46 protein-coding genes and 1 pseudogene (1 of these 47 running past the window's edge) are annotated in these 57,671 nt (G+C 51.9%); 35 read left to right on the forward strand and 12 right to left on the reverse strand.

Annotated elements, in window-relative coordinates:
* The first annotated feature begins 133 nt into the window (after positions 1-133).
* Both EYB31_RS25600 and EYB31_RS41300 read left to right on the forward strand, forming a co-directional pair.
* Entirely contained in the window at positions 134-1,030 is an 897-nt protein-coding gene (locus tag EYB31_RS25600; protein WP_131016287.1) for an ABC transporter permease, read from the forward strand.
* A gap of 17 nt (positions 1,031-1,047) precedes the next feature.
* A complete protein-coding gene (locus tag EYB31_RS41300) occupies positions 1,048-3,291 on the forward strand; it encodes an ABC transporter ATP-binding protein (protein WP_276322090.1) in 2,244 nt (747 codons plus the stop codon).
* On the opposite strand, the gene EYB31_RS40360 is transcribed toward EYB31_RS41300, so the two are convergent.
* Entirely contained in the window at positions 3,279-3,572 is a 294-nt protein-coding gene (locus tag EYB31_RS40360) for a hypothetical protein (RefSeq protein ID WP_165452616.1), read from the reverse strand. The two genes, EYB31_RS41300 and EYB31_RS40360, sit on opposite strands and share 13 nt — an antisense overlap.
* 137 nt (positions 3,573-3,709) lie before the next feature.
* Between EYB31_RS40360 and EYB31_RS25610 the strand changes: the two genes are divergently transcribed.
* From EYB31_RS25610 to EYB31_RS25670, 14 genes and pseudogenes are all read left to right on the forward strand, one after another.
* Complete coding sequence (locus EYB31_RS25610) at positions 3,710-4,159, forward strand: VOC family protein (RefSeq protein ID WP_165452617.1); 450 nt, start codon at positions 3,710-3,712, stop codon at positions 4,157-4,159.
* A gap of 4 nt (positions 4,160-4,163) precedes the next feature.
* Positions 4,164-4,474: pseudogene (locus tag EYB31_RS40985) on the forward strand (Gfo/Idh/MocA family protein); the annotation flags it as partial.
* 15 nt (positions 4,475-4,489) lie between these two features.
* Entirely contained in the window at positions 4,490-5,125 is a 636-nt protein-coding gene (locus EYB31_RS25615) for a Gfo/Idh/MocA family protein (protein WP_240762889.1), read from the forward strand.
* Positions 5,126-5,336: 211 nt separating this feature from the next.
* Positions 5,337-7,127 (forward strand): cache domain-containing sensor histidine kinase, encoded by a 1,791-nt coding sequence (locus tag EYB31_RS25620; protein WP_131016289.1) that lies wholly within the window; start codon positions 5,337-5,339, stop codon positions 7,125-7,127.
* Between the two features lie 149 nt (positions 7,128-7,276).
* Entirely contained in the window at positions 7,277-8,014 is a 738-nt protein-coding gene (locus tag EYB31_RS25625) for a sugar phosphate isomerase/epimerase family protein (RefSeq protein ID WP_131016290.1), read from the forward strand.
* 14 nt (positions 8,015-8,028) lie between these two features.
* Complete coding sequence (locus EYB31_RS25630; protein WP_165452618.1) at positions 8,029-9,036, forward strand: Gfo/Idh/MocA family protein; 1,008 nt, start codon at positions 8,029-8,031, stop codon at positions 9,034-9,036.
* Positions 9,017-10,405, forward strand: coding sequence for an extracellular solute-binding protein (locus tag EYB31_RS25635; RefSeq protein WP_131016292.1), 1,389 nt, complete (start codon positions 9,017-9,019; stop codon positions 10,403-10,405). The genes EYB31_RS25630 and EYB31_RS25635 overlap by 20 nt, the downstream gene beginning before the upstream one ends.
* Positions 10,406-10,540: 135 nt before the next feature.
* On the forward strand, positions 10,541-11,473 hold the full coding sequence (locus EYB31_RS25640; protein WP_131016293.1) for a carbohydrate ABC transporter permease: 933 nt from the start codon (positions 10,541-10,543) through the stop codon (positions 11,471-11,473).
* Between the two features lie 5 nt (positions 11,474-11,478).
* A complete protein-coding gene (locus EYB31_RS25645) occupies positions 11,479-12,297 on the forward strand; it encodes a carbohydrate ABC transporter permease (protein ID WP_131016294.1) in 819 nt (272 codons plus the stop codon).
* Between the two features lie 30 nt (positions 12,298-12,327).
* A complete protein-coding gene (locus EYB31_RS25650) occupies positions 12,328-13,680 on the forward strand; it encodes a response regulator transcription factor (RefSeq protein WP_131016295.1) in 1,353 nt (450 codons plus the stop codon).
* A gap of 378 nt (positions 13,681-14,058) precedes the next feature.
* Positions 14,059-14,877, forward strand: coding sequence for an MBL fold metallo-hydrolase (locus EYB31_RS25655; RefSeq protein ID WP_131016296.1), 819 nt, complete (start codon positions 14,059-14,061; stop codon positions 14,875-14,877).
* Between the two features lie 99 nt (positions 14,878-14,976).
* A complete protein-coding gene (locus tag EYB31_RS25660; RefSeq protein WP_131016297.1) occupies positions 14,977-16,329 on the forward strand; it encodes an ABC transporter substrate-binding protein in 1,353 nt (450 codons plus the stop codon).
* 123 nt (positions 16,330-16,452) lie between these two features.
* The gene (locus EYB31_RS25665; protein ID WP_131016298.1) at positions 16,453-17,523 is read left to right on the forward strand and encodes a Gfo/Idh/MocA family oxidoreductase; all 1,071 of its coding nucleotides are present in this window, start codon (positions 16,453-16,455) and stop codon (positions 17,521-17,523) included.
* A gap of 20 nt (positions 17,524-17,543) precedes the next feature.
* Positions 17,544-18,374, forward strand: coding sequence for a sugar phosphate isomerase/epimerase family protein (locus EYB31_RS25670; RefSeq protein WP_131016299.1), 831 nt, complete (start codon positions 17,544-17,546; stop codon positions 18,372-18,374).
* Positions 18,375-18,460: 86 nt separating this feature from the next.
* Here the strand turns inward: EYB31_RS25670 and EYB31_RS41305 are convergent, their stop codons facing one another.
* Positions 18,461-18,613, reverse strand: coding sequence for an SDR family NAD(P)-dependent oxidoreductase (locus EYB31_RS41305; protein WP_338119992.1), 153 nt, complete (start codon positions 18,611-18,613; stop codon positions 18,461-18,463).
* A 325-nt stretch (positions 18,614-18,938) separates the two neighbouring features.
* Between EYB31_RS41305 and EYB31_RS25680 the strand changes: the two genes are divergently transcribed.
* On the forward strand, positions 18,939-19,778 hold the full coding sequence (locus EYB31_RS25680) for a pirin family protein (RefSeq protein ID WP_131016301.1): 840 nt from the start codon (positions 18,939-18,941) through the stop codon (positions 19,776-19,778).
* Positions 19,779-20,098: 320 nt separating this feature from the next.
* On the opposite strand, the gene EYB31_RS25690 is transcribed toward EYB31_RS25680, so the two are convergent.
* On the reverse strand, positions 20,099-20,413 hold the full coding sequence (locus EYB31_RS25690; protein WP_131016302.1) for a putative quinol monooxygenase: 315 nt from the start codon (positions 20,411-20,413) through the stop codon (positions 20,099-20,101).
* 597 nt (positions 20,414-21,010) lie between these two features.
* On the reverse strand, positions 21,011-21,382 hold the full coding sequence (locus tag EYB31_RS25700) for a hypothetical protein (RefSeq protein WP_131016304.1): 372 nt from the start codon (positions 21,380-21,382) through the stop codon (positions 21,011-21,013).
* Between the two features lie 369 nt (positions 21,383-21,751).
* Between EYB31_RS25700 and EYB31_RS25705 the strand changes: the two genes are divergently transcribed.
* Positions 21,752-22,915 (forward strand): iron-containing alcohol dehydrogenase, encoded by a 1,164-nt coding sequence (locus tag EYB31_RS25705; protein ID WP_131016305.1) that lies wholly within the window; start codon positions 21,752-21,754, stop codon positions 22,913-22,915.
* Between the two features lie 51 nt (positions 22,916-22,966).
* Here the strand turns inward: EYB31_RS25705 and EYB31_RS25710 are convergent, their stop codons facing one another.
* On the reverse strand, positions 22,967-25,069 hold the full coding sequence (locus EYB31_RS25710; RefSeq protein WP_131016306.1) for a penicillin-binding transpeptidase domain-containing protein: 2,103 nt from the start codon (positions 25,067-25,069) through the stop codon (positions 22,967-22,969).
* 476 nt (positions 25,070-25,545) lie between these two features.
* Between EYB31_RS25710 and EYB31_RS25715 the strand changes: the two genes are divergently transcribed.
* The 9 genes from EYB31_RS25715 to EYB31_RS25755 all read left to right on the forward strand — a co-directional run bounded on the left by EYB31_RS25715 (position 25,546) and on the right by EYB31_RS25755 (position 38,790).
* Positions 25,546-26,568 (forward strand): sialidase family protein, encoded by a 1,023-nt coding sequence (locus tag EYB31_RS25715; RefSeq protein WP_131016307.1) that lies wholly within the window; start codon positions 25,546-25,548, stop codon positions 26,566-26,568.
* Positions 26,569-26,598: 30 nt separating this feature from the next.
* Positions 26,599-27,522 (forward strand): dihydrodipicolinate synthase family protein, encoded by a 924-nt coding sequence (locus EYB31_RS25720; RefSeq protein WP_131016308.1) that lies wholly within the window; start codon positions 26,599-26,601, stop codon positions 27,520-27,522.
* Positions 27,523-27,558: 36 nt separating this feature from the next.
* Positions 27,559-29,349, forward strand: a complete 1,791-nt coding sequence (locus tag EYB31_RS25725; protein ID WP_131016309.1) for an L-fucose isomerase — start codon at positions 27,559-27,561, stop codon at positions 29,347-29,349.
* 14 nt (positions 29,350-29,363) lie between these two features.
* Entirely contained in the window at positions 29,364-31,043 is a 1,680-nt protein-coding gene (locus EYB31_RS25730) for a ribulokinase (protein WP_131016310.1), read from the forward strand.
* 718 nt (positions 31,044-31,761) lie between these two features.
* A complete protein-coding gene (locus EYB31_RS25735; protein WP_131016311.1) occupies positions 31,762-32,688 on the forward strand; it encodes an ArsR/SmtB family transcription factor in 927 nt (308 codons plus the stop codon).
* Between the two features lie 465 nt (positions 32,689-33,153).
* Positions 33,154-35,187, forward strand: a complete 2,034-nt coding sequence (locus tag EYB31_RS25740; RefSeq protein ID WP_240762857.1) for a glutaminase family protein — start codon at positions 33,154-33,156, stop codon at positions 35,185-35,187.
* Between the two features lie 392 nt (positions 35,188-35,579).
* Positions 35,580-35,924, forward strand: a complete 345-nt coding sequence (locus EYB31_RS25745) for a nitronate monooxygenase (protein ID WP_276322092.1) — start codon at positions 35,580-35,582, stop codon at positions 35,922-35,924.
* A gap of 11 nt (positions 35,925-35,935) precedes the next feature.
* Complete coding sequence (locus EYB31_RS25750; protein ID WP_131016314.1) at positions 35,936-36,157, forward strand: ROK family protein; 222 nt, start codon at positions 35,936-35,938, stop codon at positions 36,155-36,157.
* Positions 36,158-36,309: 152 nt separating this feature from the next.
* On the forward strand, positions 36,310-38,790 hold the full coding sequence (locus EYB31_RS25755; protein ID WP_131016431.1) for an ATP-dependent helicase: 2,481 nt from the start codon (positions 36,310-36,312) through the stop codon (positions 38,788-38,790).
* A gap of 15 nt (positions 38,791-38,805) precedes the next feature.
* On the opposite strand, the gene EYB31_RS25760 is transcribed toward EYB31_RS25755, so the two are convergent.
* A complete protein-coding gene (locus EYB31_RS25760; protein WP_165452619.1) occupies positions 38,806-40,023 on the reverse strand; it encodes an ATP-binding protein in 1,218 nt (405 codons plus the stop codon).
* Positions 40,024-40,177: 154 nt separating this feature from the next.
* Between EYB31_RS25760 and EYB31_RS25765 the strand changes: the two genes are divergently transcribed.
* Positions 40,178-41,089: an acetamidase/formamidase family protein gene (locus EYB31_RS25765; protein ID WP_131016316.1), complete on the forward strand. Its 912-nt coding sequence runs from the start codon at positions 40,178-40,180 to the stop codon at positions 41,087-41,089.
* Positions 41,090-41,209: 120 nt separating this feature from the next.
* On the opposite strand, the gene isdG is transcribed toward EYB31_RS25765, so the two are convergent.
* From isdG to EYB31_RS25780, 4 genes are all read right to left on the reverse strand, one after another.
* Positions 41,210-41,533, reverse strand: coding sequence for a heme oxygenase (gene isdG, locus EYB31_RS40990; protein ID WP_240762861.1), 324 nt, complete (start codon positions 41,531-41,533; stop codon positions 41,210-41,212).
* Between the two features lie 66 nt (positions 41,534-41,599).
* The gene (locus tag EYB31_RS25770) at positions 41,600-42,409 is read right to left on the reverse strand and encodes an ABC transporter ATP-binding protein (RefSeq protein ID WP_240762863.1); all 810 of its coding nucleotides are present in this window, start codon (positions 42,407-42,409) and stop codon (positions 41,600-41,602) included.
* Positions 42,406-43,404, reverse strand: coding sequence for a FecCD family ABC transporter permease (locus EYB31_RS25775; protein ID WP_131016317.1), 999 nt, complete (start codon positions 43,402-43,404; stop codon positions 42,406-42,408). The genes EYB31_RS25770 and EYB31_RS25775 overlap by 4 nt, the downstream gene beginning before the upstream one ends.
* 2 nt (positions 43,405-43,406) lie before the next feature.
* Complete coding sequence (locus EYB31_RS25780; RefSeq protein ID WP_131016318.1) at positions 43,407-44,393, reverse strand: ABC transporter substrate-binding protein; 987 nt, start codon at positions 44,391-44,393, stop codon at positions 43,407-43,409.
* A 493-nt stretch (positions 44,394-44,886) separates the two neighbouring features.
* Between EYB31_RS25780 and isdC the strand changes: the two genes are divergently transcribed.
* The 6 genes from isdC (at position 44,887) to srtB (ending at position 54,049) form a co-directional block, all read left to right on the forward strand.
* Positions 44,887-45,639: a heme uptake protein IsdC gene (gene isdC / locus EYB31_RS25785; protein ID WP_420819474.1), complete on the forward strand. Its 753-nt coding sequence runs from the start codon at positions 44,887-44,889 to the stop codon at positions 45,637-45,639.
* 15 nt (positions 45,640-45,654) lie between these two features.
* Positions 45,655-50,139: an NEAT domain-containing protein gene (locus tag EYB31_RS25790; protein ID WP_131016319.1), complete on the forward strand. Its 4,485-nt coding sequence runs from the start codon at positions 45,655-45,657 to the stop codon at positions 50,137-50,139.
* A 150-nt stretch (positions 50,140-50,289) separates the two neighbouring features.
* Positions 50,290-51,183 (forward strand): heme ABC transporter substrate-binding protein IsdE, encoded by an 894-nt coding sequence (isdE, locus tag EYB31_RS25795; protein ID WP_131016433.1) that lies wholly within the window; start codon positions 50,290-50,292, stop codon positions 51,181-51,183.
* A gap of 36 nt (positions 51,184-51,219) precedes the next feature.
* Positions 51,220-52,203, forward strand: coding sequence for a FecCD family ABC transporter permease (locus EYB31_RS25800; RefSeq protein WP_131016320.1), 984 nt, complete (start codon positions 51,220-51,222; stop codon positions 52,201-52,203).
* Positions 52,193-52,963, forward strand: coding sequence for an ABC transporter ATP-binding protein (locus tag EYB31_RS25805; RefSeq protein ID WP_131016321.1), 771 nt, complete (start codon positions 52,193-52,195; stop codon positions 52,961-52,963). The genes EYB31_RS25800 and EYB31_RS25805 overlap by 11 nt, the downstream gene beginning before the upstream one ends.
* A 24-nt stretch (positions 52,964-52,987) precedes the next feature.
* Positions 52,988-54,049, forward strand: a complete 1,062-nt coding sequence (srtB, locus tag EYB31_RS25810) for a class B sortase (RefSeq protein WP_240762865.1) — start codon at positions 52,988-52,990, stop codon at positions 54,047-54,049.
* A gap of 50 nt (positions 54,050-54,099) precedes the next feature.
* On the opposite strand, the gene solA is transcribed toward srtB, so the two are convergent.
* Entirely contained in the window at positions 54,100-55,230 is a 1,131-nt protein-coding gene (gene solA / locus EYB31_RS25815; RefSeq protein WP_131016322.1) for an N-methyl-L-tryptophan oxidase, read from the reverse strand.
* Complete coding sequence (locus EYB31_RS25820; protein ID WP_240762891.1) at positions 55,227-56,558, reverse strand: L-cysteine desulfidase family protein; 1,332 nt, start codon at positions 56,556-56,558, stop codon at positions 55,227-55,229. Before EYB31_RS25820 ends, solA begins: the two co-directional genes overlap by 4 nt.
* 221 nt (positions 56,559-56,779) lie before the next feature.
* Between EYB31_RS25820 and EYB31_RS25825 the strand changes: the two genes are divergently transcribed.
* On the forward strand, positions 56,780-57,671 hold the 5' portion of the coding sequence (locus tag EYB31_RS25825; protein WP_131016324.1) for an ROK family transcriptional regulator. Its footprint extends 293 nt past the window's final position; the window shows 892 of its 1,185 coding nt (coding positions 1-892); it begins with the start codon at positions 56,780-56,782; the stop codon falls past the right edge of the window.

Here is a 57,671-nt window from a genome sequence, read left to right on the forward strand (position 1 = left end):
TTAAGAATCTTCATTTATTTTTCATTTTTCAAAGATCAAATTGGAAATTTTGAAGGTGGCCGCCAGTACCCTAGGGTACTGGAAATTGGCTCAACAACAATCTTTAAGAAATACTATACGAGGAGGAATACGTATGAAGGAATCGACGGCTGTGAAGCCGGTCTGGAATACCGGAGCGCCTACCGGCCGTACGGCGGGTTTCCGGCTGCGCCGCCTCGACGCGACGCATATCCTTCTGTATGCGGCCGGTGCAGTGGTGCTGTTTCTGATCGCTTGCGCGATTGTGCCGCAGTGGGTTGCGCCGTTTTCGCCGACGCAGATGGATCCCGGCCGATTGCTGCAGCCGCCCGGCGCGGCGCATCTTTTTGGAACGGATTACTTCGGGCGGGACGTTTATTCGCTTGTTGTCTATGGGAGCCGCGATTCGCTGCTGATCGGATTAGCTTCCGTAGTGGTCGGAGGACTGGCCGGGGCGGCACTGGGCTCGCTATCGGGTTATGTAGGCGGCATCGTCGATCTGGTCATCATGCGTTTTATCGATGTGCTGATGACGATACCGGGCATTTTGCTCGCTCTGGCTATTGCCGCCGCGATGGGAGCCAGCACGTTTAACGTTGTGCTGGCCATCTCGGCATCGGCGATTCCGCGTTACGCGAGAGTGATGCGCAGTCAAATTTTAACCGTCAAAAACCGGTCTTACGTGCTGGCGTCGCGTTCGATCGGCAGCTCCGGGCTGCGGATCTTTTGGAAACATGTGCTTCCCAACTCGCTGGCGCCGTTTCTCGTTATGGCGACGATCGGCATCGGCACCTCGATATTGACCGGCTCGAGCCTGAGCTTTCTTGGACTTGGCGTCATCAAGGAAATTCCCGACTGGGGCACCGTGTTGTCCCAAGGCAGAGGGTATTTGACGGTAGCTTGGTGGGTGTGCACGTTTCCCGGTCTTGCCATCGCTTTGTTTGTCCTGTCCATCAACATCATCGGCGACCGTATCCGCGACACGTTGGATCCGAGAAAAAGCGGCGCATAAACGAAAAGGAGGAGCCTATGTCCGGAGCATTGCTGGAAATTGAAGGGCTGACGGTGGAATTTCCCGCCGCAAGCGGCGCCTTGACGCCTATCGAACAGGTATCTTTTCAAATTCGCAAGGGTGAGACGGTTTGTCTGGTTGGGGAGTCGGGAAGCGGCAAAACGATTACGTCCAAGGCGATCATGAGATTGATCGATTTCGAGCGCGGCCGTATTGCGGCGGGCAGCGTCAAGCTGGGTGGAGCGGAATTAAGCGCAATGCCGCACAACGAGCTGCGATTCATCCGCGGGAAAAAAGTCGCGATGATTTTCCAGGAGCCGATGGCCGCGTTTGACCCGGTATTTACGATCGGCGCCCAACTGGTGGAAACGATCCGCCGCCACCGCCGCCATGACAAGCGCAGCGTCAAGGATGCGCGCGCGCATGCCACAGAACTGCTGCGCCGCGTCGGGTTCCCCGAGCCGCAGCTGCGCATGAACCAATACCCCGGCGAGCTGTCGGGCGGCATGCTGCAGCGGGCGATGATCGCGATGGCGCTGGCCTGCGGCCCGGAGCTGCTGATCGCCGACGAGCCGACCACGGCGCTTGACGTGACGATTCAGGCGCAAATATTGCGGCTGCTGAGCGATTTGAAGGCGGAGCTGGGCATGTCCATCCTGCTGATCACCCACGATCTTGGCATCGCTGCGGAAATGGCGGACCGGATGATCGTGATGTACGCCGGCCGCATCGTCGAGCAAGCGCCGGCGGCGCGGCTTTTCACCCAGCCCCGGCATCCGTATGCCGCCGGACTGCTCCGCTCCATCACCACGATGGACAGCGACCGGACTGCCCCGCTGTATACGATCGAAGGAGCGCCGCCGAACGTGGCCGAGTTTCCGGCCGGCTGCCGTTTTCACCCGCGTTGTCCGCTCGCCTCGGACAAATGCCGCACCGACGCGCCGCCGCTTGAAGGCACGGACGGCCATGAGGCGGCCTGCTGGCACACGGACAGGCTGACCGGCGAAGCCGGCGCCGGGCTGTTTGCTGCGCACAAGCCGATACAATCCGCCGGTGCGAGGCTCGAAGGCGGAAGCTCGAGACATCCGCAGCGAGAGCCATCATCGGAAGCGGCCCCGGCGGCCGCTTGGAACGAGCGCCGGGGCGGCGAAGAAGGCGGCTTCGCCGGCGATGACGCCCGAAGCGATGCGGAAAATGCGCGAGGCGATGCTCAAGGGAACATCGGAAACACCCGTGGTCACACCGGGAGTGATTCCCTCGATAGTATCGGTAACACCCGCACCAACACCCGGCATGAAGCTCCGCTGCTTTTTGAAGTGAACGGACTGACAAAACATTACCCGGTGAAGGGTGCTTTCGGTTTTACGAAAGCGGTGATTCATGCGGTCGACGATGTATCGTTTACCGTCCGGCAGGGGGAAACGTTTGGGCTTGTCGGGGAGTCGGGAAGCGGCAAATCGACGCTGGGCCGCGTCTTGATTCAGCTGGAGCAAGCGACGTCCGGCCGCATTTTGTTTCGCGGTGAAGAGCTGTCGCAGATGGATGCCGCACAGCGCCGGGCGGCGAGGCGGGACATGCAGATGATTTTTCAGGATCCTTACGGCTCCGTCAATCCCCGCTGGACGGTAGGCGAGACGATTGCCGAGCCGTTTGCCGTTCACGAACGTTTAAGCGCGCCGGAACGGGATACGCGGGTGAAGGAACTGCTCGGCATGGTCGGGCTCAAGCCGGAGTGGGCAAACCGCTATCCGCACGAGTTTTCCGGCGGACAACGCCAGCGGATCGGCATCGCCCGCGCCATTGCTCTGCGGCCCCGGTTTGTGCTGGCCGATGAAGCGGTGTCGGCGCTTGACGTATCGGTGCAAGCGCAGGTCGTCAACCTGATGCAGGAGCTGCAGCATCGGCTTGGTTTGACGTATGTGTTTATCGCGCACGGGCTGAACATCGTCAGGCACGTCTCGTCGCGAATCGGCGTGATGTATCTCGGCAAGCTGGTGGAGATCGCCCCGGCTGACGAATTGTTCCGCCATCCCGCTCATCATTATACGGCAGCGCTGATTGCCTCCATTCCTTGGCCGGATCCTGCGCGGAAACGGGAGTTTATTTCCATACAAGGGGAGATTCCGTCCCCTGCGTCGCCGCCGGCAGGGTGCCGTTTCCATACCCGCTGCCCTGCGGCAACGGCGCGCTGCCGCGAGCAGGAACCGCAGCTGGTTGACGTTGGCGGCGGCCATTTGGCGGCATGCCATTATCCGGTATAGCGCTGCTCCCGAATCTGCCCGATGATTGCCGTTACGTAAACAGACAATGGAAGGACCGGAACCCGATCGGCTTGCTGCTCGATCGTTCCGGTTCTTTTTTCTTTGGGGGGATTTGACGGCTTAGGCGCAATGTTTCCCGAAAAGGATTGACAGCGCTTAATGTTAACGTTAACATCGGAATCACAAGAGGTTAAGGCTGCAATTGTTAATGTATGCGTTAATTGCAAGAAGCCCGTTGGTGCAGGCGCGGAAAGATAGGGAAAGCGGCTTTTGCCGCTCATTTCGCCCGTTCATTGCATGCGTTTCCATCGCATTTTTTGTTAGGGGAGCGGCTGGAAACGGCTGCCGGATCCGCATGCACGGTAAAACAATTTTACGGTTAAGGTTTCGCCCAAATTATGAATGGAGGGAAAGCCCGATGATTACCGGTATTACGCATTATGGAGCAAAAGTAAAGGACTTGGACCGAACCATCCAGTTTTATCGCGACATCCTTGAATTTGAAGAAGCATTCAGATTGTACGATGACGAAGGGGCTTTACGAATTGTATATTTCCATATCGGCCGCAATCATTTTGTCGAGTTTTTTCCCGGGGGAATAGAGGATTACGAGTACATTCCGACTGGAGCGGGCACCAATCATCTTTGTTATGAGGTGGATGATGCGTATGCTGCGGCGGAACGGATTAAAGCCAAAGGGTATCCGCTGCACAAGGATGTAGAGAAGGGACGAAGCGGATGCCTGCAGTTTTGGCTGCTTGACCCGGAAGGCAACCGCATCGAACTGATGCAGCTGCTCCCCGATTCCATGCAGGCTAAAGCCCTGCAAGCGATTCAGGAGAAGTACAACGGACAGACAGGAGTTTAAGATAATGACACACAAGGTAAAATGGGGAGTTCTTGGCTTCGCCCGCATTGCCAAATTGGAGGCGATCCCGGCCATATTGCGGTCGGCAAACTCCGAGCTCTACGCAGTAGCGTCCGGAGACCCGCAAAAAAGGGAAGAATGCGCGCAGATGTTTCCGGACGCCAAGCTGTATGGAAGTTATGATGATTTGCTTGCCGATCCCGACGTTCAGGCCGTCTATGTGCCGCTGCCGAACTCGCTGCATAAGGAATGGGCGATTAAGGCGATGCGCCAGGGCAACACGTGTTATGCGAGAAGCCGATAGCGCTGAACTTGCGGGAATGCGAAGAGATGATCCGAGTCGCCGAAGAAACCGGAGTTCATCTGATGGAAGCGTTTATGTACCGTTATACCGACCGCACCCGCAAGGTGAACGACATTGTGCGGAGCGGGGAAATCGGGCAAATCAGGCATATCAGCTCAACTTTCCGGTTTCTCTTGAATCGTCCGAACACGATCAAGGTCAATTCGGCGTTAGGGGGCGGCTCCCTTTACGATGTCGGGTGTTACCCTGTCAATTTCGTTGGCATGATCACCGGCCAAACGCCGGAATCGTGCGCTGTGGAGTGCGTGCTCGAAAATGGGGTCGATACGATTTTTTCCGCGGTGCTTAAATATCCGGATGGCGTCATCGCCACGATCCATAGCGGTTTTAATGCGTTTAACCAGATGAACACGGAAATCGTCGGGACGAAAGGCCGCATGGAGATTCCCGATACGTTCTTGGGAGTCGGGGGAACGATCACAGTAGTGACGGAGAGCGGAACCCGCGCCGTCCCGGTCGACGAATCGGACCGTTACCGTCTGGAGATCGAGGACTTTGCAGCTTGTGTGCTTACACGGAACAAACCGCTTGTAAGTTTGGCCGAGACTTCCCGCAATATGCAAGTAATCGATCTTCTGCTGAGCTCGATGAAACAGAAATAACAGGCCTCGTCCGGATGGAAGCAAGGGGACGAAGATATATAGCAAAGTGCGAAGATGATGTATCCGCCTGGGCGACCTCAAAACGGTTCTGCTCAAGCGGATATTTTTTTTTATTCATGCCCTGGTTTAATGATTGTACAGTTACCTTTTGTGTAGTATGATGATGGCGAAATTTGAGTGACAGGGTTGATTTTCAGGGAGGGGATCGCCGATGTTTCGCCGATTCGGATGGAACCGGTTATATGCGACCAGCATTAAGACGAAAATCTTTTTGTGTTACGCTTCTTTGATTGTGATCATATTTATCGCTTGCAGTATCGTATTGTATACGTATATGATGTCGTTCACCCGTAATTTTGTAAGCGATTACACGACAAGCGCAAATCGGCAGATGAACGCTAAGCTGGAAGGTTGGATGCAGGAGATCGAAACGTTGTCCAAGGCGGTCATGTGGAATGCGAGTGTGCGCAGCATTATCGTGAAGACGGGGACCAACGAATCAAGCGATTCGGATAAACAAGACTTGTACAAATTTTTGTCCATGCTCACGATCTCCCGGGACGATATTTACTCGATCCAGCTGCTAAAGGATTCGCAGTTTGCCATGAAATTCGGCACCTATTATGACAGCGATCTGGAAATGAAGCCGATCCTAGATGCGATTCGCTCTGCAGACGACCGTTATCGGCAGGGACAAGTCATATTCGCCGGAACAGTGATCCGGCATGCGGCAGATAATGAGGCTACCTTCGCCGTGGCGCGTAAAATTTATGATAAGTTCACCTTCTCGGCGATCGGCGACGTAATCATTGAAATCAGATACAGCAAGCTGAAAGGCATGCTTCAGGCATTGGAAAATACGAAAAACAAAAGGAATCAGCTGCTCGACGATAAAGGCAGAATCATTTACAGCGAAAAAGAAGAGGAGATCGGGCAGCTTGCCGATCCGGCGTATTTGCAGGCGATCTGGAGCGCAGACGAAGCTTCGGGGTTTACTGAGTTGGCCGCATCCGGCGGAATGCTCACCTACAGCCGGTCCGCTTATACGCAGTGGACGCTGCTCTCGGTGACGCCGCTCAGCGAGATTTCTTCGCCTTTTCGCAACATGCAGCAAATCTTTTTTGTCGTGAACTTAATTGGCATTACATTGGCGCTGGTAATTGCCGCGATGCTTTCGAAAAGCATTACGAAGCCGCTGACCAAGCTGGTCAATAAAATGAAAGGGATCCGGCTCGGCAGCATCCGATTGAACGATAGCCGCAACCGGCTGCCGTTAAACGATTACAACGAGATTCAGAAGCTGAACAACACGTTTAACGACATGATCGAAAGCATCAACCGCATGATCCAAGAGGTGTACGAGGCCGAGCTGCGGCAAAAGGATGCGGAGCTCAAGATGCTTCGCGCGCAAATCAACCCTCACTTTTTGTACAACACACTGGATGTAATCAACTGGAAGCTGGTCATTAACGAGCAAGATGAGATTGCCCGGCTTGTGCGGGCGTTATCCGCTCTGCTGCGCTACAATATCACCGAAAGCGACAAACCGGTGCACATTCGCGAGGAGATCGGCCAAATTACCAACTACTTGCAAATTCAGCAGGCCCGTTTTGAAGATACGATTGAACTTGAGATCGGCGTGCCGCCTGAAGTGATGAATATGAAAATGTGCAAATTTTTGCTGCAGCCGATTGTCGAGAATGCGATAATGCATGGTTTCAAACAAAGAAATCATGGCAAAATCGTGATTAACGGCGAGATTCGTGAAGGAAGCCTGCTGCTGGATATTATCGACAATGGAAGCGGCATGTGCCGGAATACGCTGGATAAGCTGAATGCCAATCTGGAAGTGGCGGCGGACTCTCGTTCGACAACGGGAATCGGGGTTCACAATGTAAGCCAGCGCGTAGCGCTGTATTACGGCGAGCCTTACCATATCCGGTTTGAAAGTATTCCCGGGCAGGGGACGACCGTTCATCTCAAGCTGCCGGTCATCGAATAATGCAATAAACCAATATGAGCAAACCTTTTCCAATTCCAGTGTCGTTCCTTTTCGCAGCCGAAATTTCTACAATAAAACTGTAGTCAAGTTTCCAAGCATATGCTGACGAATCCCGTTTTGCTGCAGCAGAACGGCTAGGAGGAAAACAGGTGGATTGTATAGCCGTAAGTCCTTGCAGCAACCCCGAGCTATCGCTTGAGGAGGTGCTTGCAGCATATTCCGGCATAGGTTTCACGCAGTTCGAGGCGTTTACAAGCTGGGTGAAATCCGCATTAGATTGGACGGCCGATGCCCAAATGTATCGCCGTATTGCAGAGTCTCATGGCATCCGCATCACTTCGATGCACCTGCCGCCGATTACCGAAGACGCAGACGCCGCATTGGAACATGCGATAGCAGCCGCGCGGTTTGCCGAGCAGCTCGGCGTGGAGGTCGTGTTGTTTAAGGCGGCGAGCCGTCCGCTGTACATTCGTACAGCCCGGGCTTTTCTAGATGCGACGGAGGAGCTGAACATTACCCCTGTGCTGCAAAATCATGCGGGAAGTCCGATCGCTACGCTCGGCGACTACCGTGAAGTGATCGAAGGGATCGGCGACTCGCGCATGAAAACGCTGCTGGAAGTCGGACATTTCCACTCCGTGGGCGTTTCCTGGCGTCAAGGCTATGAACTGCTGGGCGATTCGATTGCGCTGGTCCATATTAAGGATCAGCTCGGCAGCCAATCGGTGCCTTTCGGGACCGGGGAAATTGATCTTGAAGGTTTATTTGCACATCTGAAGCAGGAAGGCTACAGGGGGAAATTTGTTGTAGAAATGGAAGTTGCGGATAAGATCAACACACTTGAATATTTGGAGTCGGCCTTGCGCTATTTGAAGCCATGGCTGTAGGGGGAGAGGATAAGATGGACGGAGTTAAGCTTTGTATCGTCGGCGCCGGCAACCTGGCATCCAAGAGAATATATCCGTATATCGCCGCTGCCGGGGGCAAACTGGTCGGCGTTTGCGATCTGGACGAAGAAAAGGCAAAATTGAAAGCGTTTTTATACGGTGGCAGCGCCTATACGGATGCGCTGGAAATGGTGAGCCGGGAAAAACCCGACTGTATCATTATATGCATCGGACCGGAGCAGCATTATGCTTTGTCCAAAGAGATGATGCGGCTTGGGATTCCGGTCTACACGGAAAAACCGCCTGCGCCTGCTGCGGCCGGGGCCTTGGAGCTGGCGCGCCTGTCGAATGAGACGGGCGTACTGTGTACGACTGCTTTCAAAAAGCGGTACAACACGGTGTACAGCCGGGCCAAACAGTGGCTTAGCGGCTTCGATTCGAGCCGGTACGTTTCGCTTTCGGTTGATTATTGCTCCGACTTCTATAAGAATACGACGCCGCGCAACGAGTTTTTGCTCGACTTTGCGATTCACTTGATTGATGTGACCGCTTATTTGTATGGGGATGCGAAGGAAGTATTTTGCTTCTCCAAGGGCATGGACGCCTACGCGGCGAGCATCAAATTTGCTAACGGCGCGGTTGGCTCGTTGAACTTTAACGATGCCCGTTCATTTACGGTACCTACGGAGGAAGTGGAAATTTCCGTAGAGGGCAGCAATTTTATGACGATCCGCAATTCATCGTTCTGGCGAATTACCGAAAACGGGAAGCCGGCGGAATGGAGAGAGCCGTCCACGTTTGTCAGCAACGGCGACAGCGGCAACGATACGGGACATTTTGCCGAAATCGCCGACTTTTTCGCTGCTGTCCGCGAAGGCAGAACAACCCGGTCCAATATATACGAAAGTTATAAAAGCATGGTGCTGTATGAAGCGATTAAACGGTCTGCGGAAACCGGCCAGCTCATTTCCGTCCAATATGAAAAGGTAGGGGGAGTCGTTGATGAACCGGCCAATGCGTAGTAAAAAGTGGGCAGCCTCACTTATCATGCTGTCTCTGGTCTGCGTAACGGCGGCATGCTCCGGCGGCAGCCCGGCCGCACCGCAGACAGCGGCGAAGGAGCCGCCGAAGGACGCGCCAAAGGCGCCGGCGCCAGCAGCTCCGGCAGCGGCTGCCAATACGCCGGCGGCTAAGCCGAAGGTGACGTATTGGACGATGCGGCCTGCCGACACGCTCGATCTGTTGAAGAAGAACGTGCTTGGCGATGTGCTTAACGAAGTCGATCTGGACATTGTCAGCATACCGGCCGAATACGAGAACAAACTCAGAATCGCCATCAGCGGCGGCAGCGCGCCCGACATGTTCGACGTCGACGGCGTTTACACCTCCAACTATGCATACAGCGGTGCGCTGATGCCGCTCGACAAATATTGGGATAAGGGAGACTACGACGATTACGTGCAGTCCTCCAAAGACAAGACGACATACAACGGTAAAATTTATGCCGCCTCGCTGTTCGAATCCAGTATCGTCTTATATTACAACAAGGAGCATTTTGAGAAAGCGGGCATCACCAATGTGCCAACGAAGGTGAGTGATGCCTGGACTTACGATCAATTTCTCGATGCGGCCAAAAAGCTGACGATCCGCGACGCTTCCGGCAAGGTGACCCAATACGGAGCGATTCCGGACGGCTGGCTTTCTCCCGACAACAACTCGGAGGGCGCATCGTTCACGCGTTTCCTCTTTTTATGGAACCATGGGGCCGAGGTGCTCGATCCAAAGAACACGACGGCCAAAGGCTTCCTGAACAGCGACAAAACGATTCAAGCGCTGCAGGAATACCAGGATTATTATCAGAAGTATAAAATATCGCCGCTGGAAACGATTTCCAAAGACCAATCCGGCTTTGAAACCGGCAAGCTGTCGATGTACATCTCCAACATCAGCACATCGTTTGTTTTGAACTCGAAATATCCGAACATTAAATACGGCGTTATGCCGCTGCCTAAAGGCGAGAAGCATTTCGGGTCATCCGGCGGCTGGAACGTAGGCATCTACGCCAAGGCGAAAAATCCGGATGCCGCATGGAAGATTATTAACGCAATGACCGGCAAGGAAGGCCATAAGAAATTTACGCAAACATTTAATTTCATGCCGTCACGCAAAAGCTCGCTGGAAGCGCGTGCCGACCTGAACCAGTATCCGCTAAGCCTAGCCAAAGAAATGATGAATACGTCCCGTGCGCGTCCGGTCACACCGGCCTATGCGGAAATTTCTCCGATTTTCGCCGATATGATGAGTGCGGTCGCCTACGGCGGGAATGTCCGCGAGCTGGCGAATAAAGCGGCGGATGACATCGATAAGGTACTGAAAAAGTATGCGCAGTAGCCGGCTATCGTAAGCGAGCCGGGCGGCCGCTGCTTTCGGAGAGGCGGGACGGCTTGGGATCAAGCGGCTCAGCTTCTCCGATTGCGGCCCGCGGCACTAAAGCGGCAGCGGCCGATCTGAAGGAGGTCCGAAAATTTGGAAGCGCGTACTAAGGAAATCGCCGGGCGGGAAAGGAAGAGCATCGCTTTTTCCGCTCGCAAATTGGCGGTGATGAGGGATGGCTATCTGTTTATTATGCCTTCGATGATCATCATTGCATTATTTACCGTCTATCCGACCATCCGCTTATTCTGGCTTAGTCTCAATCGATACCGTATGGTGGAAGGAAATCAGCAGGCGACCTTCATTGGATTGGAAAACTATGTTTCGGCAGTCGACGACAGCTTGTTCTGGAAGACGTTGTGGACATCGTTTTATTTTCCGTTAGTGATTACGCCGATTCAGACGGCGCTCGCCTTATTGGTAGCTATTCTTTTAACCGGCAAAATCAGATTCCCCGCATTTTTTCGCACGGTTTATTTCATCCCGGTCGTCATGTCCTTTGTTATTGTCGGGATGTTCTGGAAGGAAATGCTGAATACGAACTCCGGCCTCATTAACGGGATATTGGCACTTGTCCATGTGCCGCAGATCAGTTTTCTGACCGATCCGTCGCTGGCCAAACTTTCGATTGCGATGGTCAGCATTTGGAAATCGTGGGGCTGGTATTTGGTCATTTTCATAGCGGCATTAATTCAGATTCCCAAGGAATTGTTCGAATCGGCGGACATCGATGGAACAACGCCTTGGCAGAGATTCCTATATATTACGCTGCCGATGATTCGGCGTACGATGCTGTTTGTGATTATCGTATCCACGATGAACTGCATTAAGCTGTTTACGCCGATCTTAGTGATGACGGGAGGCGGACCTTCAAATTCAACACGCACGATTGTGCATCATATTTGGATGACAGCGTTCCGGACGACCAACAATTTCGGTTTTGCCGGAGCGATGGCTATTATGCTGTTTTTCATCGTGGTCACCATTTCTTTCATTCAATACATGCTAATGAAAAATGAGGACTGAGGCTAGTGATCTTAAGGAAATTATCGCAAACGATGTCGTATGCCGTGCTGGTACTGCTTGCCGCCGCCGTGCTTGTACCGCTTGTTTATGTCATTTTGAAATCGTTCACGCCCAATGAGCTGCTCGGGCAAAGTCTGTTCGTTCCCGAGCGGTTTACGCTCGATAACTATGACAGGGTATTGTTCGATACGCCGTTTATGCGTTATTTGTTAAATACCGTTTTTTTGACCGTAACGATCACCATTGGGAGCTTGTTATTTGATTCCATGGCCGCCTTCGGTTTTGCCAGAATGACCTTTCCCGGCAAAGAGCTGCTGTTTCTTATTGTCATCTCCATGCTGGTTGTGCCGGCGGAGGCGCTGCTGCTGCCCCGTTACATGGTCGTTCGGGATTTGGGCTGGCTGGATGATTACAAGGCGTTAATTGTGCCGGCGCTGAGCTCCGCTTATACGATATTTTTTCTGCGCCAATTTTTCCTGAGCTTGCCGAAGGAGCTGGAGGAGTCGGCTGTGATGGATGGCGCTTCGGTATGGCGGGTATATGCGCAAATTATTTTGCCGCTGGTGAAGGCGCCGCTGCTGACTATCGGACTGATGGTGTTTTTCCACGCTTGGGACGATTTTTTATGGCCGCTTACGATTATTAATTCGCCGGATAAATATGTGCTGCAGGTCGCGGTCAGTCTGCTGGATACCGAGTTTTCCACCGATATTGGAGCTAAGTTCAGCAACGTGGTGTTGAGTTCGCTGCCGATCGTCGTGTTGTTCCTGGTCATTCAAAGGCAATATATTTCCGGGATCACTTCAGGAGCTATCAAAGGGTGACCTATTCTAAAATTGGCGGAGGAGCCGCATATGAATATATTAGTCGTCGATGATGAATATATCGTTTGCAAAGGAATCGAAACGATCATCCTGCGCTCAGGCCATGACTGGAACGTTGTCGGCAAAGCCGGGAACGGTCTGGAGGCGCTGCGCTTGATGGAGAAGGAGCCGGTCGACTTAATCGTGACCGATATCCGTATGCCGGAGATGAACGGCTTGGAGCTGATCGAGCGTCTGTTCCAGGAAGGCTACTCCGGTGAGGTGATGATTCTGAGCTCTTACGCCGATTTTGAATACGCCAGAAAAGCGGTGCAATGCGGTGCTGTCAACTATTTGCTCAAGCCGGTTGACCCGGATGAGCTGATTAATACCATCCAGCAGGCGGAGCAGTCCATTAGTGAACGAAACCTGCGGCATAGCGAGCGGGAGCAGTTGACCAAAAATAAACAGCTGATGAGCAAAATGCTGCTGACCCAACTGCTGCTTGGTTACGAGACAAACGAAACGAAAATTCGCCGTGGGCTGGAGCAGGCCGGCATCCCGCTTAAGGAGCTAGTCGTTATCACAGCAGGCCGGCCGGAACAGCTTTCGTCCGAATGCTGGGAGCGCTGCAAGCTGCAGCTTCTGGCTGCCATACGCAGTGGCTGCGGTTGTATGGCCGAGGATGTATCGTTTGTTGAGAGGTATCTTGTGTTGGCCGCTTGGAGCGGGGAAACGCCGCACCGGCTGGCCTCGGCAGTCTCTTGTCTAGAACGATGGGCCGGGAGCCAGACGGAATCGCCGCATGTTCGGATGGGATTGAGCGATGTCTGCCGGAGCATGTCCGATATTCCGCTGTTGCTTGCCCAAAGCATCTGCAGTCAAAATGAGGCGGCGAAGACAAGCCGATCTGTTGTGCAGTTTGGCGATGCTGCCATGAATGATGCGGTTATTCACGACCCGACACTGCCTGAGCAAAAGCTGCTGCAGGCGCTGAAGTCGGGCTATGCCGACGAGGTGCGCCTTCTGACACAGGAGTTGGCGCTGTATAGCGAGCCGGCGCAGCAGGCAAGCAAACTCAAGGGCCGAAAAATCATCGAACAGGTGAAGCAGCTTGTGTTCAAGCGATATGCCAGCGATATCCAAATTCGCGATATTGCCGATGAAATTTATATGAATGCCAGCTATTTGAGCGATTTATTTAAGCAGACGACCGGGATGACCTTTACTGATTTTGTCATCGAATACCGGCTGCAAGTGGCCAAATCGCTGCTGCTGGATGATCCTCAGCTTAAGCTGTATCAGGTAGCGGATAAGGTGGGATATAAAAATCCGAAGCATTTCAGCCAGATTTTCAAAAAGCATGTCGGCATGCTGCCTGCTGAATTCCGGGAGATCAGATAACGAAAGGCCCGTGGCTCGAGGCCACTGAAAAAGTAGCGGAATGAGCGAAATCATTTTGGAGAAGCACCAGCGTTCGCCTTTGTCCCCGAATTTCACCCGCTATATGCGGGACAATCTAAGAAATTCGGGGACAATCAGCGATCGGAGGAATGATTCGCACATGCAGCGTTCACTTTTCAGTGGCCTCGAAGCTTTCACGGGCCTTCTTACGTTTAAAGCGCCGGGGGAAACAGGACAATGGACGAGATGGGCTTTTTCCGCAGCATGAAACAAAATTACTCCAAAATCATTATTTTGTGGTAAAATATGTCTAATGCGGCGAAGGTTTTTGAAGTTTTTTGTAAGGGGTTTCAATAAATGCGTAGGGAGCGGTAATCAATGAAAATTCATTTTCTCGGCACGGCCGCTGCGGAAGGATTTCCGAATTCGTTCTGTCAATGCGAGGCTTGCGCGAAAGCATGGGAGCTTGGCGGAAAAAATATAAGGACACGCAGCTCGGCAATCATCGACGATGTGCTCAAATTCGACTACTCGCCCGACTCTTATATGCAGGCGCTGCGCGACAAGCTGAATTACGGGCGGTTGGAGCATCTGATTGTGACGCATACCCATGCCGATCATTACAATCCCGCCGACTTGTTCTGCCGTGTGGAAGGATTTGCCCACGGACTTCGGCATCCGCTGCATCTATACGGTAACGACTCCGTCATGAGCAAAGGACGCTCCGCATTGGGCCGTTTTGACAGCTCGCAATTCGTATTTCATCTGCTGCGCCCGTTTCAACCGTTTGCCGCCGGCGATGCGACGATTACGCCGCTGCTGGCGGATCACGACAAATTTGAAACATGCCTGCTGTACGTTATTGAGAAAGACGGCAAACGCGTGTTGTACGGCCATGACACCGGCTGGTTTCCCGAGGCGACTTGGGAGTGGCTGAAGGGCAAACGGCTTGATTTTGCCATATTGGACTGCACGCACGGCTACACTTCGAACAACCGCAATCCGAATCATATGGGCGTGGAGACGATTTTTGAGGTTCAGCGCGTATTTCGCGAGGAAGGCGTGCTGGCCGGGGACGGTCAGATTGCCGTCACGCATTTTACCCATAATTCCGGGCTGCTGCACGACGACTTTATCGGCATCTTTGAACCGGCCGGCATTTTGGTCGCTTATGACAGCTTGGTGGTGCATATTTAGCGGCTGCTTTTTCAGCGGCCCCGCCTGTTTGGAGTCTGGCTCACGTGCTTCAGAGGAAAAACGTCTGGTTGCGGTAAGGAATAAGGAGGGCTGCGGCGTATGAATGGCCGATCAAACGGATTGTTTTCGGTTCTCACCGCATTCATGTTTGTACTGGCGCTTCTGGGCTGCCAAAATGCCGTTCTCGACGATAAGAAACCTGAAGCCGCAGGAAAAGAAAATGCCGGACCTAAAAATCAGACGATGATCAACTTCTGGTTTTCCTTCGGCGGAGATTTTCAAAGAGATTTTCAGAAGTACATAATTGACGAATTCGAGAAAGCGAACCCGGATATTAAAGTGAAGATGACCTTTGCCGAGGAAACGGGAAAAACCCATGTATCGGACAAACTGCTGACCGCCATTGCCGCAGGGAATGCTCCGGATGTCGCAACATTCGACCGGTTTGCCATCGGCTCTTGGGCGGCCAAAGGGGCGCTCGAGGACATCAGCGATCTGATCAAACGCGACGGGATCAGGCAAGACGATTATTACCGCGGCGTTTGGGAGGAAACGGTCTACAAGGGGAGGGTGTATGCGCTGCCCTTTCTGGTCGATACCCGCGCGATGTACTACAACAAAACGTTGTTGGAGAAAGCCGGGTTTGATCCCGAGAAGCCGCCGCAAACGATAGACGAGCTGGACCGGATGGCGGAGAAGCTGTTTGTCAAAAACAAAAACGGAAAATATGAGCAGGTCGGATTTTTGCCTTGGATGGGCCAGGGATCGTTGTTTACCCATGGCATTAATTTTGGCGCGAGCTTTGTAAATAAAGGAGAGTTTGATCCGACCGAACCGCAGGTGGTCAAAGCATTGGAATGGATGACCGGTTATGCGCAGAAATATGATATTTCGACGTTGACCGGCTTCAGCAACGCGGTGGCCCAGACAGGCTTAGAGCCGTTTTGGACAGGCAGGGTCGGGTTTGTGTTCCACGGCAACTGGATTTTGAGCGGGGCTCCGCAATATAAACCGGACTTTGAATGGGGTGTCGCGCCAATGCCTTCCGCTACGGGCAGCCCGTCCATGTCGTGGGTCGGAGGCAATGCTTTCGTCATTCCCAAAGGGGCCAAAAACCGCGAGGCCGCTTGGCGTTTCGTCAAATTTGTCGCTCATAAAGAAGGGAATTTGCTTTGGGCGGGCCGCCCTAACGGGAGGGGACTAATTACTTCGATGCCCGCGGTTAATGCGCAGCTCAAGTTGTACGAGGATGCCAAGCTGAGGGTGTTCCTCGATTTGCTGGCTACGGCTCGGACAAGGCCGGTTTCGCCGGTGGCTTCTTTTTATTGGGCGGAAATGTATCGGATCAGAGATCTCGCTCTGAACGGGAAGGGCAGCCCGGCCGCACTGCTGAAGGAAGCGAAGAAAAATACGGATGCCGAACTGCAGAAGCTGTATGAGCGCAGGTATTAGCAAGAGTGGAGCGGAATGCAGCCGGGAGAAGGAATTGCTTTGGAGGCATGATGAAATATCCGTGCCTTCCGCACAAGCTTCATTTACAATGGAATATATTGGGGCCAGGGGGAGTGGACGAAGATGACGGACGGGAGAAAATTAAAAGTCGGCGTGTTGGGCTGTGGTCCGATTTCGCAGGCGGCTCATTTTGATGCTTGCCGTAAAGCAGCCAATACGGAATTGTACGCAATTTGCGATGTAGCGGAAGATTTGGTGGCGAGAATGCAGGCCGTACACGAGCCGGCTGTCGCTTATACCGAATATGAGCGGATGCTGGCCGATCCGATGGTCGAGCTTGTCGTGATCGGGATCGCCGATCAGTACCATGTGCCGATGGCGCTAAAAGCACTTGAAGCGGGCAAACATGTGCTGATCGAGAAGCCGCTTGGCGTCTCCATCGAGGAATGCGAGATGCTTCAGCGGCAGGTGGAGCGTTCGGGACTCGTTTTGCAGGTCGGCAACATGAAAAGGTTCGATCCGGGCATCACGTACGCCCGCGAGTTTATCGCAGGCGAGATGGGCGAAATGCTGGCGCTTAAAGCGTGGTACTGCGATTCCACCTACCGGTATACGATGACGGATAATGTGATGCCGGTGATTAGGCAAAGCGTTCATGCGAGAAAACCGGGAGGCAATCCGAAGCAAAACAAGCAGCGGTACTACATGCTGACGCACGGCAGCCATCTGGTCGACACGGCCCGCTTTCTGGGCGGCGAGATCGTCAGCGTCCGGGCGCGCCACGTCCAGAAATTCGGAGCATATTGCTGGTTTGTCGAAGCCGAGTTTGCCAGCGGGGCATTGGGCCATCTGGATTTGACGGTCGCCGTGCGGATGGATTGGCACGAAGGTTTTGAAGTATATGGCGAGCACGGCAGCGTCACGGCAAAAACATACAACCCCTGGCTGTTCAAAGCCAGCGATGTCGAAGTATTTTCCGTCAAAGACGGCGTGTACCGCCGCCCGCTCGGAGCGGACGCTCATTTCTACAAGCTGCAGCTGCAGTCGCTTGCCGAAACGATTCTGGATGGAGCGCCGGTGCGCGGAGCAACGGTCGAAGACGGCATGGCGGCGATGCGGGCGATGGCGGCCATTGCCAGGTCGGTGGAAAGCGGGGAGAAGGTTGTGTTGTCCGAGGTGTATGGTGAAATATAAGACGGGAGAGTGGACGCACCATGGAGATCGGCATATTCTCCAAAACGTTTATCAGGCCAACATTAGGCGAGGTGCTTGATGCCGTACAAGCCAGCGGGCTGCGGCATATCCAGTTCAACCTGGCTTGTGCGGGGCTGCCTTCCATGCCGGAGCGGCTAGACCCTGCGACAACCGAAAGCATCGGCAAGCAGATGCAAAAACGGCGGCTGCAGATGACAGCCGTATCGGGTACGTTTAACATGATCCATCCCAATGCCGCGGTTCGCGCGGCGGGCATGCGCAGTTTGGGCTTACTTGCGCAAGCGTGCGGGGAGATGGGCACCTCTATCATCACGTTATGTACCGGTACGCGAGATCCATCCGATATGTGGCGTTTCCACCCGGATAACAGTTCGCCGTCCGCTTGGAAAGACCTCGTTGCGTCGGTTAGGCAAGCCGTTGGCATTGCAGAAGAATATGGCGTCACAGTGGCTTTCGAGCCGGAAGCGGCCAACGTGGTGGATACCGCGGTCAAAGCCCGCAGATTGCTGGATGAGATCGATTCGCCGCGGCTGAAAGTCGTGATGGATGCTGCCAATCTCATACCGTCGGGACAGCTTGATCGTGCCGCTGACATTTTGCAGGAGGCTTTCGAACTGCTCGGACAAGACATCGCGCTTGCCCATGCCAAAGATGTGTTGACGGATCAACCGCTGCGATTCGGTGCGGCGGGCCGCGGCAAGCTCGATTTTGCTTTGTACGCGGGGCTGCTGCGCAAAAGCGGCTATACGGGGCCGCTGATCATGCATGGCTTGGCTGAGGAGGAGATCGCGGCAAGCCGCGTTTTTTTGCAGCGTATTGTCATCAGTTAACTCGTCGGCTTTGGCGATCGAATCGACCATTCCGACCAACCCGCCAATCGACGAGATATTGATGATGGAGCCGCCATTCGTTTTTCTCATTGAGGAAAGGACCTGCCCTTTTCATTCAAATCCGTAAAAACTACTTTGGCTCCCTCACCAATCAGCTTCCGCACATGAGAGGCCCCTATACCCCTTGCGCCACCCGTAACGATAATTACCTTCCCTGCTACTCTTGCCATACCGTTCATCCCCTAATAGTTAAGATGTATCTGTCCTCATTACATTACCCCCGTCACGCTTTCTATTCAACAAACACAATGATACCTAACTGTTGGAACTCCGACTGAATTAAAGTATGCGTTAAAAATGATGAACTCACTCCAACATATCGAGCCTCATTGTCGGGCTCTGTAATGGAATTTTAATAATCCACCAATGGTTACATTCAGGATACCCTGTCACTTTATTGTGCCTACTTCATAAATAACATATAAAGATGCATAATTAACTTAAGAAATGATAGTAACTAAACATTATTGAAATGAACATTGGATTACAAGGAGGATTCTAAAAATGTCCAGTCAAGCTGTTTTCAGTCGCAGCATCAAAACTGTCCGTACCCCCGAATTCCAACGGAATAGCGCCATTCATACAATGGCATGGGTAATTGAACCCGGGAATTGGGAGGAACATAGTCCGTTTTTGCTTATGGCTCACGATCATATGCGTAGTGGCGTATTCGGGATTCATCCCCACCGCGGTATTGAGACGGTCACTTTTTTAATAGATGGGCATCTTAATCATTATGACAGCAAACATGGAAAAGGCGTGCTTAACCCTGGTGACGCGCAATGGATGACTGCAGGCAGAGGCGTTGAACATGTAGAAGACGCGGCAAAAGATGAAGAAGTCAATCTTCTTCAATTATGGGTTAACATTCCTCGTGAATCGAAGATGTCCCCTTCCAGATACCAAGACTTGCGTAAAGATGAAATGCCCGTCCTGCATGAAAATGGGGCCGAAATCCGGATCTTCTCTGGTTCATATGGCAATAAAATTGCGGACACGAAAAATATAGCCCCGGTGACGATGTTGGAAGTGAATCTGGAGTCAGGAGCGGCGGTCTCGCCGCAATTGCCAGGAAGCTACAACGGATTTCTGTATATTTTGGACGGGGAGGGGATCTTTGGTTCAAATGAGACAGCAGGAACCAAAGGGCAGTTATTATGGATGGGATCTGCAGGAACTGCTGAGCAAAGCGCCATTCATATTCAAGCGAAAAGCAAATTGCGTGTCATGCTCTACGCGGGCGAACCGATTCGTGAGCCTGTTGTTGCCAGAGGTCCTTTTGTCATGAACACGGAGGAAGAAATCTTTCAAGCTTTTGACGATTATCGAAACGGAAGGTTTTAATGCGTCCCGCGATAAACTCCATTGCTCCCTTGCTTGAGAATATAAGAGACAACCTGGGAATGAATGCCTCTGTTGTGAGCTGGGTTTATTAAGCGCCACTTTCCTAAGCATGTACCTTTGATGATTGCGGTATACACGGTTGCGCTAACTTTAGGAGCCGCACTAAGTTCAGGACTCGTAAGACCGCTGCAGAACGGGTTTAATTCGTGGCAAGGCGCGTTAGGGATCTGGGCGTCTAAAATCAAACGAAGAAGCCTCCAAAAACCACTATACGAGTGGGGCTGGAAGCTTCTTTTTCTTAGGTTCAGGTCGTTCATAATTCACGCTGGGTCAAGCGGCAAAGCAGAGTACGGGTGAACCGGGATGCGCATTGGCGGCTCGGCGAGGAGATCGATGATTTCGTCACGGAGTTCATCGGCAAGGGCGCTATTTTCGTAGCCTTCCTTTGCTTCGATGGACCGGAACACCTCAACGTTCCAGAGCACATCGGGGTCGTCGTCCTCGCGAAGGATGATGAACCGGTCGGACGCGCCGGACTTTTCCATGCCGATGGTAGCCAGTTCGAACAGCTTGTCGCCGTTTCCGGGCTTGGCGCGCATCTTGATGATGTACGCGGGTTGGTTTTGAAGTGTCATGTTTTTCTCCTTTCCAATTTTCCTTAAACCATGAGAAATTAGCATTCGCATGATGATATCGGTATATGCATGCGGGTCACTGCTTTCTTCATTAGTTTCATCTCAATCTAACATTGTTAGATGGCGCCTTACAGTATTAGATGATATCATGCGGCTACAGACTTGTAAAGTGAAAATCTTACACTGTTAGATAAAAGGTGGATAACGACGCAAAAGCAGTAGCCTTCGATTTCGAAGCAGAAGATTTGGGGAACCTCATGGGTGCTTCTGGAAGAGGAGGGCATCGACGAATTAATAGTTATATATGCCAGATTCTAATTTTTTTGTTAACGGTGAATGGGTGATAGCCATCCTTTCGAAATAAAACGCCTTGTCACCTTTAAACAATGCTCGTTGAGTCTTGCTATCCATTTTCTTATAAATTGAATTTTTTTCGAGACTGCTAATTGCTACTGATCGACTCATAATAGAAAGTTGCCAACTTTCATCATCCTCACTGAACCCAAAACTATCCAAAATTTTTTGTTCATTCTTACTCGTATGAATAATCATTAAATCAATTCTAAAGCGTAACTCCTCGTCAGAAATTTTGGGTCTTTAATCTCTCTCAAGCATCATACTTAATACTTTCCTATTACCACCATCGTCAGGTTCAGCCTTATCCCATGCAGAGCCAAATAATGATTGTGATTTAATAAGGAAATCTAATTCCAACCACCTTTCTTGGACAACAAGTTGAAAAATGTATGCCAATCTGTTGTGGACAAATTTATTTAATGTCATCATGTCGCTTTCAGATAGCTGGCCATTTGCATGCATATCTTCAATTGGGCCATTTCTAAATACGAAATGAACGACAGCTTTTGATATCATGTCAATATTCTCACTGACCATCAATCGTTCTTTAGTATCCAAATTAAATTTTAAGCTTTCCTCAGTTCTTCCTAACAAAAGATCATCAAGAACCATGTTCTTAATTCATCTTTAGTCAGTTTATCGAAATCAATAAATTGTCCACTATCTTTCATCTGCTTATAAAGCTCAAATAATCCCATATAGTAATCCCCTTTAACTTTTCATTGACTTCGCCTGCCATATAACGTCTCTAAGCTTATTATTTTCTTATGTTAGGAATAAGCCCCTTGAAGATGCTCCCGCCGCGCCTTGGTCTGAGCTATGACGAACATACGCGGGGAGCATGTAGCGTTACGAACTGATACGTGTAACCACCTCACAAACGGGAAGCCCGGGACAATATTCGCCCGCTATACATTTCGTGACCCATTATGGATTATAATACCATTGTAACCTAAACGATCCGATATGGAGGGAAGCGGAATGAATACATTTATGTTTTATAACCCGACGCGGCTGTTTTTCGGAAAAGGGACGTTGGAGCAGCTTTCTGCGCAAATTCCGCAGTACGGCAAAAATGTGCTGCTGGTTTACGGCGGCGGCAGCATTAAGAGAAACGGGGTTTACGACAAGACGATCGATCTGCTGAAAAGCATCGATGCCAAAGTGGTCGAGCTTGGCGGCGTTGAGCCGAATCCGCGTCTGACTACCGTCCATAAAGGGATCGAGTTATGCAGAAGCGAAAACATCGACTTCATCCTTGCCGTAGGGGGCGGCAGCGTCATTGATTGCGTTAAAGCCATTGCGATCGGCGCGAAGTTTGACGGGGAAGTATGGGATATTATTACCCGCAAGGCGACCGGTACGGATGCACTGCCTTTCGGGACGGTGCTGACGCTTGCGGCGACCGGATCGGAGATGAACTCGGGTTCGGTCATTACCAATTGGGAAACAAAGGAGAAATACGGTTGGGGCAGTCCGCTTACGTTCCCGCGGTTCTCTATTCTGGATCCCGAATTTACATATACGGTCCCGAAGGATCAGACGATATACGGCATGGTGGACATCATGTCTCACGTATTGGAAACATATTTTAACCATACGGAAAACGCTCCTGTTCAGGACGGGTTCTGCGAAACGATTTTGCGCACCGTGATCGATACGGCGCCTAAGCTGCTGGACAACCTGGGCGATTTCCAACACCGCGAGACGATATTGTACAGCGGCACGATGGCGCTGAACGGCGTGATCTCCATGGGCATCCGCGGCGACTGGGCGACGCACAACATCGAACATGCGGTGAGCGCCGTCTACGATATCCCGCACGGCGGGGGACTGGCGATCCTGTTCCCGAATTGGATGGAGCATGTGCTGGATAGCGGGGTTGGTCGCTTTAAGCAGTTTGCGGTCCATGTTTTCGGCATCGATCCCGCCGGCCGGTCCGACCGGGAGACTGCTTTGGCCGGCATCGCGGCGCTGCGTGCCTTCTGGTCCAGCATCGGAGCGCCAAGCCGCTTGGCTGATTACGGCATCGGCGAAGACAAGCTGGAGCTGATGGCGGACAAAGCGATGGTGTACGGCCCGTTCGGCAACTTCCAAAAGCTGAACCACGAAGACGTGCTGGCGATTTACCGCAGATCGCTGTAGGAGACTGCGCGCGGCCGCCGCGGTGTGCGGCGGCCTTTTGCTGCGAAAAAACTACTGTTTTTTCGCGGCATAAGAACTAAACAAGCTTTTGATTTTCGGCGAAATATAATGGCTGCCGCGGCGATCCTGCACCTGCTCGACGACGATGGCGGTGAGCAACCGGGGCTGCTCGGTATCGAAGGCGACAAACCAGCCGTTTTCCTGGCCGGCCTCGTCTTTTTTTGTTTTCAGCTCCGCAGTTCCGGTTTTGCCTGCCAACCGGAGTCCCTTCACTTGGGCATCATGCCCCGTTCCGGCGGGGTTATCGATGACCTCCACCATTTTATCGGTGACCGTTTTTGCCACCTCGGGACTAATGAGTCCGCTTTTCCACGGAACCGCCTTCTCATCATTGTTCAGCAGCAGCTTCGGCTTAATCATCGTTCCGCCATTGGCAAACACCGTATAGGTTGCGGCTACATGCAGCGGAGTCATCAGCACTTCCCCTTGCCCGTAACCCGAGTCGGCGAGCTGCACTTCGTTTTTCATTTTTCCGTTGTTGGACAAGGTGGACGTATCCAAGGCGACGGGCAAGTTCCATTTCTCGCCGAACCCGAATTTGCTAGCCTCCTCGACAAACTTCTGTGCCCCTAATTCCAGCGCCGTCTGTGCAAAATAAATGTTGTCCGAATACATCAGCGCGGTGGCAAGATTAACTGCGCTTTGCGACTCAGACACCCTTGTGACGTAATAGTTGCCCCATGACGTATCTTTCTTCCACTGTTTGCCGACAATGCTTCGCTCCGCATCCGGGTCCAGCGTATGATTTTGCAGCGCGATCGCCGCGGTCAGCGGCTTGAAGGCCGAACCAGGCGTGTAGGCGCGGGCGAACCGGTTCAGCAGCGGCTTGGCCGGATTGTCGCTCCACTGTTTCCACTGCTCGGACGAGACTCCGCTGATGAACAGATTCGGGTTATACGCCGGCACGCTGACCATCGCAAGCACCTCGCCTGTGAGCGGGTGGAGGGCGACGCCCGCGCCCGTATCTTTCTCCAGCTGCCGGTACATATCCAGCTGCAGCTCGGCATCGATGGTTAACTGGACGTTTTCGCCGTTCGCAGGCTCGCGTCGCACAAGCGTTGCTTTTTCTTTGCCGTCCGCATCCGTAATAAAAATACGTCCGCCGGGTTTTCCGCGCAATGTGGATTCAAAAGCAAGCTCCAATCCCGATTTGCCGATCCAATCGTCGGTTTGGTACCCTTTGTCCTTATATTTTGCCAGCTCTTCCGCACTAATCTTGCCTATGTACCCGACCAGATGGGCGGCCGCTTCTTCCAGCGGATAAGAACGCACCTTTTTCTTGCGGTAATCCGCCCCGGGGACCGACACAATCGGCTCCAGCCGTTGATCGTCTGCGGAAATAATCGTAACCGGCACAAAATATTCCGGCTTGACCCAAGTCGCCTTCAGCTTCGCCTGGATATCTTTGGCATTCATTTTGAGCAGGTCGGCCAACTTCTGAATCGCATCGTCCGGTTGTGCGGGGAGCTGCTTCGGAACGATTCCGATTTCCAGCTTTACTTCGTTAATGGCAAGCCCCAGCCCCTGCCGGTCCACGATTTCTCCGCGAAGCGGGGGTGTCTCTTCGACGCGCACCTTATCTTTGTCCGTAAGCTTGGGGTGGATGTAACCGGAGTCCCAGCGCACTTTCCAGCTTGAGGTTTTGCCGTCCGTTTTTTTCTCTTTGACCAGCCGGGCGGTTTGATCGTAAGCAATCGGTCCGGCAAACGTGCTCATATCGACGTGAAACTGATACAAGGCCGTACCGGCATCCTGATCTTGCGTTTTTTTGCCGCTTGAGGTTTTGGCTCCTTGCGCGGACTTTGCATCCTGAGCCGGTTCAACAGGCTGCCATTGAATAGACAAGCCGCTCATGCCGATGCCATCGTAAATGCTTTTATAACGTGCGGTAAAAGTATCCGCGGTGTATTGCTGCTTCATATCGGCGGAAATCAGATCGTACATGGAACCATACTGCGCTTGCCGCCACGCCTCTACAAACGCCCTCATCGTATCTTCGGGCAATGGCTCGGCTTCTTTGCAGCCTAACGTGACCGCCATGAGGAACAATACAACCAAACAGCCGGCAAGCGGCTTCATCCACCTTGTTGTCATCGCTTTAACCAGTCCTCCCAATTTCACTTGTAAAATTGTACATGAACAGCGGGTTAAAGTTGAATGGCCGCCGGCTGATATTCCGCTGATAAAGCTATGATGGGATGCCACCCCGTATTCTTAAATTTCAGGATTTCGCAGCAGTGCCTCATCCTGCAATCGCGTCAGGATGTGCGCCATCGTTTCTCCGAATTGTACGGCAAGCAGTTGGGCGCCCGCCGATGTTCCTCTTACCTATATCATACATAAATTCCATTTACAGTGACTAGGTGTGAATTTAATATAATTGACCGTTGTAAGCAGCCCGAAAAACTGTTGACGCGAAAGCGCTGGGTACATATAATTAAAACGTATTAGCAAAAACGTATTAGCAACACCGCAGTAAAGCTTTAAGCAGTAGGTTCCATTGACTTTTTTCAGCTCGAGTATCTCATGTGAGAGGTTCGCCAAACAAGATGCGGGAGGCATTTACGACGATGTTTACATCTGTAGCTAACGAGTTAATCTTTGGCGAGGAACGTCCGTTTGCAAGCTGTCATGCTTCCCATTTGGCCGTGCTGCCTGATGGAGGCGTGCTGGCGGTATGGTTCGGAGGCAGCCAGGAGGGCGCCGACGATGTCGCCATTTGGGCTTCGATAAGGAGCGGAGGCAGGTGGTCCGCACCTTTTAATGTAGCCGATCAAGAGGAATTGCCGCATTGGAATCCCGTAATTCATAGTAAAACCAGCGGCGAACTAGTACTCTTCTACAAGGTAGGCCGGCTGATCAAAACATGGCAGACACTGGTCAAAATTTCGCATGACGGAGGTCATACTTGGTCGCAGCCATCGCCGCTCGTTGAAGGGGATTTCGGCGGCCGCGGGCCTGTGCGCAACAAGCTGATTGTGCTTTCGGACGGCGCTTGGCTCGCCCCGGCTTCGACAGAAGACGGAATTTGGCAAGCGTTTGCAGACCGTTCCGAAGATGAAGGCGGAAGCTGGACAAGAAGCGGCGATATTCGGATCGCAGCGCTTGATTACCGCGGCATTAAAGCGGTTACAGGCAGCGAGGTTCCGGTATCGGAGCAATCGTTTCTCGGGCGGGGCGTCATTCAGCCGACGCTTTGGGAATCGGAGCCCGGCAAGGTACACATGCTGCTGCGCAGTTCGGAAGAGCGCATCTTCCGCAGCGACTCTGTAGATGGCGGACGCTCCTGGAGCGAGGCTTACGCGACTTCATTGCCGAACAACAACAGCGGTATCGACTTGGTAAAACTGGATAACGGGATTCTCGTCATGGCGATGAATCCGGTCGGAACGAACTGGGGGCCGCGTACGCCGCTGGTGCTTACGGTTTCCGGCGATAATGGCCTGACTTGGGGCCATGAACTGGTTTTGGAGGACGAACCAGGCGAATATTCGTACCCTGCGATCGTGGCGGAGGGTAATCAGGTGTTCGTAACGTACACATGGAAAAGAGAAAATATCAAATTCCGACAGTTTACTCTTACTTTTGAATAATTATAAAAATGGACCGAGAGGGAGATTGAGATGAAAAAAAGTATTCCTGCAGGCGTTTGGCCGACGATGGTTACCCCTTACACTGAAAACAACGAGGTGGATTACGAATCGTTGGAACGTGCGGTGGACTGGTACATCAAAAACGGAGTGGACGGCTTGTTTGCCGTATGCCAATCCAGTGAAATGTTTTTTCTGAGCTTGGAAGAACGTGTTAAAGTTGCCGCGTTTGTCGTTGAGAAATCGGCCGGCCGTGTACCTGTCATCGCTTCGGGCCATATTTCCGACAGCTTCGAGGATCAAGTCGAGGAATTGCAGGCGATGGCGGCAACGGGCATCGACGCATTGGTGCTGATTACAAACCGGCTAGCCAAACAGGACGAATCCGATGATGTTTGGAAAGCCAATCTGGAGAAGCTGCTCGAAGTTATTCCGGATGATATCGCACTTGGTTTTTACGAATGTCCTCATCCGTACAAACGTTTGATCTCCCCTGAAATGCTTAAATTTTCAGCAGATACGGGAAGATTTTTATTTTTGAAGGATACGAGCTGTGACGTGGAGAATATGAGAGCAAAGCTGGAAGCGGTTCGCGGCACAGACTTGCAAATCTACAACGCCAATACGGCTACGCTGCTCGAAACGTATAAGATCGGCATCACCGGCTACAGCGGTGTTATGGCCAACTTCCATCCGGAGTTGTACGTGTGGCTGTCAAGAAATTGGAAGGAACAGCCGGAGGAAGCCGATCATTTGATGAATGTGCTCAGCGTGGCTTCGTTTATGGAAAGCAAGCCTTATCCGATCACCGCGAAATATTATTTGCAGCTGGAAGGCGTTTACTCAACCATTCTCAGCCGCTCGCGCAAAGATCAGCTGACCGCCACCAACCGGCTTGAGGTTGAACAAATGCACAGATTGTCCAAGACGTACGCCCAAAAATATCCGCTGCAATAATCCATCTACATCGACCTATTGAGGAGGAACCAACCGATGACTGCACCTATCGTTAACCGCCTGCAAGGAGATATGCCCAAGATCGGGATTCGTCCCATTATCGACGGCCGCCGGGGCGGAATCAGAGAATCGCTCGAAGAACCGACCATGAATCTGGCGCAAGCCTGCGCCGAATTTTTAAGTGCCAATTTGCGTCATTCCAACGGTCTGCCGGTTGAATGTGTCATTGCTGATACGACGATCGGCGGTGTGGCGGAAGCGGCGCGGACCGCGGAGAAGTTCCGCAAGGAAGGCGTTGGCGTAACGATTTCCGTAACGCCGTCGTGGTGTTACCCTTTGGAGACGATCGATACCGACCCGCTCACCGTCAAGGCGATTTGGGGCTTTAACGGCACGGAACGTCCGGGGGCCGTGTATTTGGCGTCGGCGTTGGCCGCTCACAATCAGAAGGGGCTGCCGGCGTTCAGCATTTACGGGAAAGACGTGCAGGATATCGGCGACAGCTCGATTCCGGAAGATGTGCAGCAGAAGCTGCTGAAATTCGCCAAGGCCGGTCTTGCGGTCGCGACGATGCGCGGCAAGTCGTATCTTTCCATGGGTTCGGTATCGATGGGTATTGCCGGCTGTATCGTCGACGAGTCGTTTTTCCAGGATTACCTGGGGATGCGCAACGAATATGTCGATATGACGGAATTTATCAAGCGGATGGAACGCGGTATTTACGACAAAGAAGAGTATGAGAAGGCGCTTGCTTGGACGAAGGAAAACTGCAAAATCGGCGCCGACGTCAACCCGCCTGAGTTGAAACGGACCCCTGAACAAGAGGAGCAGGCTTGGGAAACGGTGGTCAAAATGGCGCTGATCGCCCGCGATCTGATGGTTGGCAATCCGAAGCTGGCCGAAATGGGCTTTGCCGAAGAAGGCATGGGCCATAACGCAATCGCCGCAGGGTTCCAAGGGCAGCGCGCCTGGACGGACCATTTCCCAACCGGCGATTTCATGGAAGCGATTTTAAGCAGCTCGTTTGACTGGAACGGCATTCGCGAACCGTTTATTTTGGCAACGGAAAACGACAACCTGAATGCGGTGACGATGCTGCTGGGGCACTTGCTGACGAACAGCGCGCAAATTTTTGCCGACGTGCGGACGTATTGGAGCCCGGAAGCGGTGAAACGCGTAACCGGCCACGAACTGAGCGGCGCAGCTGCGGGCGGCGTCATTCATTTGATCAACTCCGGCCCTGCGGCGCTTGACGGCACCGGCGAGCAGACGATCGACGGCAACCCAGCGATGAAACCGTTCTGGGACATTACGGAAGAAGAAGCTCAGAAATGCCTGGATGCGACACTGTGGTGTACGGCGGTCGACTTCTTCCGCGGCGGCGGGTATTCGACCGACTTTACGACCCGCGGCGGCATGCCGGCCACGATGGCGCGCATTAATGTCGTCAAAGGCACCGGCCCTGTGCTGCAGATTGCCGAAGGCTACACGGTAGAGCTGCCGCAAGAGGTGCACGATGTGCTCGACCAACGTTCCAATCCGACGTGGCCGACAACGTGGTTTGTGCCAAATCTGACCGGCGAAGGCGCATTTAAGGACGTCTACTCCGTGATGAGCAACTGGGGTTCGAATCACTGTTCCGTCAGCTACGGGCATGTCGGCGGCGATCTGATTACGCTAGCTTCCATGCTGCGCATTCCGGTCTGCATGCACAACGTTGCCGATGAGAGCATTCTTCGTCCAAGCGCCTGGACCGCGTTTGGCGTGAATGAGCCGATTGGAGCCGATTATCGGGCTTGCGCCGCATTTGGACCGCTATACCGGTAAGGAGAGAATCAGTAATGGAGAAACGTTATGCTATAGGAGTGGACTACGGAACGGAATCGGGGCGCGCCGTCGTCGTTGATGTGACGAGTGGTGCGGAGCTGGGTGTCCATGTGACGCCTTACCCGCACGGCGTGATCGACGAGACGCTTCCCAGCTCCGGCCAGCCGCTTCCGCCCGATTGGGCGCTGCAGCACCCGGACGATTATTTGGAGGTGCTGCGCCGTTCGGTGCCGGAGGCGCTGCGTCTGGCAGGAGTGAATCCCGAGCAGGTGATCGGGATCGGAATCGATTTTACCGCATGTACGGTGATGCCGCTTGACGAAAGCGGCGTCCCGTTGTGCATGCTGGACGCATATAAAGACGAGCCCCACGCTTACGTCAAGCTCTGGAAGCATCATGCCGCGCAGGATGAAGCGAACGTGATCAACGAGATCGCGGTGGAGCGGGAAGAGCCGTTTCTGCAAAGATACGGCGGCAAAACGTCGTCGGAATGGCTGCTTGCCAAGGCGTGGCAGACGCTGAACGAAGCGCCCCATGTGTACGAAGCGGCACATCAGTTTTTGGAGGCGACCGATTGGGTCACTTACCGCATGACCGGCAATGTGCTGCGGAGCAGCTGCTGTGCCGGCTATAAGGCGATGTGGCATAAAGCGGACGGGTACCCGTCGTCCGATTTCTTCCGTGCGCTCGATCCGCGTTTGGAGCGGTTTGTTGAAGAAAAGCTGCCCGGCGAAGTCGTGCCGCTGGGCACGAAGGCGGGCGAGTTAACCGCGGAAGCCGCGGAAATGATGGGCCTGCGTCCCGGTACGGCGGTAGCTATCGGCATTATCGACGCCCATGCGGCCGTTCCCGGCACGGGAGCGGCGCAGCCGGGCCAGATGGTGATGGCGATGGGCACGTCGCTGTGCCATATGCTGCTCAGCGACAAGGAGATTCACGTCGAAGGCATGTGTGGTGTCGTCGAAGACGGCATCGTGCCGGGATTGTACGGTTATGAAGCCGGTCAGCCGGCTGTCGGCGACATTTTCGGCTGGTATGTCGAGCAAGGTGTGCCGGCTTATGTCCAAGAAGCCGCGGCAAGCGAAGGCATTAATGTCCACGGCTGGCTGGAGAGCCGCGCCGCGGAGCTGAAGCCCGGCCAGCATGGCCTAATGGCGCTGGACTGGTGGAACGGCAACCGCTCGGTGCTTGTCGACGCCGACCTCAGCGGGCTGATCGTCGGTTTGACGCTGCAGACGAAGCCGGAGGAGATATACCGTGCGCTGCTGGAAGCGACTGCTTTTGGCACGCGCAAAATTATCGACACGTTCCACGAGGCGGGAGCGGAAGTAAACGAGTTGTTCGCTTGCGGCGGTTTGCCGCAGCGCAACCGGCTGCTGATGCAAATTTACGCCGACGTGACCGGACGCGAGATCAAAATCGCCGATTCGACGCAAACGCCTGCGCTCGGCGCAGCGATGTTTGGCGCGGTAGCGGCAGGTTCCGCAAGAGGCGGCTACGACAGCGTCGCCGCAGCGGCGGCGAGCATGGCCCGCGTCCGCGAGGAAACGTACCGGCCGAATCCCGAGCATGCGGCCGTGTACGATGAGCTGTATCGAGTGTACAACGAGATGCACGATATGTTTGGCCGCGGCGCAAACAGCCCGATGAAGGCGCTGAAGGCGATCAAGCTGCGCGAAGACGCGCGCGCTTGAAGCCGCAGCGCGAGCGTCGGCGAAGATAGCCCGCGCTCGCATAAACTTGCCTAAATAAGCGAAGCTGCAGCATTCTTGCAAATCAACCAACAACCGGACTTGGCGGGTATCCCGTCCAGGTTCGGTTGTTGTTTTTTCTTGTTGTGGAACTTATGTGCTGTGATGAGCCGTGGATAAATGGTAGGCTTCCCATGAGTTCGCAGCAAAAGGTACTGCCCCGAAAATGGGGCGGCGAAGCGACGGTTATGCTTTTTATAAGCCGCAGATTGGCAGCATAGTCGAACCAAGGAATGTGCATGGGATGGAAAAGCGTCAGCGGCCGCGTTTAAAATCATGGCCCGTCCGCATTGGATTTAATTCAAGGGACATGATTTTAATTGGCGGTTGGAATCCCATGCACATTCCTCATCCAAAGCGCCAAAAGGAACTCCACGCTCCGAAGGACTCACGCTCCAAAGTTTTTCAAGCTTCGAAGACTCCACGCTCCGAACAACTCCACGCTCCGAAGACTCTAAGCTCGAACTCCATGCCCCGAAGGACTCACCAAGCTCCAACGGTTTGCCGGACGATTTACGCTCCGCTTTTTAAGCCATGTTCAGTCACAAGCCGCGCCGATACGCCGCGGATATTGAGCAAACACGCAGAATCGACTACACTAGGAATACAAAGAGGGAAGCCTGCGGCTGATCAGCCGGGCTTTAAAACGGAGGTAACGCGATTGCTGAATTTATATTTGAGCGAACCGGAGGAACTGGTTAAAGTCACCCATGCCTTGGCTTCGGAAATCCGAGTGAGCATCTTGCAGCTGTTAAATGTAAGGAATATGAACATCATCGAGCTTGCCGATGCGCTGCAAATCCCTGTTTCCACCGCGGCTTCCAATGTTAAGGTGCTGGAGAAAGCGGGGCTTATCGTCACGGAGCTTCAGCCTGCGACCAGAGGAGCCATGAAAGTTTGCAGCAGAAATTTTAACGATATTCGGATTAAGCTCAGCACATCTCCCGCCAAACTTGAAAACGACATGTACCAATCGGAAATGCCGATTGGCCATTTTGTCGATTACGAAGTGTCGCCTACCTGCGGTATGGCGAGCAGCCTAGACCATATTATCCCCGGGGACGATCCGTCCAGCTTCTTCAGCCCGCAGCGAGTGGCGGCTCAGCTGTTGTGGTTCCGTAAGGGTTTTATCGAATACCGCTTTCCGCTGCAGCTTCCGTCCAATGCGGATGTGCTCAGCATCGAGTTTTCTCTTGAATTGTGTTCGGAAGCCGCGGGATATGACAATAATTGGCCGTCGGATATTACGGTATGGGTAAACCAGACGGAAGTCGGAGCATGGACCTCGCCGGGCGATTTTGGCGGCAGAAGGGGCCAGCTGAATCCGGCTTGGTGGCCGGATGCGAGCACGCAATACGGTTTATTAAAAACGTGGAAAACCGACAAAACCAAAAGTTTCGTTGATGATGTGGCCGTCTCTAATGTGGTGTTGAACGATTTGCGGCTGCAAAAGCAAAATTACGTCAGTTTCAAAATCGGTGTCAAAGACGATGCGGTGCATAAGGGCGGTTTAAATCTGTTTGGTAAGCAGTTCGGCGACTACGCTCAGGACATTGTTATGAAAATATATTATTCGGTACAAAAATAAAGCTGGAATCGCTATTTATTACAAGAATATTGTAATAAATGAATTTGCCTCATAGTGATATATCATACGGCTTTTATGCAGTACAACGCCATAGCCGTTATAAGATCATCCGCAATTTTTCGGCCTCACCTCTCCCTCATATATGACGATTGCCCGTATTGCGGGCTTAACTTTCCTTTGTTTTTCGACATGCCCCAAGTCTGCAGCACACAAGAAACACTCCGCCGATACGTTGTTTGGCGGGGTTGCCAAAGCGATAGGAAGATATTCAAACACAGCATACAGACAAAACATACCGCCGGCAAGCAAGCTTCCGCCCAGGAGCGATTGTGTTTTGCCGCAAGCATATGAATTCAAAAAAAATTTTTCGGTGGAAGCGTTGACACGTTTAAAGGTTCAGGAATATACTTACTTATAAATTACATATTTTTTGTAATAAAACACTTTTGGATGGGGGAATTCGAATTGTCATCTGCAACGACATCTCTTCGACCGCCTGCAGTTCCGCTTGTCACGATAGACCCTTATTTCAGCGTTTGGTCGATTAACGACCGCTTAACCGACGGATATACCCGTCACTGGACGGTGGAGCAGCATTCCATGGAGCAGCGTCACGGCATGGTGGGGCTGGCCGTCATTGATGGACGAGTATTCCGTTTTCTGGGCAAGGTTGATTATGCCGATGAAGGTTATGAAGAACCTGAAGCGATGGAACAAATTTCGCTTGCCGTCAGACCGACATCAACCCTTTATACATTTACCGGCGGCGGAGTTACCTTGCAGGTTACATTTACCTCGCCGCTTTTGATGGATAGACTCGATATTTTATCCCGGCCTGCTTCTTATGTTACTTTTGAAGCTGCATCCAATGATGGAGCGGTACACGATGTGCGCATCTATTTCGATGCCACAGCGGAATGGTGCGTACATACGCCGGTGCAGGAAGTGGTGTGGTCGCGCGGCGCGCTGGCGGACCAGACGCAGGTGATGTGGATGGGGACGCATAAACAGCCTGTGCTCAAACGCAAAGGGGACAGCACACGTATCGACTGGGGTTATTTTTACGTTGCAGTGCCGCAGGAAGGAAACTTCAGCACCGCTATCGGTTCTGTCGAGCGCCGCAAGAGTTTTGTCGCCTCCGGCGAATTTGCCGCTGCCGACGAGCGCAGCATGCCGCGGGCCGTGGAAGAGCAGACGCCTGCGATGGCCACGCTGTTTGAACTTGGCGAGGTAGGCGCGAAAAGCGTATCGCGTTATGTCGTGCTTGCTTACGACGATATTTTTTCCGTTGAATATTTCCATCAGCAGCTGCCTGGATACTGGCGGAAGCAATTTGCGACGTTTGAACAGATGCTGGAGGCGGCGATCGGCGAATATGCTCCGATCATGGAGCTCACCCAAAAATTCGACGAGCAGTTGATGCGCGATGCGCTTGCGGCCGGAGGCGAGAAGTACAGGGATGTGTTAAGTTTGGCTTACCGCCAAGCGATTGCCGCTCACAAGCTGGTGGAAGACGGCGAAGGCAACCTGTTGTTTATGTCCAAGGAATGCAACAGCAACGGCTGTATGGCTACCGTAGATGTCAGTTATCCGTCGATCCCGCTGTTTTTGCTGTACAATCCGGAGCTGGTTAAAGGGATGATGCGTCCGATTTACCGTTATGCGAGTTCTCCGGAGTGGCCTTACGATTTTGCGCCGCATGATGTCGGCAGATATCCGATCGCTAACGGGCAGGCGTACGGTATGTCGTTGGAGCGCCAGATGCCGATTGAGGAATGCGGCAATATGCTTGTCATGGCCGCAGCGGTGGCTTTGGCCGAAGGCAATGCAGATTTTGCTAAGGAAAACTGGGAGCTGCTCACGACTTGGGTCAATTATTTGCGGGATAACGGCCTTGATCCCGGCAATCAGCTGTGTACGGATGACTTTGCCGGTCATTTGGCTCATAACGCCAACTTGTCGGTTAAGGCGATTGTCGGCATCGGCAGTTATGCGATTTTGTGCGGCATGCTCGGTAAAGAGGACGAGAAGGCGCAGCTGCTGGAGCTTGCTCGCGGCATGGCCGTTCAATGGGAAGAGCTGGCCCGCGACGGCGATCATTACAAGCTGGCGTTTGATAAGCCGGGCACATGGAGTTTGAAGTACAACTTGATCTGGGACCGGTTGTTTGGACTGCATCTGTTTGCGGATGAAATATTCGAGAAAGAGCTCAGTTTTTATCTGGCCATGCAAAATCAGTACGGCACGCCGCTGGATAATCGCAGCACCTATACGAAATCGGACTGGCTGGTATGGGCCGCGGCCCTCTCAGACGACCGGGAAACGTTCGAGCGGCTCATCGCTCCGCTCTGGCATTTCGCGAACGAATCGCGAAGCAGAGTGCCTTTCTCGGACTGGTATTATACATTGGATGCCAAAAGCGTAGCTTTTAAAAACAGAACCGTTGTCGGAGGACTTTTTATTCAATTATTAAAATCTTTGCCTTGGAAAAACGCTTAGGCTGGGGGAAATATATCCAGAGTGCTGCAATGGTGCTCTGGATATGAATCCCGGAATTAAGCCGTTAAGGAACCAGCGGACTAGCAAAAAGCTGAAATAAGTTTTAAAAAAGATGAGTATAGCAAAGAGCTGACTCAAGGGATGAGCAGGGGGTGTAGAAGCGATAGCGGCCGTTTTTAAAAGCATGTCCCGACCTTTTCATCTTCTTATAGGGGACATGCTTTTAATTGACGGTCGGAGCCCCCTGCTCCTCCCCTCCAAACGCGCAAAAAGCAACTCAAAGCACAGCAACCAAAATCATATGAGGTAAAAAAAGCGACCTGTTTGTAAATAAACAGGCCGTTTTTTCTTTATAAAAACAAGCGATTACAGCGAATTTCGGCCGGCAGGGACTGATTGCCTATGCGCATCACGCCGGGCGGCTTGCGATGGCCGACGTTTCCACTTACGAGGAGGGTCTCGCCGCGGAGCGTCTTGGCGTGGATTTTATCGGCACGACCTTGTCCGGGTATACGCCTTACAGCCCACGGCTGGAGACGCCGGATTTTGAACTGGTGCGGCAGTTGAGCGCCCGGGTGAAAGTGCCTGTCATCGCCGAAGGACGGATCTGGACCCCGGAAGAGGCGGCATTGGCGTTAGAAGCAGGCGCCTCGTATGTTGTTGTCGGCAGCGCGATCACAAGGCCACAGCTCATTACGGCGCGGTATGTTCAGGCGATGCGCAAAGTGGCGGAATAAGGGGGAGCCGGGTGACGAGCATTCATACGTTTTACGATCCTGAAGCTGAATACGCTGTTGGTGTCGATATCGGCGGCACGAAAATAAATGCGGGGCTGATTCACCGCAGCGGTGAAGTCGCTTATACGGCAAGCGTGGAAACGCGGGCACGGGAACGTAATGTGATCGGACGAGCTCAGGCCGCCATCGAAACGGTTCTGATCGGCGCGGGATTACTCGTATGGGAACAATAGCCGGGTAGAGATTTTTATTCGTGTTTGCTATCATGTTAAAATAGACGCTTATGCCGGTGCAGATAACACGGCTTACTGTGATCGCATTGATGAGCGAATTTACAGTCAGGCATTAAGCATGAACGGGGCTACACGAAAGGAATTTGTTTGTGATGCATATACAAGACGACTTTTTTGCCCGTAAAAAAAGGGAACTGGGCGTATCGCTGAATCGGGTGCAAAAGCAGGCGGTGCTGCACACGGACGGCGCGCTGCTGCTGCTTGCTTCGCCGGGAGCGGGCAAGACAACTACGATTATTATGCGTATTGGTTATCTCATTGAACATAAAGGCGTCCATCCGGCGCGCATCAAAGCGGTTACGTTCAGCCGCGCATCGGCCGCCGATATGAAGGCGCGGTTTGCGCGGTTTTTTCCCGATCAGACCGGGGCTGCCGTCGATTTTTCCACGATTCACAGTTTTGCTTTTGAGGTGGTGCGCAGCCATTTCTGGAAGAGCGGAACGACTTATCGGCTGATCGAAGGCGATGTCGATATTGAAGACGAGGAGCAGCCGGACGGAGGCACGACGGCACAGCGGCAGGCTGCGCCGTTTTCGGCGTCCGCTGTGTCGCCGTCTATATCGGCGAAGGCAGCCGCGCCGGGCTTGCGGGCCGCCTCGTCCCCGAGAATGCCATCGGCACCGGGCAGGTCTCCCGCGTATTCCGCTTCGGGTATGCCGCTGCCGCCGCTGCACAAAAAGTTCATTTTACGCCACCTGTATAAAGAAATGACCGGCGAGAACATCACCGACGATCAAATGGACGATTTAACTACATATATCAGCTACGTGAAAAACAAACTGCTGCCGGAAGCACGCTGGCCGGAAGTAAAATGCGACGTTCCCGATGCCGAGAGCATTCTGCGCCGGTACGAGCATTTTAAACGAACGGCATCGGACACGCTACTGCTTGATTACGACGACATGCTGACGATTGCCAATGAGGCGCTGCATAGCGACGCGGGTCTGCTGCGGAAGTATCAGGCCCGGTACGATTATTTGCTGACCGACGAAAGCCAGGATACCTCGCTGGTGCAGCATGCGATTGTCGAAAAGCTCGTGCACAGGCACGGCAATTTGTGCGTTGTGGCTGACGACGACCAAAGCATCTATACATGGCGTGCGGCGGAACCGCAATATTTGCTCGATTTTCACAAGGTGTACCCGCAGGCCGCGATCATGAAGCTGGAGCAGAACTACCGCTCCTCGCGGAACATCGTGGATGTGGCCAACCGTTTTATTAAACGCAACAAAAACCGCTTCGACAAAAACATGTTTACGGAAAATCCGCCGCATACACCGATTACAATCAAAACGCTGGCCGATTATAAATACCAGGCCAAATATTTGGCCGAACGGATCGCGGGGTTCGACAACTTGCGCGAAGTGGCGGTGCTGTACCGCAACAATTCGTCTTCAATCATGATAATGAACGAATTCGACCGTGCGGGCATTCCTTTTTATATGAAGGACGGCGACAACCGGTTTTTCTCCCACTTTGTCGTCGAAGACGTGCTTAATTTCATGCGAATGACGTTTAACGACAGAAGACCCGATATTTTCGAGAAAATTCATATGAAAATGAACGGCTACATCACAAGAGTGCAGATGGCCGAGCTAAAGCAAATCGGCGCCGGCGGCTCGGTATTCGACAACTTGCTGCGATATGTTACGCTCCAGGATTACCAGGTCAAGCAGCTGCAGGAAGTGAAGGAAACGTTCGAACAGATGAGGGGCATGCCGCCGCAAAAGGCGATCCGTTATATTCGTTACAAGCTTGGTTACGAAAAGGCGATTGACAAGATGTGCGAGCGGCTCGGTTTCCGCAGAGAGTACCTGCTGGGTATTCTCAATACGCTTGAGGACATCGCCGATCAGCTTGAAACGATGGAGGATTTTGCCGCTCGGCTGAAGCACCTGGAAACTGTGATGAAGACGTCCAAGTTTCAAAAACACGAAAATGCCGTTACGTTCTCGACCATGCACAGCGCCAAAGGATTGGAATTCGACCGCGTATACATGATCGATTTAACCGACGGCGTTATTCCTTCAAGTGACGAGATCGGGCGTCTGGAGGAGGGGCAGCGGGAGGATATGGAAGAGGCGGTCCGGCTTTTTTATGTCGGCATGACGCGGGCCAGGCAGCATCTGGAGCTGCTTGCCTATAAAATGAAAGACGGCGCAGCGGTCAAGGAGTCGCGTTTTGTGACCAACGTGAGGCATCTGCAGGAGCCGCCGCAAGTTCCGGTAAAAGCAAGCGCAGGAGCGCAAGTGCGGGGAGCTTCGGGGAGAGATGCTGGAAGCCGGGGGGCTGCTGTTACCGGAAGAACGGCCCCGTCCGTATCCGCCCGCGCCGCCGAACGGTTGTCGCAGAAGGCGAAGCTGCTGAAGCCGGCCGTGGAGTATAACCCGGATGCTTATCAAGATCCGGGGCAGCTTCTAGCAGGGAATACGGTCAAGCACCGCGTTTTCGGACACGGCGAGATCGAAAGCGTTGGAGAGGAACGTATCCGTATCCGCTTTACGCAAGCGGGTGTCAAAGAGCTGCAGATCACGACCTGCATTGAGATGGGACTGCTGGAGCCGGGAGAGTGAGAAGGGGCCGCCCGGCTAAATCGCCTTTGTCTGCGCCACGGCCGGAAAAGTAATTTTATAAACCGTGCCTTTTCCAAGCTGGCTTTCCACTTTGATCTTGCCCATCATACTTTTGATAATGCTGAAAGCCACCATTGTACCGAGCCCGGTCCCTTTGTCTTTTGTGGAAAAATAAGGTGTCCCCAGACGGTTGATTTGCTCCAATGTCATGCCTTTGCCGGAATCGGTAATAATCAGGCTGATATCCTCAGACTGCTTCTCCAACGAAACGACCAGTTTGCCGCCGAAGTCCATGGCTTCAATGCCGTTTTTTACAAGATTGATGATGCTTTGCCTAAATTTCTGCCGGTCTCCGGTCACATACGCGTTTTCCTCCAGCTGGACTTGCAGCTCAACGCCCTTCAGATTCGCATAGGAAACAAGCACAGAGCTGACATATATAATTTCCTCTTTTAAACTTAAATGTTCGATGACGTCGGGATGCGGTCTGGCGAGGCAGAGATAATCGGTAATGATCTGCTGTGCCCGGTCGAGCTCGTCCAAACAGACTTTGGAATACATCTGTTTTTTATCGGCGCTCACATTGGCCGCTGCGAGCAGTTGAATAAACCCTCTTACAGCTGTAAGCGGATTTCGAATCTCATGGGCAACCGAAGCGGATATGATGCTGGCAACTTTCATTTTCTCCGAATCGATGAGTTCTTTTCGCAGTTTGCTATTTTTCAAAATCGTTTCCATAATATAGACGGTGAAACCCATGAAAATGCTTTGCATGGCGTAAAAGGCGATTGGCAGCATGAGGTTGTAGGCAGGATCGAAATACAAATTAAATAAAATTCCAAAAAATTTACCTGTGTAAGAAGTGAGCACGCATATAGTAATTTTCCCTTTCAGGTTGAGGCGGCCGTATTTTTTGGAGAAGAAAAACACAAGTGCGATCGTGAGGATAGAGGAAATCAGATTGATGTAGGCACCGTGGCCTCCCATCCAAAAACGAGATACAATCAAAGCGGAGCTGACCAATAAAAAGATGGCATTATTGCCGTAAAAGCTAGATAATATTAAGGGGATGATGCGAAAATCGAAAATCATTCCAGGCTGTTTAATAATTGGATGCATCATACATAGGATGCTTGGCACTGCAAATATGGCGCAAGCGATCACATTTTTCAAAATGATGCGGTGCTCCACTTTTTCATGAAACACCAATTGATAAAAGACTAACGGAAACATAATGAAAAATATGTTTAATAAGAGATGTTCCTCCGAAAAGAAACTAAGCATCTGCGTCTCACCAGCCACAACGAAGTTTTTACCACTAGTTCCTATATTACAATATTGTCCCAGTTCTTTCCTATACTTTTTGTAAACAGGAGGAGAAAAGAGCATGACAGTTCATCAATTCCAACCCGAGCGCTATTACAATACGATAGGCGCTCATCAACCTGTGTTGACGCTTAACAGTGGAGATGCCGTCGTTACTTCGACGGTGGACGCGAGAGGATGGGGAGCAGACGGAGAAAGCGCGGCGGAAAGAGGCAATCCGATGACAGGACCTTTTTACGTGGAAGGAGCGATGCCGGGAGACACGCTGGAGGTTATCTTCGAATCGATCACCTCGAACCGTGAATGGGGCTGGACTTCAAACAGGCTTGCTCCGAATGTGGTTGATCCGGAGTTTGCGGCGCAGCTGCCCCCGTCCGATATTGTGAGATGGACGGTTGATGTCCGGCAAGGCATAGCCTTCCCGGAGCAGAGGGCAGGGAAGCTGGCGAATCTGCAGCTGCCGCTTCGGCCTTTCTTCGGCTGCTTTGGCGTGGCGCCGGCCAAGGGACAGTCGATTTCAACGGCTACAAGCGGCGAATACGGAGGCAATATGGATTACAGAGGTTTTACAGCTGGAGTCCGTATTTATTTCCCGGTATTTACGGAGGGTGCGTTGTTTCATCTCGGTGACGGGCATGCTTTGCAGGGGGACGGGGAAATTGCCGGCACCGGAGTGGAGATTTCAATGGATGTCCGATTCAGGGTTCAACTTATCAAAGGGAAAACGATAGGATGGCCCCGTGGTCAAACGGATACACATGTGTTTTGCGTCGGCAATGCAAGACCGCTGGACCAGGCGCTTCAGCATGCGACAACGGAGATGCTGGCGCTGCTTCGTGAGGATTACGGTTTGACCGTTACCGAGGCAAGTTTGCTGCTTGGGCAAGCCGTACAATATGAAGTGGCCAATGTATTTAATCCGGCCTACAGCGTGGTCTGCAAGCTGCCGAAGTCTGTGATCGAGATGTTATAAACAGGAACGTAAGTTCGTGTTATGAGAAGTGAAAAAGACGTGTATGCTGCCGACAAGTCGACAGCGTACACGTCTTTTTTTGTAATGACGATCCTTCGGATCGGACAGTCGCCGGATAAATTATTGACCAGCGGCTATTGGTTGTCTTACGATTTTGACCTCATAGAAAGAGATCTTATTGGATACGATGTATTCGGGAATTTCTCTGCCATGTTTATGGGATTCTTTGAAGGCGTCGCTGCGTGTCCATGCTTGGAAATCTTCCTTTTTATCCCAGCGGGTAACGACGGTTACTTCATCGTGTTCGCCGGAATTTTCGGTAAGCAGCACTTCCAAGCCCAAAAATCCGGACATTGCTTCCACTTTTCCCACTTTGTCGAAACGCTCGATCAACTGATGTGCATTGCCTTTTGTAATTTGCGAAGTATTTGTAACGATAACCATAGATAATTCCTCCTAATGTGTTTTAGAATATGAAATCAGCGAATGTGAGTCGACTCTAAACTTCCGCTAATCCGCGGTCGCTCGTCTTTGAGGGACTTCGATAGAAGTTTTTCTTATAGGAATAATGAGCGGGTAACCTTCCTCGAATTTCACTTTCGCTTCAATACCGTATACCAGCTTTAAAAACGCCGGGTTTATAATTTCCGCAGGTTTTCCGATTTCCAAAATACGCCCCTGTTTCATAGCGATCATATGATGGCAATAGGTTGCGGCCTGCTGAAGATCGTGCAGCACCATAATAATGGTAAGCCCGTAGTCACGATTGATGTTCTGCAGCATTTCCATAACATCCAACTGATGGGCGATGTCCAAAAACGTGGTCGGCTCATCAAGCAGGATGATGCTGGTTTTCTGCGCCAACGCCATGGCAATACGAGATTTTTGCTGTTCACCTCCCGACAAAGTATGGTACATCCGGTGTTCATGTCTTTTGGTTCCGGTAACAGTCATGGCCCATTCGACAATCGTTTCATCTTCGGCCGTTTGACGGTCAAACATCCGTTTATAAGGAGCGCGTCCGAAGGAGACAAGTTCTTTTACCGTCAGCTCGGGCAGCTGGTTTTTCCATTGGGTCAGCATGGACATCGTTTTGGCGAATTCTAGTGCTTTGTAATCTTTCATCGGTTTGCCATGGATGGATACCTCTCCACGGTCTGCTTGGAGCAGTCGGGAGATGACCTTCAGCAGCGTCGACTTCCCGGAGCCGTTAGGGCCGATAATGGCGGTAATTTTCCCGGCCGGAAAAGACAGGGTGATGTCTTGCAAGCGAAAGGCGCCTACGTTCAATTCAATTTGGCCGGTTTGAACGGCAGTCATGGCTTGATCCCCCGCTTCTTCAGCAAATATAAAAAGAACGGCGCGCCTAATGCGGCGAGCAAAATACCGACCGGAAGCTCAAGCGGATCAAACCACGACCGCGCAATCGTATCGGCAAAAACGACAAGCGATGCCCCGCCCAGGATGGAGAATGGCAGCAAAAAACGGTAATCCTCTCCGGTGATGAGCCGTACCGCATGCGGGACAACAAGCCCCACGAAGCCGATTAACCCGGCGACGCTAACGGCAACCCCGGCCAGAAACGAGGACAGCAAAATAATGAGAAATCGCTGGAGCTCTACGCGCTGCCCGAGCAGTTTAGCCGAATCATCGCCAAGCAGCAGCAGGTTGGCGGGTTTAATCGCAAATACGCATAATATAAGTCCGCCCAGCGCATAGGGAGCCATGTATTCGAAATGATGCCAACTGCGTCCGCTTAAGCCTCCGGCAAGCCAAGGAAGCACCGCTTGCACTCTGTCGCTGTATACGACCATAATTCCGTTCATGACAGCTCCCAGCAAAGCGTTGACGGCGACCCCTGCAAGAATGATTTTTAAAGGGGAAGAACCTTGGTCCCAAGCCAAGAAATAGATGACAAGCGACGTGAGAAAAGAGCCAAGAAAAGCCATAACCGGCAGCAGGTAGCTGTATTCCGGAAAAATGATCATGCAGATGACGGCCGCCAGCCCGCCGCCGGCGGATACGCCAATGATTCCGGGATCGGCCAGCGGATTCTTCATCACGCCTTGAAGAAGTGCGCCGGATGCCGCCAGGCATGCTCCGGTCAATAATCCCACTAGAACCCGTGGAAGCCGCAGGTTCATAATAATTTTCTCATGCACGGGCGAACCACCCGACGTAAATACCGCCCAGATCTCTTTGAGCGAAATAGATACCGAGCCGTAAGCAAGGCCATACAAAGATACGGCAATAAGAAGCAACGGTACGGCAAAAAACATGATTTTTCGTCTGTTATTGCGTTCTGTTCTATCCATGTTCACTTCGCTGCATCAAGCAGCTTCTTCATCAAATCGAGAGCGTCGACCACGTCGGTTCCCGGATTCGTGCCGAACAGGTCGGATGGGAGCACCTCGACATGGTTGTTTTTCACCGCGTCCAAACTGTTCCAGGCCGGATTTTGCTGCATTTCTTTGATGAAGCCTTCCTTAGATTTCTCCGTGTTGCCATGACTCATAATGACAATCAGCTGAGGGTTGGATTTGATAATCTTTTCCGTATTCAGTTGGGCGTATTGCGGATATTGGTCTAATGCCGGATAATCGGCGGCAATATTCACGCCTCCGGCTTTGACAAGAATATCGCCGCTTAACGAATTGTTCAGTGCGGCCATATAAGTGCCGGGTGCTCCGTAAACCATCAAAACCCGCGGTTTGGCCGAACTTTGGCCGGTTTCCGCCGCTTTGATTTTGGCATCGATGGACGCATTCAGCTCGGCGGCTTTATCGCTTTTTTGCAGCATTTGGCCGAACAGCTGAATTTGCTTTTTCACATCGTCGATCGAATTGGCCTGGGTTAGCACCATTTTGGCGCCGATGCTTTCCACTGAAGCGATATCCTTCGTATTCAACGGATTGTTGCCGAGCACGACCTCAGGACTCAAATAGGCCACTTTTTCCAAAATCATGCCGTGTGTGGAACCGACTTGCTCCACTTTTTCCGCCGCTTTCACACTGATCGGTCCCGTAGCTGTAGGTCTGCCGACGAGTTCTCCGCCAAGCGCGTATACAATGTTCATCTCCCCGTTGCTTAATGCTACGATTTTTTGGGGGACGGTATTAAACGAGATTTGACGACCGGCAAAATCGGTGATGGTTACCGCCTTCGAAGAGGATGCCGATCCGGTTGCGGATTGCGCCGCCCCCGCATTAGCAGAAGCAGCTCCGGCGCTATCCGTTGCTGTAGTGCCGCAGCCGGTTGTCATCAAAAATATCGCAGCAAGAAATAGATAGACGTACTTCTTCATGAAGCTCCTCCTGGTTGAATATTCCAAAATAATTGATAATGAATATCATTACTAACTAAAATGATGATAATGAATCTCATTATCGATGTCAATACAATATTTAGAAACTATATCCAGAATTATTTTTTGTTGGATGCTCGAAGGGGATTTTAAGTCACTGGCTTGGTAAAATAAGCTTGACAAATTTCATGGGTGTAAGATAGACTCAAGACGTAATTGTGTTGTTTTATCCTAACATTTACCAGAATGGGAGATGGGGCTGTAAGATTCAATCCGGTGTGAGGTTAAAGCTTGGTGAAGGATTATTTTTTTTGCAAACAGCATGATAATGATTATCATTATTGTCTTGAGGTTGCTGATGTTTGGATAGGTGAATTGTGGCATATTTTTTTTGATCCAAGATGAGAATGATTATCGTTATTGTTGGTTGTTTTCAAGTGAGGACGAATGGAAATGAAAAGAGCTTTGAGAAAATGACGGAGGATCAATAAACGTGAAAACACGCTTAGCAGCTTCAACGGTTGTGCTGATGTTTTTGTTTGCGCTGTTTGCGTTATCCAGTGCGCAGGCGGCAACATTGTCCGATGGCACTTATACGGTCGGTTATACGATCAAGCAGGCGGAGAACGATTCGGCTTCGATGGCTAACGATTACTTCGAGAAGCCTGCAAAGCTGTTTGTCAAGGACGGCAAACAGGAGCTGCAAATTCAAATGAACCATAGCAAATGGATCACGCAATTTAAGGTTCCGGACAACGGCGGGTTTTCCGATGCGGCTGTCGTGAGCAGCGATAGCACGGCCGATACAAGAATCGTCAGATTCAAGCTGAACGACGATTTGTCCAAACCGTTACTTTCGAAAATTCACGTAACCGTGGAGTCCATCGATTACGATCATGACTACACGATTCGTTTTGCCTTTGACGAGAAAAGCCTGAAAAAGGCCGAAGAAAAAGCGGCTCCTGCCGCATCTGAAACGAAACCGGCTGCCGGGGCTGCAGCGAGCGGAGCAAGCAAACCGGAGGCATCGGCGGTAAAAGCGCAAGAGGCGCCGGCACAGAAAACGCAAGTGTCTTCGGCAACCGCAGGCGGAGCGCAAGCATCGGCATCCGCCGGCAAGAGCCAAGCCGCAGCTTTGAACCCGCAAACAGGGGATCCTAGTTCGGCCGCATTGTGGATCATTGTACTGGCGGCATCGGTATTGTGCCTCGGGTACATAACTAAAACAAGAAAGTCTGGAATGTAAAGGAGTGGGAGAATTTTGAACAGGCAATTCAAGAAAATGATGTCCGGCTTGCTCGTATTGTTTATGGTCCTGACAGGAGTGCCCGTTCCGGCGGCAATGGCGGCGGATGGTGATCCCGTTGCAGGCGTAACGGCGGTTACGACATCGGTTTACTCAGGTACAAAGCTGGATCTTACACAAACGATTAGCAATGTATCCAATAGTGTTTACCAGCAAGTATATGGCTATGAAGCAACGATTACGTTTGATTCCAGCAAGTTGGAGTTGACGGGTCTTAGCACGTCGCAAAAGAATTTTAATACTCCGACCAAAACGGAAATTACTCCGGGACAATATAAAATTAACGTGGATTTGAAGAGCGGGTCTTCTCCGGTGACTGTCGGCACGAATGCGGCAAATATTTTACAGCCGACGTTTACGGCTAAGTCTGTATCAACGGCAAGTACAGCAACCGTTTCGTTCAGCGACATCTCGCTGGTTAACCAAAGCGGAGGCAAGCTGAAAGCAAGTGATACTTCCCTTACGTTGAATGTGCTGCCTGCTGTAACATATGATTTGAATCTTCAATCTTGGGACGCAACTAAAGATCAAGCGTATGCAGCAATGGAAAGATATTTAGTGAAACCGGCTAAATTATCTGTGGTTCAAGGTAAAAAAATCGTAACGCTAGCATTGAATTCTGGAGATATTATACCCGATTTTAACGTTGAGCAAAGCGGTGAATTGAGCGCATCGAAAATTGTCAGCTTCGATGAAGTGGCCAAAACGAGAACGTTCCAATTCGAAGTAGATGATTTGTCCAAATTGCTTAATGTGCAGGTACACGTACTCTCTCTGCAACCGGCACACGAAGCCCGGTATAATTTCCGCCTGAAATTCGACGTAGGCAATAACATGCAGTTAAATACGCTTATTACCGAAGCGCAAACCTATTACAATATAACCTCGGAAGGAACGGTGAATGGTCAGGCTGCCGCCGGTTCCAAGGCCGTTTTGCAGACTGCTATCAATGCGGCGAAAACAGTAGCAGACAACGTAGTAGCCACACAGCAGCAAGTGGATCAGGCAACAGTCACGCTACAGGCGGCGCTAGATTCGTTTAACGCTTCCAGAGCGCTGCTTGACGGCGATTATAACATCGGTTTTATGATTTATAAAAAAGGAACCAGCGAGCAATCCGTCATGTACGATTACGTCGATCCTGCGAGTGGCAAGTTAACCGTTCAGGGCGATAAAAAATACGTATCTTTTAAACTAAAGCAAAGTGCGGAAATCAAGTCGTTCAAAACCGAGAAGGCAGGCGTGCTGACGGAGACGGAAACGGTAGATCAGGACACATCCGCCAATACGCGAGTTGTACGTTTTGAAGTAAGCGATCTGCAATCCCGTTCGAATGGATGGGTGAAAATTTATTGGCAGCTGCCCCCTCCTATTGGTTTGTACGATCATGAATACGACGTGGAGATCGGGTTAAGCAATATCCCAGTATTTGATGCTGGCAAAATAAACGATTTGACTTTTGATGTGTGGACTGCCGATAAAACAGCATTATATCCTCAGATGGCCGGTTTCTTTAAGAAGCCCGGCAAAATAATGACTCGGCAGGGGAAAAAAACAGTCGCTCTTACGTTAACTAGCGGAACCTTGATCTCATCTTTGAAAGTTGGACAGAACGGCGTACTGAAAGAAGCAGAAATTGCAAACACCGATACAGTGGCGAATCTTAGAACATTCCAGTTTGAGGTTAATGACTTATCGGATTTCTTTGATGCGCAATTAACTGTCCCTGCGGCAAATCACACTTATACTTTCAGCTTAAAGTTCGACGTAGGTGCTCAGTCGCCGTTGAACATGCTAATCACAAACGCGCAATCGAGGTACAATGTAGCTGTGGAGGGTACTGAGAATGGGCAATACCCTGTCGGTTCCAAAGCAGTGCTCCTTGCAGCGATCAATGCAGCTAAGGTAGTAGCTAGCAACGCGGGTGCTACGCAGCAACAGGTGAATGATGCCACGGCAGCCTTGAAAACGGCGCTTGATACATTTAACGCCTCCGTCATCAATAGCAATACCAGTCCGGGCACAGGAGCAGCAGCAATACCGGATGGTACGTACAACATCGACTATACAATTTTCAAAAAAGATAGCAATGAACGGTCGGTCATGTATGATTATGTCGATAGGTCCAGCGGCAAATTACTCGTGCAGGGCGGCAAAAAATATGTTTCGTTTACGCTTAACAAAAGTGCGGAGATAACCAGTTTCAAAACATCGACAGGAACGGACAGCAGTGGCAACGCCATATTTGTCGAAGCCACAAATTCAGATATTAACACAACTGCAAATACACGTGTTGTGAAATTTGAAGTTAACGATCTGTCGGCAAGGCTTCTCGGAACAGTGAAAATTTATTGGCAGGTGTCTCCGGATTTCCTTTACAACGAACAATATGAGATCGAGCTAGGATTCGGTAGCGTTAATTTGCCAATTACACAGACAGTAAATGCAGGTCAGTACAACTTTGGTTTTACCGCACCTGCTGATGATCCGAGTGCGCCTCCAATCACTAATTTGGTTGATACTACAGGCGGATTGAAGGTGCAGAACGGCAAGCAGACCGTTACCTTCAAGCTAAAAAGCGGTGTATCGGCATCGAAGATCAACCAGTTGAATACGGATGGAACCATTAAAAGAACATTTACTCCGACAGTTACAACGGAAACAGCGGCGAAGAGCCCGGGCCTGGTTAGAGTACTGGCTGCAGGTGATTCCAATATGTCGTTTGATGTAGATGATTTGACAGCAACTTATCAATTATTCTTGATGACTGGCGGCGTGGAATCTTCCTACAGAATGCAGTTCAGCAGCATTTCTCCGACGGGCACAGTTGATTCCGGAAATGGAAACAATGAAAACGGCAACGGAACCGGTGGTACAGGTGGAAGCACAGGCGGAAGCAGCGGTGGTTGCGGTAGCTGCGGCAGTACTACTACCTTCACCGACGGCAAATACACCATGAACTACACCATCATGAAATACGGCACAAGCGAGCCATCCGTCATGCAGGGTTATGTCATCACTCCAGGTTTGCTTTCGGTGGAAAACGGCAAAATGTATTTCTCGCTGACTCTGAAGCAAAGCAAAGAAATTACATCGTTCCAAACGGAAAGCAGCGGATCGCTTACAGAAACTGAAGTGGTCAGCAAAGACGATAAGCAAAATACCCGCGTTGTGAAATTTGAAGTGAAGGACTTGTCTTCCAGATTGAAAGGCTGGGTCAAAATCGATTGGGCGGAAATGAACTATTTCCACTCCTACGATGTGGAAATCTCGTTTGATAAATCCAGCGCTCAAAAGACCAGCTCGGATGCCACACTTGGCGGCGGCGGAGCCGCATCGGCCGTAGCTTCGCTGAAAGATGGCGAATACGATCTCGATTTCAAGACTTTACAGTATAAGAGCAATCTGGATTCGAATTATAATTCGCTTTTTGCACATCCTGCCAAGCTGATTGTTAAGGACAGCAAAAGAACTGTCTCCTTAACGATTAACGACCATAAACGGGTAGACGATTTTAAAATGGAAACGGTCAAACCGATCGAAAATGCAGCTGAGTATGGCATGAAAGTAACATCCGAAACGGTGTTATCTTCCATTGCTGCACAAAGCACAAACGAAGAAGCGAACACCCGTGTCGTGAACTTTGAAGTGAAGGATTTTACGTCACCAATCCATGTGCAGCTTGCGCTGGTTATTCCACCGACCGATGAAGAATTGGCACAACATGAGAAAGCAGTGGAGCAAGCCAAAACAAACGGTGACGGCTACATTCCAACGTTGAAGAAAAATCTTGAAAATGTCGATGTCGATCTGTTGTTTAACATCGATGCTTTAGGCAAAAAGATCGAAGAACAACAAGCAGCAGAGCAAGCTGCAGCCGCTAACGGCGGCGACCAGGGAACTGCTGCTGGCCTCAGCGATATCGGCAATCACTGGGCAAAAGCTTCCATTGAGCAGGCTGTATCGCTTGGTATCGTCAATGGTTACGAAGACGGCACATTCCGTCCGAACGGCGAAGTGACACGTTCCGAGTTTACGGTTATGCTGAACCGGGCTCTGAAGCTGGAAGGCCAAAAAGCCGACTTGACCTTCTCCGATCTAAGCAATGTTCCGGATTGGGTAAAACCATCCTTGGAGCAAGCGGTTGGCGCCGGCATTATCAGCAGCTATGAGGACGGCACATTCCGCGGTGGACAAAACATCTCGCGTGCGGAAATTGCGGTTATGGTGGTCAGAGCGCTTGGTCTGCCGACGGATGCCAATGACAAGCTGATCTTCGCGGATGCGGGTCAAGTTCCACAGTGGGCTTACGCGCAAATTGCAGCAGCTTCCAAGAAAGGTATCATCAACGGAAGAGACAACAATTTGTTTGCGCCGAATGCGAGCGCGACAAGAGCGGAAGCAGTTACTTTAATTTTGGCGCTGCTAGCGAATAAATAACACGCGAAACCAATATGCTTTCATTTAAGCGGGGATGCCGGGAGACCGGCGTCCTCCTCAACTTTTTTGGAGAAGAACAAAGGGAACACTGTATTACGATATTCAGAATGGCCAGCATTGAAAGGGGGAAAAGAACGGATGATAAAATCAATGAGAACGATCGGCGCCGTATTGCTAACCGCCAGCTTGCTAGCTTTATTAGGCTGTACCGCTTCGGGAGAATCAGCGCCCCAGACGGTCGGCACGGAAGCTTCGACAGCTCCGGGCAAGCCTGCTCATAGGATTGTTGCCACAACTGTAGCTGCAACTGAAATTATGGATGCATTGGATGTCGATTTGGTCGGCATACCCAAAAGCTACAAAGTGCTTCCCAAAAGGTACGACGGGATTCCGCAGATCGGTAACCCGATGACGCCCAATATGGAAATTGTCAAATCGCTTGATCCGACCGATGTGCTGTCTGTGACGACATTGGAATATGATTTGGCCCCGGTATTTAAAAACGCGGGGATCGACGCCCAATTTCTGAATCTGACCAGCGTCGATAAAATGAATAACGAAATTATGGCGCTTGGTACGAAATTTGATAAAAAGAAGCAAGCCGAAGCGATCGTTGCCAAATTTAACGATACAATGGCCAAAATCAAGCAGCAAACGGAAGGCAAAAAGCAACCGTCCGTGCTCATCTTGCTGGGCGTGCCGGGAAGTTATTTGGTAGCGACCGACCAATCTTACATCGGCGATTTGGTCCGGCTTGCAGGCGGGAAAAATATCGTGCAAGGCGAGAAAGTCGAATATCTTGCGTCCAACACCGAATATTTGCAGCAAGCCAATCCCGACGTCATTTTGCGGGCAGCACACGGGATGCCTGAAGAAGTAATTAAGATGTTCGACCAGGAGTTTAAGAAAAACGATATTTGGAAGCACTTTGAAGCCGTAAAAAACAACAGGGTATACGATTTGCAGGAAGAGCTGTTTGGCACAACCGGCAATTTGGCCGCCACCGAAGCGCTTGACGCGCTGATGAAAATGCTGTACCCCTAATTTCGCACTTCATTTCGTACACAAAGGAAGTCGGCAATGAACAAAAAATGGATTAGTATGGTCGCGGTTATTATTTTGCTGATCGCACTCATGATTGTATCGGCGACGACCGGCAGCATTAAGGTGAGCAGCCTGGAGTTAATTCAGGGTTTGTTCAGCGGGACCAACAAAAGCGTGCAAATCATCAAAGACCTGCGGATTCCACGGATCATTATCGCGGTATTTGTCGGGGCGGCGCTTGCCGTATCCGGTGTGCTGCTGCAAGCTGTGATGAGAAGCCCGCTTGCCGATGCGGGTGTGATCGGGATCTCTTCAGGAGCGGGCGTGATCTCTTTAGTATTTGTCACATTGTTCCCGAAAATGTTTTTCTGGCTGCCGGTATTTGCATTTCTCGGCGGAGCGCTTGCTTGCTTTCTCGTTTATTCGCTTTCCTGGAAGTCTGGTTTAAGTCCGATTCGGATCATATTGGTCGGTATTGCGGTCAACGCCACGTTTACCGGCTTGGGTCAGTCGTTTAACTACCGGGGCAGTTATGCGGTGACAAGTGTCAATCAGGCGACAACCTCGATTTTTGCGATGAAAACGTGGAATGACGTGCATTCCATGGTACTGTACGGCTCGCTAGGGCTTATTGCCGCCTGGCTGCTCAGTTCGTGGTGCAATCTGCTCGCTTTGCAGGATAAATCAGCGCAAAACTTGGGGCTTAACGTATCTCGTGCCAGGCTTCTCGTATCGGCAGTGGCCGTGGTGCTGGCGGCGGTAGCTACGGCGATCGGCGGTTTGATCGCTTTTGTCGGGCTGCTCATTCCGCATATTGCCCGGATTTTGGTCGGTTCGGATCATAAGCTGCTTATTCCGTTCTCCGCGCTGGCTGGAGCGCTGCTGATGCTGTCGGCCGACACGCTGGGCAGAACGGTGCTGGCTCCTTCGGAAATTCCGGCATCGATCATTATGACCGTAATCGGCGGGCCGTTTCTCATATTTTTACTAAGAAAGAGTGAGCGGGTCCATGGAAATTAATGAGGTAACATTTTCGTACGATAAAAAAACGGATCAGTTGAAATCCGTAAGCAGCACGATCGACATTGGCAAAATCACCACAGTGATTGGTCCCAACGGTTGCGGCAAATCGACACTGCTGGGTGTCATGTCGAACAATTTTGCCCCAAGCAAGGGGCAGATCGTGCTCGACGGCAAAGCGATTCATATGTATAAACCGAAGGAGCTTGCCCGAAAATTGGCGGTGGTGCACCAGCATAACGATGCGCCGTCCGATTTGACCGTGGAGAAATTGGTCGGATTTGGCCGGATGCCGCATAAAAGCATGTTTAAGCCCGGCGGCGACGAAGATGAAGCGGCTATTGAGCAGGCTTTATCACGCACTAATTTGCTGGGTAAAAGGAAATTAACCATAGATCAATTATCAGGCGGAGAGCGGCAAAGGGTATGGATTGCTATGTCGCTTGCTCAAAGCACGCCGTTTTTATTTTTGGATGAGCCAACGACCTATCTTGACATATATTACCAGTTCGAAGTGTTGGAATTGATTAAGAGCCTGAACAGCCTGTACGGTCTGACCATTGTGATGGTGCTGCACGATATTAATCAGGCGATTCGTTACAGCGATAGTCTTATCGTGATGAAAAACGGGGAAATTGTCATGAAAGGTGCTCCCGGAGATATTGTAACGGAAGCCGTAGTGAAACAAATATACGGTGTAGATGCCGTGGTCAGGCAGGATCGGGAGGCGGGGCTGTACATCGTCCCTGTAGGCATATAAAGTAGGCAATAAGAAGGTGTGTCCATGAACAAACAAACCGTAATATTCAAATCAGGGATCCATTCGGTGATTGCCCGCAGGCTGCTTATTGTCATATGCCTGGGGGCTTTTGGTTTGTCTGTATGGAAGCTCGCGGTTATGGCCGCAGGGAGCTACGAGGTTCGCAAAGATGCGGCGGAGGCACGGCAATTGTATTACGGTGCGGAAAATGCAGGAACGGCGGCATTGGCCGTATCGGCCGGGCAAACGGATTCCGTGGCGTTCTCGTCCGGCAAGAGCCAATTAGCGGCGGAATCGGATTCCAGCACCGGGCGGGAATCCGTCGGAATGCGGTCCGGTGAGGCTGGCGCGGACAGGGCCGCAGCTCCTGACATAACCGATAGCGTTGGCGCTGAACGTGCCGCGGCGGTTCCGGATATTGCCGAGCGTTTAGGCGCTGGGCGCGCTGCCTCCTCGGACATTGCCGGCATGCTGCCTGCTGGAGCGTCTTTGCCGAGTCAACTGCAGCTTCCGTTCCCGGTGATCCGCGACTCGTTCCGCGGGCTGCTTGCCCTGAATCCGGACATTGTCGGCTGGGTGAAGGTGGGCGATACATCCATCGACTATCCTGTGCTGCAAGCGGCAGACAATGAATATTATTTGCACCGCAGCTATAAGCGGGAGGAATCGGATGCGGGCAGCATTTTTATGGATTTTCGCAATAAGCCGCTTGAGGCCGAACGGAATACGATCTTGTATGGTCATCGGATGAAAAACGGGACGATGTTCGGAGATTTAAAAAAATATATGGAACGCGATTTTTTTGAAAAACACCGCACATTTCGATACGATACGTTGTCGGCAAGCTACGATGTGGATATTTTCTCTGTATATACAACGACAGCCGACGTCAATTACATTGAAACGGAATTTGCCGATGCCGCGGAATTCACCCTTTTTTTACAGCAAATCCGTGAACGCTCTCTTTATAAGACAGATATGGAGCATGGTGCCGGGGATCGGATTATTACGTTGTCCACTTGCGATTATACGCTGGATCCGAAGGCAGGCAGGCTTGTGGTCCACGGAAAGCTGACCAGACGGTAGTCTAAATCCCGAGCACGCCTCCCGGTGTCACATATGGTACTCGCTCACCATCAAACAAACCGCGACAACGAAAACGGCGATATGTCCAGCTTGCTCGCTCCGTTCACAACCAACTCGCTTAGTACCTCGCCGACCACGCTGCCAAACTTGAAGCCGTGGCCGGAAAAACCGCATGCCAGCTTCACGTGAGGATATTCCGGGTGATGGTCGATGATAAAATGCTCGTCCGGCGTCATCGTGTAGATGCATACTTTTCCCGCCAAAATCCGCCGCGCGGCTTGCGGCATGAATTTCTCCATAAACGCGGTGACATCCCCGCGATCCTCGGGATAACCGCCAAATTCCCGGTTCATCGTATCCGGATCGATTTCTTGACCTCCATCGTGTCTGCCTACCTTGATTCCACTGCCCCCAATGCTGGGGAAGCCGTAATAAAATTGTCCCGCATCGGAGCAAATAAACGCCGGAAATACGCTTTGATCGTACAGAGCTTCCTCCGCTTCAAACCAAGCGACCGTTTTACGGAGCGGCTGCAGCGGCAGTGACAATCCGCTCATCAGCTTGCCCGTCCAAGCGCCTGCGCTCACGATAAGCTGGTCAGCCCGGAAAAGGCCCTCCGATGTACGCACCGAACACCCGTCCGGGTGAAGCTCTACCGCTTCCACCGCCGCCTGTTTAAATTCCGCTGCCGGTGAAGCCAGCGCCATTTCCAGGCTGGTGCGGACGCACTGCTCGCTGAACAATACGCCGGCTCCTTGTTCCCAGCCGCCGACCACATCGTCCGGGACGCCGATTCCCGGCCAGCGTTTCCTGATTTCTTCTGCGGCAAGCAGCTCGTAAGACAGGCCAAACCGGGAGGCACTTTTGATCCCCTCTTTAATCAGGTTCGTGTCCGGTCTTCCGAAGCTGAGCACGCCGGTTTGGGCAAACAGCTTGGCGCCGCTTTCCTCCGACATGTCCCGCCACAATTCGTATGCGCGCCGAATCAGCGGTACATACATCTCGCCGTCGCCGTATGCGAAACGGATGATCCGGGTGTCTCCGTGGTGGCTCCCCCGGTCGTGCGGAGGCAGATGCGCATCCAGCATCAGCGTCCGTATCCCTTGCTTGGCGAGAAAATAAGCGGCCGTGCTTCCCATTGTGCCAGCGCCGACAATAATGACATCATAACTCCGATTCATTCGATCCCCTCCTTTGGTTCAACGGACAACCCGTATGGTTTTGTTTTCAAAAAGCTGCCGTTAATCATCTGCAGCACGACCGGGTCGAGCCGGTTCATTTCAGTAAAAACGCCCGCGACATGGCGAATCGTCTCGTCGACGTCATCCGACACGATGCCGTCGGATGAGGTGGCAATGGCGCCTTGAAGCGCAAGCAGCGCCGAATAATAAGCTTCCACGGCGGTGGAGCTGACTTTGAAGGAGCAGCCGTAGTTGGCGCCGTCGCAGATGATGCCGGTTGGTCCGGCGGCGATGTTTTTCGTCGCTCCAGCCATTTGGGGCAAGCTGCCTCCAAGCATCCAGACAATCGCCGGACTGGTGCCCATCGCCACGAGAATGCTGCCGCAGGAGGAGGTTAATCTTCCGGTCAGCTGCTTCATGTAAATATGAATCAGGTTGGCCAGCGCCGCCCCTCTTTGCAGCGTTTCCTGCGGCAATCCGTGCTGCTCGCTGACCACCCACAACGGCACGGTTGCGCCGAGACCCAGGTTGCCGCTTCCCGCGCTCGACATGACCGGCAGGGGGCAGCCGCCCATTCTTGCATCGACCCCCGCGGAGGTGAGGATTTTGATTTTCATGCCAAGATCTTCGGAAGCACCGTACTGCGGAAACAGTTTGGCAAACGCCTGGCTGATTTTCAGTCCCCGCGGCTGCCGCAGACCTTCCAGGATGAAAGTTTTATTTGTCTCGATGCCCTCGTGAACAAAATCAATATCCTCCAAAGCGACCGTTTCCGCAAAACAAACCAGATCCTCCAGCTTGTACCCCAGAGACAGCAGCGTTTCATCGGCTTCTTCTGGACGGGTATAGATCATCTGGCCGTCCACTGCAATGCGGCAGACGCGAAGATAGTCCCGCCTCACAGTAACCTCGGCCGTCCCGCCATCTTTTGCCGTAATGCGGGCCTTAATAGTCAATTCCGTATCCGTGCGGCTCTCGCGTACTTCCACTTGCTGTTGTGCAACGGTCAATTCTGCCAGCCGGACCTGCTCGCCGGTTAGACCGTGAAATATTTCAAAACCCGCCTTCGATTGCCCCATCACATAACCTAATGCGGCAGCGAGCGGAATGCCTTTTCCGGTTGTGCCGGGAATATCGACGTTATATCCATTTTTAAAAATGTTCGGGCTGAGCTCTAGCTCGATCTTATCTAGATTTTGTACATCCCTGGACGGCAGCTGTTCTGCGGCCAGTGCAACCGCCGATGCAATCGCTGCCGGGTCCGTGCAGCCCGTAGCCAATTTAAATTCAGCTTTCAGCAAATCAAGCAGAAGCTTCTGTTTTTGCATCAAACGACCACAACCTTTCGCTTAGCGGCATAGCGCCGGTGAATGAGAAAATGGATGGAGTATATTATGAGTTGTAATGCAAGTGGGAACGGCATGTCAAGAAAATTATATAAAGTAAAAAAATGTAAAGTTAAATATTGACAAATTTTCGAGTCGGGCTGTAATATATTTACAAACACTTTGTTAGTTCGATTAACTAATGAAGGCGGTGATCCAAGTCGTTGTTATCGCGAACCCGAACAGGCAGCACTAAGTTTGTGAAGCAATTAAACCGTAAGGACATTCTGCAGCTGCTTAAGCAAAAAAGCATGTCCCGCGCCGATCTGGCGAAGGAGACGCGGTTAAGCCGGCCTTGCATCTCCGCTTTGGTCGATGAAATGATCCAAGAGGGCTGGATTTACGAGGCGGGAATCGGCCAGTCCCGAGGCGGTCGCAAACCGATCCTGCTCGACTTCAATTCGCAGGCGTTTGCGGTGGCGGGTGCCATCTTCGAAGGCAGCGAGCTGCAGCTGGCGATCGCCGATTTGAAAGGCAGCATTTTGGCGCGTTACCGCACTCATCTGGCTCAGCCGAATTGCGGGGAAACGGCGCTGCAGGAGCTGGAGAGCGGACTAAAAGTTCTGCTTAAGGACAGCGGCACCGATAAAAACAAGCTGCTTGGTATCGGCGTTGGCTTGCCCGGCATTACCCAGCGCCGCAGCGGTACGATCAGCTACGCTCCCAGTACGGGCTGGATGGGACTGCCCGTACAGAAGGAAATTGAGGAACGGCTTGGTCTTCCGGTCATCATCGATAACGATGTCAATATGATGGCGTTAGGCGAATATTACGAAGGCGTCGGCGCCGCTTTTTCCAATCTGGTCTACATGTATGTCGGGACCGGGATCGGGGCGGGCATCGTGCTTGACGGCCAGTTGTACAGAGGCAGCACGGAGGCGGCGGGCGAGATCGGTTATATGATGATCGGCGCGTTCGGCAGCCGGCAATTCGGGGACTATGGCGTGTTCGAGCAAAATTATGCGCTCCCCGGCATTTTTCAGAAAACGAAGAAGATATATGGCGACGGTGTCGTCGACGAATCCGAGAGTGCGGTAAAACAGCTCGCCGTCCGGG

Origin of the sequence: Paenibacillus thalictri (assembly GCF_004307995.1) — a bacterium.
Lineage (GTDB): Bacteria > Bacillota > Bacilli > Paenibacillales > NBRC-103111 > Paenibacillus_AF > Paenibacillus_AF thalictri.

Excerpts from the sequence above, each read along its gene's own strand:
- EYB31_RS25720 (WP_131016308.1), top strand. The coding sequence starts at position 26,599 with ATGAAAAAAAGTATTCCTGCAGGCGTTTGGCCGACGATGGTTACCCCT.
- EYB31_RS25610 (WP_165452617.1), top strand. The coding sequence starts at position 3,710 with ATGATTACCGGTATTACGCATTATGGAGCAAAAGTAAAGGACTTGGAC.
- EYB31_RS25805 (WP_131016321.1), top strand. The coding sequence starts at position 52,193 with ATGGAAATTAATGAGGTAACATTTTCGTACGATAAAAAAACGGATCAG.
- EYB31_RS25630 (WP_165452618.1), top strand. The coding sequence starts at position 8,029 with ATGGACGGAGTTAAGCTTTGTATCGTCGGCGCCGGCAACCTGGCATCC.
- EYB31_RS25760 (WP_165452619.1), bottom strand. The coding sequence starts at position 40,023 with ATGTTTCCGTTAGTCTTTTATCAATTGGTGTTTCATGAAAAAGTGGAG.
- EYB31_RS25635 (WP_131016292.1), top strand. The coding sequence starts at position 9,017 with ATGAACCGGCCAATGCGTAGTAAAAAGTGGGCAGCCTCACTTATCATG.
- EYB31_RS25670 (WP_131016299.1), top strand. The coding sequence starts at position 17,544 with ATGGAGATCGGCATATTCTCCAAAACGTTTATCAGGCCAACATTAGGC.
- EYB31_RS25705 (WP_131016305.1), top strand. The coding sequence starts at position 21,752 with ATGAATACATTTATGTTTTATAACCCGACGCGGCTGTTTTTCGGAAAA.
- EYB31_RS25655 (WP_131016296.1), top strand. The coding sequence starts at position 14,059 with ATGAAAATTCATTTTCTCGGCACGGCCGCTGCGGAAGGATTTCCGAAT.
- EYB31_RS25660 (WP_131016297.1), top strand. The coding sequence starts at position 14,977 with ATGAATGGCCGATCAAACGGATTGTTTTCGGTTCTCACCGCATTCATG.
- EYB31_RS25615 (WP_240762889.1), top strand. The coding sequence starts at position 4,490 with ATGATCCGAGTCGCCGAAGAAACCGGAGTTCATCTGATGGAAGCGTTT.
- EYB31_RS25600 (WP_131016287.1), top strand. The coding sequence starts at position 134 with ATGAAGGAATCGACGGCTGTGAAGCCGGTCTGGAATACCGGAGCGCCT.
- EYB31_RS25765 (WP_131016316.1), top strand. The coding sequence starts at position 40,178 with ATGACAGTTCATCAATTCCAACCCGAGCGCTATTACAATACGATAGGC.
- EYB31_RS25620 (WP_131016289.1), top strand. The coding sequence starts at position 5,337 with ATGTTTCGCCGATTCGGATGGAACCGGTTATATGCGACCAGCATTAAG.
- EYB31_RS25755 (WP_131016431.1), top strand. The coding sequence starts at position 36,310 with ATGCATATACAAGACGACTTTTTTGCCCGTAAAAAAAGGGAACTGGGC.
- EYB31_RS25700 (WP_131016304.1), bottom strand. The coding sequence starts at position 21,382 with ATGGTTCTTGATGATCTTTTGTTAGGAAGAACTGAGGAAAGCTTAAAA.
- EYB31_RS25820 (WP_240762891.1), bottom strand. The coding sequence starts at position 56,558 with ATGCAAAAACAGAAGCTTCTGCTTGATTTGCTGAAAGCTGAATTTAAA.
- EYB31_RS25650 (WP_131016295.1), top strand. The coding sequence starts at position 12,328 with ATGAATATATTAGTCGTCGATGATGAATATATCGTTTGCAAAGGAATC.
- EYB31_RS25730 (WP_131016310.1), top strand. The coding sequence starts at position 29,364 with ATGGAGAAACGTTATGCTATAGGAGTGGACTACGGAACGGAATCGGGG.
- solA (WP_131016322.1), bottom strand. The coding sequence starts at position 55,230 with ATGAATCGGAGTTATGATGTCATTATTGTCGGCGCTGGCACAATGGGA.
- EYB31_RS25770 (WP_240762863.1), bottom strand. The coding sequence starts at position 42,409 with ATGACTGCCGTTCAAACCGGCCAAATTGAATTGAACGTAGGCGCCTTT.
- EYB31_RS41305 (WP_338119992.1), bottom strand. The coding sequence starts at position 18,613 with ATGAACGGTATGGCAAGAGTAGCAGGGAAGGTAATTATCGTTACGGGT.
- isdE (WP_131016433.1), top strand. The coding sequence starts at position 50,290 with ATGAGAACGATCGGCGCCGTATTGCTAACCGCCAGCTTGCTAGCTTTA.
- EYB31_RS25710 (WP_131016306.1), bottom strand. The coding sequence starts at position 25,069 with ATGACAACAAGGTGGATGAAGCCGCTTGCCGGCTGTTTGGTTGTATTG.
- EYB31_RS25680 (WP_131016301.1), top strand. The coding sequence starts at position 18,939 with ATGTCCAGTCAAGCTGTTTTCAGTCGCAGCATCAAAACTGTCCGTACC.
- EYB31_RS25725 (WP_131016309.1), top strand. The coding sequence starts at position 27,559 with ATGACTGCACCTATCGTTAACCGCCTGCAAGGAGATATGCCCAAGATC.
- EYB31_RS25665 (WP_131016298.1), top strand. The coding sequence starts at position 16,453 with ATGACGGACGGGAGAAAATTAAAAGTCGGCGTGTTGGGCTGTGGTCCG.
- isdG (WP_240762861.1), bottom strand. The coding sequence starts at position 41,533 with ATGGTTATCGTTACAAATACTTCGCAAATTACAAAAGGCAATGCACAT.
- EYB31_RS25800 (WP_131016320.1), top strand. The coding sequence starts at position 51,220 with ATGAACAAAAAATGGATTAGTATGGTCGCGGTTATTATTTTGCTGATC.
- srtB (WP_240762865.1), top strand. The coding sequence starts at position 52,988 with ATGAACAAACAAACCGTAATATTCAAATCAGGGATCCATTCGGTGATT.
- EYB31_RS40360 (WP_165452616.1), bottom strand. The coding sequence starts at position 3,572 with ATGAGCGGCAAAAGCCGCTTTCCCTATCTTTCCGCGCCTGCACCAACG.
- EYB31_RS25690 (WP_131016302.1), bottom strand. The coding sequence starts at position 20,413 with ATGACACTTCAAAACCAACCCGCGTACATCATCAAGATGCGCGCCAAG.
- EYB31_RS25715 (WP_131016307.1), top strand. The coding sequence starts at position 25,546 with ATGTTTACATCTGTAGCTAACGAGTTAATCTTTGGCGAGGAACGTCCG.
- EYB31_RS25780 (WP_131016318.1), bottom strand. The coding sequence starts at position 44,393 with ATGAAGAAGTACGTCTATCTATTTCTTGCTGCGATATTTTTGATGACA.
- EYB31_RS25775 (WP_131016317.1), bottom strand. The coding sequence starts at position 43,404 with ATGGATAGAACAGAACGCAATAACAGACGAAAAATCATGTTTTTTGCC.
- EYB31_RS41300 (WP_276322090.1), top strand. The coding sequence starts at position 1,048 with ATGTCCGGAGCATTGCTGGAAATTGAAGGGCTGACGGTGGAATTTCCC.